General features: G+C 50.0%; 54 protein-coding genes, 2 tRNA genes and 5 pseudogenes (2 of these 61 only partly in view). 37 read left to right on the top strand and 24 right to left on the bottom strand.

The genetic code is table 11. The features are described 5' to 3' along the window. Together mltD and gloB are read right to left on the bottom strand one after the other, a co-directional pair. Nucleotides 1-1,012 carry the 5' portion of a murein transglycosylase D gene (gene mltD / locus SK39_RS06965; RefSeq protein ID WP_048216821.1) on the bottom strand. Its footprint begins 347 nt before the window's first position, so the window shows 1,012 of its 1,359 coding nt (coding positions 1-1,012); it begins with the start codon at nt 1,010-1,012; the stop codon falls past the left edge of the window. Nucleotides 1,013-1,083: 71 nt separating this feature from the next. After that, nucleotides 1,084-1,839, bottom strand: a complete 756-nt coding sequence (gene gloB / locus SK39_RS06960; RefSeq protein ID WP_003031418.1) for a hydroxyacylglutathione hydrolase — start codon at nt 1,837-1,839, stop codon at nt 1,084-1,086. A 33-nt stretch (nt 1,840-1,872) separates the two neighbouring features. Between gloB and SK39_RS06955 the strand changes: the two genes are divergently transcribed. Further along, nucleotides 1,873-2,595 (top strand): class I SAM-dependent methyltransferase, encoded by a 723-nt coding sequence (locus SK39_RS06955; protein WP_003031413.1) that lies wholly within the window; start codon nt 1,873-1,875, stop codon nt 2,593-2,595. On the opposite strand, the pseudogene rnhA reads toward SK39_RS06955, so the two are convergent. Continuing rightward, nucleotides 2,592-3,170, bottom strand: a pseudogene (rnhA, locus tag SK39_RS06950) (ribonuclease HI). The gene SK39_RS06955 and the pseudogene rnhA sit on opposite strands and share 4 nt — an antisense overlap. Between rnhA and dnaQ the strand changes: the two are divergent. Together dnaQ and SK39_RS06940 are read left to right on the top strand one after the other, a co-directional pair. Further along, entirely contained in the window at nt 3,124-3,852 is a 729-nt protein-coding gene (dnaQ, locus tag SK39_RS06945) for a DNA polymerase III subunit epsilon (RefSeq protein ID WP_003031410.1), read from the top strand. The pseudogene rnhA and the gene dnaQ sit on opposite strands and share 47 nt — an antisense overlap. A gap of 134 nt (nt 3,853-3,986) precedes the next feature. Next, nucleotides 3,987-4,063, top strand: a tRNA-Asp gene (locus SK39_RS06940). Between the two features lie 157 nt (nt 4,064-4,220). Here the strand turns inward: SK39_RS06940 and SK39_RS06935 are convergent. Together SK39_RS06935 and SK39_RS06930 are read right to left on the bottom strand one after the other, a co-directional pair. Next, the gene (locus SK39_RS06935) at nt 4,221-4,739 is read right to left on the bottom strand and encodes a hypothetical protein (RefSeq protein ID WP_003838893.1); all 519 of its coding nucleotides are present in this window, start codon (nt 4,737-4,739) and stop codon (nt 4,221-4,223) included. Between the two features lies 1 nt (nt 4,740). Further along, complete coding sequence (locus SK39_RS06930; protein ID WP_223232893.1) at nt 4,741-5,424, bottom strand: winged helix-turn-helix domain-containing protein; 684 nt, start codon at nt 5,422-5,424, stop codon at nt 4,741-4,743. Nucleotides 5,425-6,174: 750 nt separating this feature from the next. Here SK39_RS06930 and SK39_RS06925 point away from each other — a divergent pair. From SK39_RS06925 to SK39_RS06885, 9 genes are all read left to right on the top strand, one after another. After that, on the top strand, nt 6,175-6,723 hold the full coding sequence (locus SK39_RS06925; RefSeq protein ID WP_044702521.1) for a fimbrial protein: 549 nt from the start codon (nt 6,175-6,177) through the stop codon (nt 6,721-6,723). A gap of 69 nt (nt 6,724-6,792) precedes the next feature. Beyond that, nucleotides 6,793-7,341 carry a fimbrial protein gene (locus SK39_RS06920; RefSeq protein WP_003838886.1) on the top strand — a complete coding sequence of 183 codons (549 nt, stop codon included), beginning with the start codon at nt 6,793-6,795 and terminating at the stop codon, nt 7,339-7,341. A 41-nt stretch (nt 7,342-7,382) separates the two neighbouring features. After that, the gene (locus SK39_RS06915) at nt 7,383-9,854 is read left to right on the top strand and encodes a fimbria/pilus outer membrane usher protein (protein WP_048216820.1); all 2,472 of its coding nucleotides are present in this window, start codon (nt 7,383-7,385) and stop codon (nt 9,852-9,854) included. 14 nt (nt 9,855-9,868) lie between these two features. Further along, nucleotides 9,869-10,657 carry a fimbrial biogenesis chaperone gene (locus SK39_RS06910; protein ID WP_032948580.1) on the top strand — a complete coding sequence of 263 codons (789 nt, stop codon included), beginning with the start codon at nt 9,869-9,871 and terminating at the stop codon, nt 10,655-10,657. Between the two features lie 12 nt (nt 10,658-10,669). Further along, nucleotides 10,670-11,275 carry a fimbrial protein gene (locus SK39_RS06905; protein ID WP_032948581.1) on the top strand — a complete coding sequence of 202 codons (606 nt, stop codon included), beginning with the start codon at nt 10,670-10,672 and terminating at the stop codon, nt 11,273-11,275. Further along, complete coding sequence (locus SK39_RS06900) at nt 11,272-12,336, top strand: fimbrial protein (protein WP_048216818.1); 1,065 nt, start codon at nt 11,272-11,274, stop codon at nt 12,334-12,336. The genes SK39_RS06905 and SK39_RS06900 overlap by 4 nt, the downstream gene beginning before the upstream one ends. Nucleotides 12,337-12,345: 9 nt before the next feature. Next, nucleotides 12,346-12,888, top strand: coding sequence for a fimbrial protein (locus SK39_RS06895; protein ID WP_048216817.1), 543 nt, complete (start codon nt 12,346-12,348; stop codon nt 12,886-12,888). A 1-nt stretch (nt 12,889) separates the two neighbouring features. Beyond that, entirely contained in the window at nt 12,890-14,557 is a 1,668-nt protein-coding gene (locus SK39_RS06890) for an O-antigen ligase family protein (protein WP_048216816.1), read from the top strand. Nucleotide 14,558: 1 nt separating this feature from the next. Continuing rightward, nucleotides 14,559-15,278 carry an EAL domain-containing protein gene (locus tag SK39_RS06885; protein ID WP_003838873.1) on the top strand — a complete coding sequence of 240 codons (720 nt, stop codon included), beginning with the start codon at nt 14,559-14,561 and terminating at the stop codon, nt 15,276-15,278. Nucleotides 15,279-15,293: 15 nt separating this feature from the next. Here SK39_RS06885 and SK39_RS06880 read toward each other — a convergent pair whose 3' ends face one another. The 3 genes from SK39_RS06880 to fadE form a co-directional block, all read right to left on the bottom strand. Beyond that, on the bottom strand, nt 15,294-15,704 hold the full coding sequence (locus SK39_RS06880) for a Spy/CpxP family protein refolding chaperone (protein ID WP_003838871.1): 411 nt from the start codon (nt 15,702-15,704) through the stop codon (nt 15,294-15,296). Between the two features lie 179 nt (nt 15,705-15,883). Continuing rightward, nucleotides 15,884-16,651: an amidohydrolase gene (locus tag SK39_RS06875; RefSeq protein ID WP_048216815.1), complete on the bottom strand. Its 768-nt coding sequence runs from the start codon at nt 16,649-16,651 to the stop codon at nt 15,884-15,886. A gap of 110 nt (nt 16,652-16,761) precedes the next feature. Then, entirely contained in the window at nt 16,762-19,206 is a 2,445-nt protein-coding gene (fadE, locus tag SK39_RS06870; protein ID WP_048216814.1) for an acyl-CoA dehydrogenase FadE, read from the bottom strand. A gap of 239 nt (nt 19,207-19,445) precedes the next feature. Here fadE and lpcA point away from each other — a divergent pair, with 239 nt between their 5' ends. Next, nucleotides 19,446-20,027 carry a D-sedoheptulose 7-phosphate isomerase gene (gene lpcA, locus SK39_RS06865; RefSeq protein WP_003031390.1) on the top strand — a complete coding sequence of 194 codons (582 nt, stop codon included), beginning with the start codon at nt 19,446-19,448 and terminating at the stop codon, nt 20,025-20,027. 111 nt (nt 20,028-20,138) lie between these two features. Beyond that, entirely contained in the window at nt 20,139-20,906 is a 768-nt protein-coding gene (locus SK39_RS06860; protein WP_003031388.1) for a class II glutamine amidotransferase, read from the top strand. Here SK39_RS06860 and dpaA read toward each other — a convergent pair. Next, complete coding sequence (gene dpaA, locus SK39_RS06855) at nt 20,877-21,617, bottom strand: peptidoglycan meso-diaminopimelic acid protein amidase (RefSeq protein WP_003031387.1); 741 nt, start codon at nt 21,615-21,617, stop codon at nt 20,877-20,879. The genes SK39_RS06860 and dpaA overlap by 30 nt on opposite strands. Before the next feature lie 348 nt (nt 21,618-21,965). On the opposite strand from dpaA, the gene SK39_RS06850 reads away from it, so the two are divergent. Beyond that, nucleotides 21,966-22,727 (top strand): C40 family peptidase, encoded by a 762-nt coding sequence (locus tag SK39_RS06850; protein ID WP_048216813.1) that lies wholly within the window; start codon nt 21,966-21,968, stop codon nt 22,725-22,727. Between the two features lie 37 nt (nt 22,728-22,764). On the opposite strand, the pseudogene SK39_RS06845 reads toward SK39_RS06850, so the two are convergent. Then, a pseudogene (locus tag SK39_RS06845) lies at nt 22,765-24,483 on the bottom strand (flagellar biosynthesis protein FlhA); the annotation flags it as partial. On the opposite strand from SK39_RS06845, the gene lafU reads away from it, so the two are divergent. The 3 genes from lafU to dinB all read left to right on the top strand — a co-directional run bounded on the left by lafU (nt 24,395) and on the right by dinB (nt 27,129). Further along, complete coding sequence (gene lafU / locus SK39_RS06840; RefSeq protein WP_197090006.1) at nt 24,395-25,309, top strand: putative lateral flagellar export/assembly protein LafU; 915 nt, start codon at nt 24,395-24,397, stop codon at nt 25,307-25,309. The pseudogene SK39_RS06845 and the gene lafU sit on opposite strands and share 89 nt — an antisense overlap. A 56-nt stretch (nt 25,310-25,365) precedes the next feature. Then, nucleotides 25,366-26,007, top strand: coding sequence for a hypothetical protein (locus SK39_RS06835; RefSeq protein ID WP_048216812.1), 642 nt, complete (start codon nt 25,366-25,368; stop codon nt 26,005-26,007). 66 nt (nt 26,008-26,073) lie between these two features. Then, nucleotides 26,074-27,129: a DNA polymerase IV gene (dinB, locus tag SK39_RS06830; protein ID WP_016149619.1), complete on the top strand. Its 1,056-nt coding sequence runs from the start codon at nt 26,074-26,076 to the stop codon at nt 27,127-27,129. 100 nt (nt 27,130-27,229) lie between these two features. On the opposite strand, the gene pepD is transcribed toward dinB, so the two are convergent. Next, a complete protein-coding gene (gene pepD, locus SK39_RS06825) occupies nt 27,230-28,687 on the bottom strand; it encodes a cytosol nonspecific dipeptidase (protein WP_003031381.1) in 1,458 nt (485 codons plus the stop codon). Nucleotides 28,688-28,948: 261 nt separating this feature from the next. Between pepD and gpt the strand changes: the two genes are divergently transcribed. The 3 genes from gpt to crl all read left to right on the top strand — a co-directional run bounded on the left by gpt (nt 28,949) and on the right by crl (nt 31,211). After that, nucleotides 28,949-29,407, top strand: a complete 459-nt coding sequence (gene gpt, locus SK39_RS06820) for a xanthine phosphoribosyltransferase (RefSeq protein WP_003031380.1) — start codon at nt 28,949-28,951, stop codon at nt 29,405-29,407. Nucleotides 29,408-29,507: 100 nt separating this feature from the next. Then, nucleotides 29,508-30,752 (top strand): esterase FrsA, encoded by a 1,245-nt coding sequence (gene frsA, locus SK39_RS06815; protein ID WP_044702502.1) that lies wholly within the window; start codon nt 29,508-29,510, stop codon nt 30,750-30,752. A gap of 57 nt (nt 30,753-30,809) precedes the next feature. Further along, nucleotides 30,810-31,211 carry a sigma factor-binding protein Crl gene (gene crl / locus SK39_RS06810; RefSeq protein WP_003031376.1) on the top strand — a complete coding sequence of 134 codons (402 nt, stop codon included), beginning with the start codon at nt 30,810-30,812 and terminating at the stop codon, nt 31,209-31,211. A gap of 56 nt (nt 31,212-31,267) precedes the next feature. On the opposite strand, the gene phoE is transcribed toward crl, so the two are convergent. After that, a complete protein-coding gene (phoE, locus tag SK39_RS06805) occupies nt 31,268-32,323 on the bottom strand; it encodes a phosphoporin PhoE (protein WP_003031375.1) in 1,056 nt (351 codons plus the stop codon). Nucleotides 32,324-32,613: 290 nt separating this feature from the next. Here phoE and proB point away from each other — a divergent pair, with 290 nt between their 5' ends. From proB to SK39_RS06740, 13 genes are all read left to right on the top strand, one after another. Next, nucleotides 32,614-33,717, top strand: coding sequence for a glutamate 5-kinase (gene proB / locus SK39_RS06800; protein WP_003031373.1), 1,104 nt, complete (start codon nt 32,614-32,616; stop codon nt 33,715-33,717). An 11-nt stretch (nt 33,718-33,728) separates the two neighbouring features. Further along, on the top strand, nt 33,729-34,982 hold the full coding sequence (proA, locus tag SK39_RS06795) for a glutamate-5-semialdehyde dehydrogenase (protein WP_048216811.1): 1,254 nt from the start codon (nt 33,729-33,731) through the stop codon (nt 34,980-34,982). Nucleotides 34,983-35,252: 270 nt separating this feature from the next. After that, on the top strand, nt 35,253-35,972 hold the full coding sequence (locus tag SK39_RS06790) for a Crp/Fnr family transcriptional regulator (RefSeq protein ID WP_003843782.1): 720 nt from the start codon (nt 35,253-35,255) through the stop codon (nt 35,970-35,972). A gap of 595 nt (nt 35,973-36,567) precedes the next feature. Beyond that, entirely contained in the window at nt 36,568-37,155 is a 588-nt protein-coding gene (gene ecpA / locus SK39_RS06785) for a common pilus major fimbrillin subunit EcpA (RefSeq protein ID WP_003031365.1), read from the top strand. Between the two features lie 52 nt (nt 37,156-37,207). Continuing rightward, a complete protein-coding gene (locus tag SK39_RS06780) occupies nt 37,208-37,885 on the top strand; it encodes an EcpB family pilus assembly chaperone (protein WP_003031363.1) in 678 nt (225 codons plus the stop codon). 58 nt (nt 37,886-37,943) lie between these two features. Continuing rightward, nucleotides 37,944-40,436: a CS1-pili formation C-terminal domain-containing protein gene (locus tag SK39_RS06775; RefSeq protein ID WP_048216810.1), complete on the top strand. Its 2,493-nt coding sequence runs from the start codon at nt 37,944-37,946 to the stop codon at nt 40,434-40,436. 4 nt (nt 40,437-40,440) lie between these two features. Continuing rightward, on the top strand, nt 40,441-42,057 hold the full coding sequence (locus tag SK39_RS06770) for a hypothetical protein (protein WP_008324500.1): 1,617 nt from the start codon (nt 40,441-40,443) through the stop codon (nt 42,055-42,057). Further along, nucleotides 42,054-42,749: a fimbrial biogenesis chaperone gene (locus tag SK39_RS06765; protein ID WP_048216809.1), complete on the top strand. Its 696-nt coding sequence runs from the start codon at nt 42,054-42,056 to the stop codon at nt 42,747-42,749. The genes SK39_RS06770 and SK39_RS06765 overlap by 4 nt, the downstream gene beginning before the upstream one ends. A gap of 144 nt (nt 42,750-42,893) precedes the next feature. Continuing rightward, complete coding sequence (locus tag SK39_RS06760; RefSeq protein WP_048216808.1) at nt 42,894-43,625, top strand: winged helix-turn-helix domain-containing protein; 732 nt, start codon at nt 42,894-42,896, stop codon at nt 43,623-43,625. Beyond that, nucleotides 43,600-44,073 (top strand): hypothetical protein, encoded by a 474-nt coding sequence (locus tag SK39_RS06755; RefSeq protein WP_003838775.1) that lies wholly within the window; start codon nt 43,600-43,602, stop codon nt 44,071-44,073. Before SK39_RS06760 ends, SK39_RS06755 begins: the two co-directional genes overlap by 26 nt. A 341-nt stretch (nt 44,074-44,414) precedes the next feature. Next, nucleotides 44,415-45,863, top strand: coding sequence for an EAL domain-containing protein (locus SK39_RS06750; protein ID WP_048217399.1), 1,449 nt, complete (start codon nt 44,415-44,417; stop codon nt 45,861-45,863). A 192-nt stretch (nt 45,864-46,055) separates the two neighbouring features. After that, nucleotides 46,056-46,520: a methyltransferase family protein gene (locus SK39_RS06745; protein ID WP_048216807.1), complete on the top strand. Its 465-nt coding sequence runs from the start codon at nt 46,056-46,058 to the stop codon at nt 46,518-46,520. Between the two features lie 164 nt (nt 46,521-46,684). Beyond that, nucleotides 46,685-46,760 (top strand) — tRNA-Thr (locus tag SK39_RS06740). A 389-nt stretch (nt 46,761-47,149) separates the two neighbouring features. On the opposite strand, the gene ykfI is transcribed toward SK39_RS06740, so the two are convergent. The 6 genes and pseudogenes from ykfI to SK39_RS27810 form a co-directional block, all read right to left on the bottom strand. Beyond that, complete coding sequence (gene ykfI / locus SK39_RS06735; RefSeq protein ID WP_003031349.1) at nt 47,150-47,491, bottom strand: type IV toxin-antitoxin system toxin YkfI; 342 nt, start codon at nt 47,489-47,491, stop codon at nt 47,150-47,152. A 20-nt stretch (nt 47,492-47,511) separates the two neighbouring features. Further along, nucleotides 47,512-47,829 (bottom strand): type IV toxin-antitoxin system YeeU family antitoxin, encoded by a 318-nt coding sequence (locus SK39_RS06730; RefSeq protein ID WP_003031347.1) that lies wholly within the window; start codon nt 47,827-47,829, stop codon nt 47,512-47,514. A gap of 17 nt (nt 47,830-47,846) precedes the next feature. After that, on the bottom strand, nt 47,847-48,068 hold the full coding sequence (locus SK39_RS06725; protein ID WP_003031346.1) for a DUF987 domain-containing protein: 222 nt from the start codon (nt 48,066-48,068) through the stop codon (nt 47,847-47,849). Nucleotides 48,069-48,076: 8 nt separating this feature from the next. Beyond that, nucleotides 48,077-48,553 carry a JAB domain-containing protein gene (locus tag SK39_RS06720; RefSeq protein ID WP_003031345.1) on the bottom strand — a complete coding sequence of 159 codons (477 nt, stop codon included), beginning with the start codon at nt 48,551-48,553 and terminating at the stop codon, nt 48,077-48,079. A 15-nt stretch (nt 48,554-48,568) separates the two neighbouring features. Beyond that, nucleotides 48,569-49,030: an antirestriction protein gene (locus SK39_RS06715; RefSeq protein ID WP_003031344.1), complete on the bottom strand. Its 462-nt coding sequence runs from the start codon at nt 49,028-49,030 to the stop codon at nt 48,569-48,571. Nucleotides 49,031-49,142: 112 nt separating this feature from the next. Next, nucleotides 49,143-49,235, bottom strand: a pseudogene (locus tag SK39_RS27810) (DUF905 family protein); the annotation flags it as partial. 503 nt (nt 49,236-49,738) lie between these two features. On the opposite strand from SK39_RS27810, the gene SK39_RS06710 reads away from it, so the two are divergent. The 3 genes and pseudogenes from SK39_RS06710 to SK39_RS27805 all read left to right on the top strand — a co-directional run. Beyond that, complete coding sequence (locus tag SK39_RS06710) at nt 49,739-51,736, top strand: BCCT family transporter (protein ID WP_016245729.1); 1,998 nt, start codon at nt 49,739-49,741, stop codon at nt 51,734-51,736. Between the two features lie 64 nt (nt 51,737-51,800). Then, nucleotides 51,801-53,078, top strand: a complete 1,278-nt coding sequence (locus SK39_RS06705) for a DUF2254 domain-containing protein (protein WP_003036928.1) — start codon at nt 51,801-51,803, stop codon at nt 53,076-53,078. A 275-nt stretch (nt 53,079-53,353) separates the two neighbouring features. Beyond that, a pseudogene (locus SK39_RS27805) lies at nt 53,354-53,497 on the top strand (oxidoreductase); the annotation flags it as partial. 812 nt (nt 53,498-54,309) lie between these two features. Here the strand turns inward: SK39_RS27805 and yfjT are convergent. The 6 genes and pseudogenes from yfjT to SK39_RS06670 form a co-directional block, all read right to left on the bottom strand. Then, nucleotides 54,310-54,779: pseudogene (gene yfjT / locus SK39_RS06695) on the bottom strand (protein YfjT). 23 nt (nt 54,780-54,802) lie between these two features. Further along, on the bottom strand, nt 54,803-55,243 hold the full coding sequence (locus tag SK39_RS06690) for a YfjS/YafY family lipoprotein (RefSeq protein WP_003029616.1): 441 nt from the start codon (nt 55,241-55,243) through the stop codon (nt 54,803-54,805). Next, nucleotides 55,233-55,478 carry a protein YpjK gene (gene ypjK / locus SK39_RS06685; RefSeq protein ID WP_003029614.1) on the bottom strand — a complete coding sequence of 82 codons (246 nt, stop codon included), beginning with the start codon at nt 55,476-55,478 and terminating at the stop codon, nt 55,233-55,235. Before ypjK ends, SK39_RS06690 begins: the two co-directional genes overlap by 11 nt. A gap of 40 nt (nt 55,479-55,518) precedes the next feature. Then, the gene (locus tag SK39_RS06680) at nt 55,519-56,220 is read right to left on the bottom strand and encodes a DeoR family transcriptional regulator (protein WP_048216806.1); all 702 of its coding nucleotides are present in this window, start codon (nt 56,218-56,220) and stop codon (nt 55,519-55,521) included. A 216-nt stretch (nt 56,221-56,436) separates the two neighbouring features. Then, nucleotides 56,437-57,258 (bottom strand): DUF932 domain-containing protein, encoded by an 822-nt coding sequence (locus tag SK39_RS06675; protein WP_048216805.1) that lies wholly within the window; start codon nt 57,256-57,258, stop codon nt 56,437-56,439. A gap of 91 nt (nt 57,259-57,349) precedes the next feature. Then, nucleotides 57,350-57,671 carry the final stretch of a GTPase family protein gene (locus SK39_RS06670; RefSeq protein WP_003029608.1) on the bottom strand. It continues 542 nt past the right edge of the window, so the window shows 322 of its 864 coding nt (coding positions 543-864); its start codon lies beyond the right edge, outside the window; the stop codon is at nt 57,350-57,352.

The raw sequence follows: 57,671 nt of genomic DNA, 5'->3' as shown, positions 1-57,671 counted from the left end.
GCGGCGTGTTATCCGCGACCAGCGTTGACTGCACGGCTGCAATTTCGCCTGAAGCCAGAGACTCACGCAGCTTCTCAGCATGCTTCTTTGGCACCATCACATATTGCGGGCCGCTGGCACCCAACGTGGAACCTTTCACGCCTGCATTGAAGGTCTTCAGCTTGCTGACGGAAATACCCGCCATATCGGCAACCTGAGCCATCTCAACCGGGCTACTCAGGCGAACACGTGCCAACGCGCGGCTTTCGTCTGTTGTTGGCAGACGTACGCCATAGCGTTTGCTGTTTTTGAGTATATCGCTCAATGCCAGCATTTTGGGCACGTATAGCTTCGTTTCCTGAGGCAATGGCAACGACCAGAAGTCAGTGGGTTTACCACGAGCTTTGTTCGTTTTGATTGCCTTCATGACACGACCTTCACCGCTATTATAAGCAGCAACGGTCAGCAGCCAGTCGCCATCAAACATCTTGTTCAGACGCTGCATCATGTCCAGCGCGGCGGTGGTGGAAGCCACAACGTCGCGACGTGCATCATAACTGCGGGTCTGTTTTAAACCATAATTGCGCCCCGTGCTCGGAATGATCTGCCAAATACCTGCGGCATTGGCGCCAGACGTTGCGTGAGGATCAAAAGCGCTCTCCACTATGGGTAGTAGTACCAGTTCCATAGGCATGTTACGTTTCTTAACTTGCCCGGCTATCCAGTACATATACGGCTCTGCCCGTAAAGTTACATCGTGGAGATAGCTCTTATTGCGTAAATACTTCTGTTTCTGTTCGCGAATCCGGCTGTTTTCCGGAATTCCCATCTTTAGCTCGTCACCAATGAAAGCCCACAAATCTTGATCAGCAGCGATAGATGTTCCGTCGTCCATCCATCGCGCCTGACTTGTAAACTTTCCTGCTTCCCCTTGACCAGCTGCAGAAAGGCTCTGTGCGTGTTGTTGGACGTTACCAGTATTCTGGCACCCAACAAGCAGGACAGAGGCGAGTAATATCGCTTTTGCCTTCATGTGTGTGTCAATAGTTGCTTAAAAGACGACCGATCATAACGGCGAAGTTTTCAAAAGGCAACCCGGAATTGTCAGAACGTATCTTTCTTTGACCTTAACCAGGCAAAACGCTCCTCAGGTTGTTGCAATATTGTTTCTTTGTTAATTTCATTAATTAAATCAATATCTTCTGTTCTTAAAAAAAGATTATTTCGCCGCTCATTTTTCAGAATTACGGGTAGTGTCATTTGTTTTTTTACGCGTAACTCATTAACTTTACGATAATATTCATTTATGAACGAATCGTGCGGGAGAATGCTTAAGGCAAACTTCATGTTTGCTAATGTGTACTCATGTGCGCAACAAATTAATGTATCGTCAGGAAGGGCGTTGATTTTTTTAAGTGATTGATACATTTGGGTTGCGGTGCCTTCAAAAAGTCGACCGCAACCGCCAGAAAAGAGTGTGTCACCACAAAATAAGTAAGGATGGCTAAAGTAACAGATATGTCCTAAAGTGTGACCCGGAGTAGCAATTACCCTAAATTCATGCCCCAAAACGAGTGCAATATCGCCATCTTCGACTATGTGTGTCGTTCCCTTATCTTGCGTTTCAGCCGGTCCGTATACCACTATTTGTGGGAAATGCTGCAGAAGTTCTTTCACTCCGCCCACGTGATCCTGATGATGATGGGTTAGCAGAATGGCTTCAGGCACCCAGTTATGCTCTGCAATGGCTTTCAGAACAGGAGCCGCTTCACCCGGGTCCACAATCAGACAATGCTGGTCATTATTTGACAAGACCCAGATGTAATTGTCCTGAAATGCAGGAATACTGTTAAGATTCATATATTACCTCTAAATGCGTAACGGAAGGTTGTGATGAAACCGGCAAGGATCCCTCAAACTGTCGTAGCGCCCGTTAGCTGGGATGATCTGCCCTGGGGCGAACACTATCGTGAGGCGCTGGAGTATCAGCTTAACCCGTGGTTCGCAAAAATGTACGGTTTTCATCTGCTTAAGGTTGGTAATTTAAGCGCAGAAATCGATTCCGAAGCGTGCGCGGTTTCTCATCAGGTAAATGTTTCTTTGCAGGGTTCTCCCATGCAGGTGACGGCCGATCCTTTGCATCTTCCCTTTGCCGATAAGTCCGTGGATGTCTGTTTATTGGCCCATACGTTACCGTGGTGTTCCGATCCGCATCGCCTACTGCGTGAAGCCGATCGCGTGTTGATTGATGACGGTTGGTTGATTTTGAGCGGTTTTAACCCGGTAAGCCTGATGGGTTTGCGTAAACTGGTGCCCGTATTGCGTAAGACATCGCCCTATAACAGTCGGATGTTTACCCTCATGCGTCAATTGGACTGGCTATCATTACTGAATTTTGAAGTGCTGCACTATAGTCGTTTTCATGTTCTGCCCTGGAATAAGAAGGGCGGGAAAATGTTAAGCACCCATATCCCCGCGCTGGGCTGTTTACAGCTGGTGGTTGCGCGCAAGCGAACCATTCCGCTTACACTCAACCCGATGAAACAAAATAAAAGCAAAACGCCTATCCGTCATGCCGTTGGCGCGACCCGGCAATACCGTAAACCGGACGCTTAAGCCTCAGTCTGATACCCAATATCATCCTGAGTCGGGCTCATGGCCGCGGTGCGCGCAAGCTCATCGCAGCGTTCGTTTTCCGGATGGCCCGCATGGCCTTTAACCCATTCCCATTTGATTTGATGAGGGCCTAAAGCGGCATCGAGACGCTTCCACAGATCGACGTTCTTCACTGGTTTTTTATCTGCTGTTTTCCAGCCACGCTTCTTCCAGTTGTGGATCCACTGCGTAATGCCCTGGCGCACATACTGGCTGTCCGTGCTGAGTATCACTTCACACTGTTCTTTCAGGGCTTCCAGCGCAACGATTGCTGCCATCAGCTCCATGCGATTATTAGTTGTAAGGTTGTAGCCTTCGCTAAAGGTTTTTTCGCGCCCGCGATAGCGTAAAATCGCCCCATAACCACCCGGTCCGGGATTTCCCAGGCAAGAACCATCGGTGAAAATTTCTACCTGTTTAAGCATCTCTGGTAGACTTCCTGTTTTAGCAAATCGAAATCAAACGATAAGTCTGACATAAATGACCGTTATGAGCACTGGAATTACACGACAGATCGTCCTCGATACCGAAACCACCGGTATGAACCAGATTGGCGCCCACTATGAAGGCCACAAGATCATTGAGATCGGTGCGGTTGAAGTGGTGAACCGCCGCCTGACCGGCAATAACTTCCATGTTTACCTGAAGCCGGATCGGCTGGTGGACCCGGAAGCGTTCGGCGTACACGGAATCGCAGACGAATTCCTGCTTGATAAACCCACGTTTGCTGATGTAGCCGACGAATTTCTCGACTACATTCGTGGCGCGGAGCTGGTCATCCATAACGCATCGTTCGATATCGGTTTTATGGATTACGAATTCGCGAAGCTCAAGCGGGATATTCCGAAGACGAACGAATTCTGCAAAATAACCGATAGCCTGGCGCTGGCGAGGAAAATGTTTCCTGGCAAGCGAAACAGCCTTGATGCGTTGTGCTCGCGCTATGAGATAGACAACAGTAAACGAACCCTGCACGGCGCATTGCTTGATGCCCAGATTCTGGCCGACGTTTATCTGATGATGACCGGCGGGCAGACCACGATGGCGTTCTCAATGGAAGGCGACAGCCAGCAGAGGAATGACACGGGGATCCAGCGTATTGTGCGCCAGTCCAGCAAACTACGTGTTGTTTTCGCCACTGATGAAGAGTTAGCGGCCCATGAGTCACGCCTTGACCTGGTGCAGAAGAAAGGCGGAAGTTGCCTCTGGCGGGCATAGTTTGTACATTTACCGTATGAAAATGGCCATTCGGGTGATTTTTGCAGCAAACGATTAAAAAACGTGAGAAAAAGCGTTGACGAGGTGCGAGGCAATCCGTAATATTCGCTTCGTTCCCAAGCGGAACACAACGCGGAGTGGTAGTTCAGTTGGTTAGAATACCTGCCTGTCACGCAGGGGGTCGCGGGTTCGAGTCCCGTCCATTCCGCCACTATTCAGAAAGCCTGAATCAGAAATGATTCAGGCTTTCGTCGTTATTAACCCGCCAAAAATAATAATCTCATTCTCACGTTCTACCGACCGCGCCCGTGCTTTCGGGTGGGCAACACATCAGGTCATCCTTAACCCGACGCATATCCAGAAGGCGATTAACTTGCGAAGTGATTCATCACGCAGGCGAAGCGGGGTGAAAAGTTATCGCCAATAAGAACCGTTTCCTCATTCAGGTGCTTTAGCATATACAGCTTGTCGGCACGTTCGTAAGCGTCAAAGAAAAGATAATCTATAGCATCCGTTGCTTCATCATCCGGGGATTTTTCGCGTCCGTCGGGGGTGAGCATAAAAACGCCGGCGGTATGGCCGAGTGGTCGGGCATAGCGAAAGAACAGTTTTCGGTTAACAGCAAACTCGCCATCATCACTTTTGAGTTTCCCTTGTACTGACAATGAGAGGTGTCCAGAGTTGTAGCTGGTGATCAGCATTATTCCGTGGAGTTCCTTTTTGGTGTTTTGGATGTCGAGTATCGACGTGAATTCCGAGGAACAGGAAAAACTGATTTCTTGTTTTTTCGCATTCCCGGCGATAATAAAAAAAGCGATAGTCGCCAGCCCAAAAATGGCAATCACGACTGACCATAGTAAAGGAGAGTGATCGCTTTCCTGCTTCATATCATTCCTCATGATGGCGATACTGGCTGATGCAATGGTAATAGCCGAGGTTTAGCCCGCATTCAGCGGCAAATGACCACTCAACCAGATTATGGTTGCTCGCCCAGGTATTGAGATACAGATCTTTTGGATACGAACAGTTAGGGTTAATACCCACGGACTTGAAAATATCCAGCGCTTTTTTTTCGGTAATGGTGTCGGTGAGGGCGTTTCCTAATATATGCACACGGCACTGCTCGTAGTCGATAGTCCGCAGGATCGCCGCGTCCGTCATAGCGATTTTATTGGGTATCCATGTTAACCACGCTGTCGCCAGCACGGCGATTCCGGTAATTAACGTTGTTATCGTGACAGGCCACAGGTTTCGTTTCTTTTTCCTGGGCATCAATGCAATATTGGCTATTCTGGTGGGTGCTTGTGCTTCCTCCAGTTGCTGAATATTGATACTGGCGTCGCCCATCCGAAATCCTATTCGCGGAATGGTGACGATCAGTTCTGCAGGATGGCCCGTAGACGTTATTGCTTTGCGCAGAAATGAAATGTGCTGATTGAGATTAGCATCCGTCGCTCTGGCGCCATTATGCTGGAAAACATTCTGCAGAATTTCATCGCGCGAGGATATCTCTTTACCATTTTGCAACAGATAGAGCAGTAATTGTGTTGCCACATTATTCAATGTGGCCATTTCACCAGACGCCAGGTCTTTTAGGGTATTTTTATGTGGTCTGAAAACTAAGCCATCACCAATAATTACGGATTTGATTTTGTTTATTGGTATATGAGAAATCACTGATGTCTCCTTTAAAGCAGGATATCTCGCATTCGAGTGGGGGAAGCAATAGCATAACATAATTCATTTATAAAAAATGATTGTACTATAGAACTCTTTATTAATATTTACATAACAATCTATTAATATATCTAATAGAATCCTCCTATGTCCTTCCTCTCTTTCACTATCTTATTGTCATTACTCGCTTTTGATACCTAATTTCATTTTTACAAAACTTTCATAAATACATTTTGCCTGTTCTTCTGGCTAAATAAAAAAATATTTGATAGATAAAAACTCTATAAAAACTATAAATAATAGCAATTAACACTGGGTGTGGTGTGTTTTTTGGATGTTTTTTAGGTAAACGATCGCTAGACAGACAGGGTTACAACACGATTCCCTGAGTTTGATTAATACCGGATTTTTGCATTGTGTCATTTTTTCGTCGACTTAATATAAGCCCCGAAACAGCGTAAACACCTGTGGACGGTATTTCGGATGGAATACCAATGAAGTTCAAAATACGGGGTGGCTTGAGATGGATTGTTTGCAAGGATATGCACTATCGCCACCTGCAGATCAGGATTTCCCTTGCATTAATTGTCTGCGGAAATAGATCGCCGGAATAACCAAAAAACAGATATAAGGTTAAGTAGTAATATGAAAATGAAAAACGTGGCTGTGGCCTGTGCGCTGATGGCGGGAATGGCTTTTACTGCATCTTCTGCTTATGCTGCAAAAAATGTTGAACCGACTAACGGTAAAATTCACTTCACTGGTTCTCTAGTTAATTCCGCATGCGGTCTGGCCCCAGAATCCAGCCCGGTGCAGGTAAATTTTGGTGAAATCCCAACCTCTCAGTTAAAAGACAACCAACGTGCTGGCGTTAAGCATGCCAAAATCGTGCTGCAGGGCTGCGATACGACCGTCGCGAAAACGGCTACTGTGACCTATACCCCGGCAACAATTGATTCAGATAACAACGCGCTGGCCGCGTTCACCTCGGGTACTGCAAAGGGTGCGGGCATCGGTATGGTTGACAGCGGCAACCAGGACGTGGAATGGGGCAAAGCCGCCTCTCAGGTCAACATTACCGATGGCGAAACCGACATTGATTTCGTCGCTTACCTGCAGGCAAACAACGCATCTGCAGCGGTAACTCCGGGTGATTTCGAATCTACCGTTAATTTCCAGATCGACTACCAGTAACGATCTGCAGCAGGCGCAATTATGCGCCTGCCTAACCCTTCCTGCGAATAACTGAAAGGAAATGCGGTGATGCCTGGATGGCGTATTTTACTGCTTTTTATCTTTATATCGCCTGCATGGGTTTTGGCTGACACTCATCGTCTTGTCAGTACGCCCGGCAAAATGCGCATGCGGGGAAATATTATTGAAGCTGCCTGTTATGTCGATCCGCGCGACCGGTCGCTACTGGTTGAATTTGATGATCTCTCAGCCAGAGATATTTCCGGTAAACCTGAAAAAGTATCTGCGCATGATTTCAGCATTCATTTGCTGGGATGTTCCCTTGGGGATTCTCAACATCCGGGGAGTCTGTTTCAACGCGCCAATATTACCTTTTCCGGCGCACCCGATAGTGACAATCCTGATTATCTGAGCGTGCAATCGGAAACTGAAAATTTAGCGATAGAAATATATGACGGCAAAGGACAGCAAATTCATCTGGGTGAGCCATCACCGGACTATGCGCTTAACCCAGGGAAAAACACGCTCAATTTTACGGCTTATTTGATCTCCCGCGACGGAAGAATGACATCCGGCGAATTTACTGCGGTCACGCATTTTGTTGTGAATTATCTCTGAGCTGCACTGCAATTCGGGTATCTGAAGGTTTGCGAACGAAAATGATCACGCTGAAAACAGATAAAAAACGTCTGGCGCTTTTTATTGCTCTGGTCTGTGCCTCTTCATTTGTTGAAGCGGATGAGGCCATTGAATTTAATACCGACGTACTGGATGCCAGCGACAGGCACAATGTCGATTTGCAGCGTTTTTCCGAAGGCAACTTTGTGACTCCCGGAGAATATCTGCTGGATGTTCGTATTAACAGCCAGGAGATCCCTCAGCAGTCGATTCGTTATATCGTCGACCCTGCCAACCCGCATAAATCCATGGCCTGTCTGACGCCACAACAACTTGAATTACTGGCGCTCAAAGAAGAGGCGCTGACCTATATTCACCCGATCAGCGCGGCCTGCTATGACATTTCCCGCCTGCCGGGTGTGGTGCTGAATAATAGCGCCGGCGTACTGGACATTACCGTGCCTCAGGCATGGATGAAATATACTGATCCAGACTGGACGCCGCCGGAGCGTTGGGATAACGGTGTCGCAGGGCTAATTTTTGACTACAGCGTTTCAGGCCAGGCCACACATTACGAGCAGGGCGGCGATCGTTATCGCTCTCTGTCTGGCTATGGGCAGACTGGCTTTAACCTCGGCGCGTGGCGTTTTCGTGGCCAGTACCAAGCCAATTACGCTTCGGATGAGAACCGAGGGCGAATCGATTGGGATCAGATCTATGCCTATCGCCCGTTACCGATGCAGGCGGCAAAACTGACGCTCGGCGAAATCTACCTGAATTCTCAGGTTTTTGATTCGGTACGTTTCACCGGGGCGAACCTCGCCAGCGACGAACGCATGCTGCCGCCGAATTTGCAGGGCTACGCGCCCGAAGTACATGGCATCGCGCGCAGCAATGCGAAGGTCACTGTCAGTCAGCAGGGGCGTGTTATCTATCAAACCACCGTTCCTGCGGGGCCATTTAATATTCAGGATCTGCACGGCTCGGTACGCGGCACGCTGGATGTTCGCGTCGAAGAGCAGGATGGCAGTGTACAAACCTTTCAGGTCAATACGGCCGATATTCCTTACCTGACGCGCCCGGGCTATGTTCGATACAACGCCGCGGTCGGTAAGCCATCGCGTTATAACCACGACGTCCAGGGGCCTACGTTTTATAGCGGTGATTTTTCCTGGGGGGTCAGCAATGCGTGGTCGCTGTATGGCGGCGCGTTGCTCACTGGCGATCGTTATAACGCCTGGTCGATGGGGATTGGGCGGGATTTGAGCTGGCTGGGTGCGCTGTCGGCTGACGCGACGCAATCCGTGAGTCGGGTGAAGCATCAGACTGAACAAAAAGGGATGTCCTTTAAGCTCAGCTATGCCAAAACCTTTGATGAGTACAACAGCGCCATCACCTTTGCTGGTTACCGCTTTTCACAGCGTAACTTCCGCACCTTCTCGCAGTTCCTTGACGAGCAGTATGAAAATAACAACAGCGCCGGCAACGAAAAAGAGATGTACACCATCACCGGTAACAAGACCTTTTTTGCTGACGACCCGCAATTAGCGACCACGCTGTACCTGACCTATACCCACCAGAATTACTGGGATCGTGGCTCTCAGGATCGTTACGGGTTGTCGATGGGACACAGCTTTTCGTTCGCAGGCATTCAGGGGATCAGCGCCAACCTTGCCGCTTACCGTTCTGAGTATCAGGGCAAACGGGACGACAGCCTTTCGCTGTCCATTTCGGTGCCATGGAGCGATGGCCGCTCCATGGATTATGAAGTGCAAAACAGCGGCAACCAGACCAGTCAGATGGTTTCGTATTCCGATAACCGCGACCGTAACAATCCATGGCGACTGCGCGCAGGGGTTTCCGGTGAAGGGCACACCGCGTTTGATGGTTACTACAAGCATCGCAGCATGATGGCTGAGCTTGAGTCTAACGTCAGCTGGCAGCAATCACGTTATTTCTCCGTTGGCGGCACGATGCGCGGCGGCTTTACCGCAACGCGTCACGGCGCGGCGCTGCATAACAGCCAGGCGTCAATGAATACCGCCAGGGTGATGGTTGATACCGACGGTGTGGCGAATGTACCGCTGAACGGTGAACAGGCGCACTCAAACCGCTTCGGTATTGCCGTCGTACCGGACGTCGTCAGCTATCACAGCTTTGATACCCGTATCGATGTAGACGCAATGGACGAGGATATTTCCGCGACCAAAGCCATCGTCACCAACACCCTGACGGAAGGCGCGATTGGTTATCAGCGCTTCGCCGTGGCGCAGGGGCAAAAAATGATGGCGCTGCTGCGCCTGAAGGATGGCTCTGTACCGCCGTTTGGTGCCGAAGTGTTTAACGCCAACGGTGTCAGCGTCGCCATGGTGATGGAAAACGGCATGGCCTGGATTGCGGGTGTGAATCCAACTGAGCGTCTTTCTGTTGCCTGGGGCGGTCGTGCTCAGTGTCACTTACAGGTGCCGCAACAAATCAACCCGGAGGGTAACGTGCTGTTGCCTTGTGAATAATTTCAATAACCTGAATGAATTTTGTCATGAAAAATAAAGCTTTTTACTCCGTGCAGCGTTGGCTGAAACCCGTGGCCTGCGGTCTGCTTTTGATTGCAGAGATCAACGCCTCATGGGCGGGTATCGCACTTGACCGTACGCGCCTGATCATCACTGGTGATGCGCGCTCTGTCAGCGCGAACTTAACCAACACCAGTCCGAGCATTCCGTTTCTGGCTCAGTCGTGGGTGGAAGACGCCAATGGAACAAAAATTACTTCGCCGCTGATGGTTTTACCGCCGCTACAACGGATTAACGGCGGGCAAAAGGGCATTGCACGTGTGACGAAAACCAGCGGTATTAACGCTCTGCCACAGGATCGAGAAAGTCTGTTCTACCTGAACGTGCGCGAAATTCCGCCCAAGCCGGATAAGCCGAACGTTCTGCAGCTGGCGATGCAGTCGCGTATCAAACTGTTCTACCGTCCGACCGCCATCGTGCCGGAAACACCGGGCGCCGTGTGGCAAAACCAACTGGTCTTTCATAAGCAGGGCCTGCGCTGGAGTGTGGATAACCCAACGCCGTACTTCGTCACCTTGATCGGCTTAAGCCGCAAACCTGAAGCTCAGGGCGGCGACAGGCTGACTGACTTCCCTGGGGTTATGGTTTCACCAAAGTCCTCTCGCGATTTCAGTGTGACCGACGGCAGCGTTAGCCAGTTCAGCATGATGTATGTGAACGATTTTGGCGGTCATCCCGAATTGAAATTCAGCTGCACAGGCAATGTGTGTAAAGCATTGCCAATGGAGCAACAGCCCCGGTAACAGGATTCGTAAATGAAAAAGATGCTTTGCGCTCTGCTGATGGCGGGCATGGCCTGCTCGGTTCAGGCCACAAGCGGTCGCCAGGATATGAGCAACGTGTCCGGTGAGTATGGCAATGTCCGCTTTCATGGTCGGGTATTCGTTTCGCCGTGCGTGCTGGATATGGCCTCCCGCGATCAGACTATCGATCTTGGTGATATTTCCGCCAGCCGATTTCGCCAGGGCGGCGATCGCAGCGATCCGGTATTGGTCACGCTGTATCTGAACGGCTGTTTAAAGGGCTCCGGTCATACCTTAAGGGATTTTCCCGGGCAGACCAGTGAGATGCCTGAGCTTGCTTACAGCACGGTGGAGCGTGGTGTTTCGATGACGATGATGGCTGAAGGCGCACCGGAAAACAGCGATTTGGGGCGCATTCGTGGCGATGTTCGCGGCGCGGGCATCCGGCTACTGACTGAACGTAAGCAGTTGATCCACCTGAATCAACCGCAACGCATGTGGATCCTCAAACCGGGCGATAACGCCATTCATTTTCTTGCCGCGCTGGAATCTTTTGGGCGAGAGGTGACCGCCGGAGAATTTAACGGTCTGGTCAGACTTAAGCTGGAGTATCTATGAGCGTATTGCGCAAAATGCTGCTGTGGGGGGTGCTGGCAGCCTGTCCGCTGGCCGGGCAGGCATTCACACAGGGGGAAGGTGAGCCGCAGGGAGGATCGCCGCATCAGTACGATATTGAACTGAACTCGCTGGATGTCAGCAAAAACCACGTGGGCGGCAGAACGGAGCCGTTCCCGTGGAATCTGGGCAGTTGGTATGTAGTGGATTTTCACTGCGAACAGGCTGACATCTCCCGACAACCGATTTACTACACCACCACGACCACGATGCCGCCTTCCAATCAGGGAGCGAACCGTTTTCGTTTAAACGAGTATCTGGATGTGGAAGTACAGGTGTGGGTCGCCGGGCGTTATAACAACTACGTTCAGGCACCTTTTACCAATTTTTCAAATCGTTATAACGATCATAGCTGCAAAAAGCGCAAAGGTTACGAGCGGGCTACCAACATAGAAAGTGGTTCAAAAGGGAAAGTGACGTTTATTGTCACAAAACCCATTATTAATGGCATCAATATTACCTCCCAGTCGCTGGTGGAGGTTGCTGGGCGCTTAGGGGATGCTGGTCCTACGCCGACAACGCCAATTTCCCGCGTGGTGATTAAATCCGGGCTGATTACCGTACCGGACAAATGCACCTTCAACCGGGGAGACAAAATCAGCATTGAGTTTGGCGATTTGCCAGGATCCGCTGCCCGGCTCAACGGCACTAACTATAGTAAGCCAATCCCTATACATGTGGTGTGTGAGGGCGGCAGCTTCGATCAGGGCGCGCTGAATATCAATCTTGGCGTGCAAACGACCACGGCGTCAGGCACGGCGGGATTTAACGGTAATCTCCTCGGCACGTTAAGCGGCGGACAAAAACGCGACGATCTCGGCATTATGCTTAAAGACGAGAGTGGTGGCACCGTTGTGCCCAATCAATTTTACAACGTGAAGGGGTTTTACCAGAATCAGGGCGACTGGAATCTCACCGCCGCGCCGGTGGCAAAGCCGGGCGTGGGAAGTGTGAAGGAAGGTGAATTTGAAGCCTCTGCCACCGTTGTCGCGCAGTTTCAGTAGGGGGATGTCATGAGATTCTCGGCGTTATTCGCGACCGGTATGTTACTGCTTGGCAGCATGGCACAGGCCGACACCAAACTGGTCGGCGGCGATATGTATTTTCACGGCACCATCAGAGCACTGGCCTGCAGCCTTGCACCGGGTGGCGACAAAATCGAGGTCGATTTCAAGCAAATCGCGACGCAGGATCTCTATCTCTCGGGGCGCAGTAAGCCGGAAAAATTCAGCATCAAGTTACGCGACTGCAATCCTGAGGTTTTCCGTGGGATCTCGGTTACCTTCAGCGGTCGTGAGGATGCGGAGCTGGCAGATCATCTGGCGCTGGATAGCAGTGAACAAGGCGGCGCGTCAGGGATCGGGATTGGGATGAGCGAAGAGGACGGCACGGCAATCCGCCTTGATGAGAGCACATCAGTCAAAGAGATAACAGAAGGTTCGATGACGCTGAATTTTTTGGCGTGGGTCGCAGCGGAGCCATCGGCGATAAAAAATCAGTCTCTCGAATACGGTCCGTTCAGCGCCAGCGGGACCTGGACGTTGAACTACCAGTAGCATGATGAACGAACTGAATCGCATTGCGCCGCTGCCTGCGCAGAAATTATTGCTCGGTATTAGTCTGTTTTTCTGGTGTGGGGCCATGCATTTCTACTGGCCGAACAACGGCGGCAGCGGTCTGTCGTTGCCGCTTAATATTACGAGCTGGATCTACGCTGTTGTACTGGCTGCAAGCGCATTGATGCTGGCGCCTCGTCAACGCTGGCGCATCACTGTGCCAGCTGCGGGTTTTACGATCGGGGCGTTCATCCTGATGTTGCTTTGCCTGCTAACACCTGACGTCAGGCAGGCCGAGGCACTACTGGTGGCGGGGGCGTTACTGGGAGGTGTGAGCGTCTATCTGGTCACATTGCAAATTCCTCTCACGGCAAACACCCTGACGGCACTGCTGGCCCTGCTATGGGGGGCGTGCGTGATTGAATGTCTGGTGTTTGTCTATCAGTACTGGCATTTGCCGGGCGTGGATTACTGGGAGTTTGCCTGGCGACGTGGTACACGGCCTTACGGCATTTTTCAGCAGGTCAACCTGCTGGCCAGCTTTACGGCCTGTGGCGTGTTGCTGTCAGCCACGCTCTTTTTACGGCTGCGCGACGGGTATCGAATTGTCATCGGGGTTGGCCTGGTGATGATGGGATTTGTGCTGCATGAATCCCAGTCGCAAACCGGTTACCTGTCTCTGGTAGTCGGTGAAGTGCTGCTGCTGGCGGTTTTCCCGGCGCAACGGCGTACGTTGTTACTACTCCTGTTGCCGTTGGCGTCAGGCATGGCGGCGGGGTCGCTCGTTCGCCATTTTTTGTCCGTTGCAACGGTCGATCACTTCACCACTTCCCAGGTGCGCTGGACGGTACTCAAAACGTCGTTGGCATTATTTGCCGAACGCCCGTGGACGGGGTGGGGCGTGGGCAGTTTTGCCGCCGTGTTTCTCGAACGTGCGGGACCGTTGGGGTTGAGCAGCATCTCGCATCCGCACAATGAACTGGTGTTATGGCTGGTGGAGGGCGGTCTGGTTGGGCTGGTGGGAGCGCTGTGTTTTATTGCGAGTGGTTTCTGGCTCTGGATGCATGGAAATCGTTGGCGTCGCGCCTGTCTGGTGGCGGCGCTGCCGGTGGGGATTCATATGCTGACGGAATACCCCGTCAGGCAGTCAACGCCGCATTGGCTACTGCTGATCCTGTTGCTTCGATGTGCAGACAGCGACCGAGCTGGAATACGCCTGGCGCTTACCTCGACGTGGCTGATTCGCGCGCCAGGGGTTATCTCGCTACTGACAGTCGCGCCATTGCTGCTTCTCACGCTGCATACGCAACAGCAACTGACGCTGGCGGAGAGGCAGTCATCGCAGTGGCATCTTGCCGAATCGCTCCCTGTAGGAGGCTGGCTTCTTACCAGTCGCTATCGGTTTGATGTCCAGATGGGGTATCTGCAACGGTATCAGCGTACTCGGGACGCTCGTTGGCTGGAGGCGGTTCGCCGCTGGGCGCCTGACTATGTGCGCGTTCACCCAGACCCTAATGTCTCCTTCACGCAAATCTTGCTGGCGTTGCAACAGCGCGACCTTGTCGAGGCGCATCGTCTGGCGACGCGCTTTTGCCTGATATACCCGAACGATCGCCGTATCCCGTGGCTGCAGGATGCACGACGTCCTTTTAATAAAATACTGGAATGATATGAACAGATTCAGCGAACAGGCCCGTTATGTACCAGAACTTCCCCGCAACGCCGAACTGCTGCAGATCACTGGGATCCGTTTGCAGCGCATTCATTTTTTTGATGACGTATCGCTGGATGTCTGTGAAGTGTTAAGTCAGGTACGCACTCCGCTTCCACTGGATTTGTTTTTCAAGCACCTTTCAATTGCGGCAAAACAGCAGCTTTTTCTATGGCAAATGCAACGGGTGCTGGCTCTTTCTGGAAGCTATTCGTTGAATTTATCCGTCAGGATGCTGACCTGTCTGTCATGGGTCACGCGTCTCACAAAGCAGGTGCATCAGGGGCGGATTGTTATTGAGATTCAGGATCCGGGCTCCATGATGCGGCTGGAGAAGGCAGAGCAGCAGGCCGTATGCATCGCCGTAAAAACGCTGGTGCGTCACGGGTTTCGCGTGTGGCTGGATGATGTTTCACCTGAGCTATTTTTTGTCTGGCGGCTGTCGGGCATCCGTTTCGATGCCATCAAAATTGAAAGTGGAATGTTTCATCAGTTCAGAACATCGGAGTGGCAGTTGAGGGTTCTGGTCAATCAGTTTCGTGGGCTGGGTGAACGGGTTGTCATTGAGGGGGTAGAAACGCCACAGGATTATGCCATTTGCCGTATGAGCGGCGCAGATGCTGTACAGGGGTTTCTGTTTGAACAGGCGATTTTACCGAAAAGCCTGAATCATTGCTGATTCAGGCTCTGGCAATTACTCGCTTAGCGTCTGTGCGATGTCTTTTTGCACCTGCTGGCGCTGTTCTGGAGTCAGCACTTTGTTCAGGTCAAAATAGTATTTCACGCGATAATAACGCGCCTGCTGTTCGATGTTGCTGAATGCCGAAAGCTGTTTTTTGACGGCTGTTTCATCCCACTTCCCGGACTTGATGACGTCAATCAACGCGCCGTCTTTAACATCCTTCACCGAAATCTGGCTTACGTTGGTTTCAAGCTGCTGGTGCAGTTTTTTAATCTGCGCAATCTGGTCAGTGCTCAACTTAAGATGTTGTACTATCGGATCCTGGGCTGGAGCCGGAACATTAGATGTGGTTGCTGCAAGCGTGCTAAAAGAAGCGCCAGCCACGGTAACTGCCAGCAAAGTCATGCGTAAGAAGTTCTTCATGTCGAGATCCTGATAAGGGAATTATTAACATTGTCAGTCACTCGCTGGTTACGAGTGATTATCTTTTGCAGGATACGATGCCCACCGCATGTCGCCACGCGAATTTGTTTTGCGGTTGGTTACGGAGTGAAACAATCCCGCCACGGAAAAACGTTATGCAGCGGGAGTGAAGGCGATAGTTATAGCGTGAACGGGTCGGCATCCTGCCAGGCGGGAAATTTCTCGCGATATTCACGCAGCGCTGAGAGAGACAGTTCTGCGTCAATGCGTGTGGCCTGATGCGGCTCGGCGGTGGCAATAATCTCACCCTGCGGATTAATCACCCGGCTGTCACCGCGATAATGATGCCCGTTACCGTCAGTGCCCACGCGGTTACATCCTGCTACATAAGCCTGGTTCTCAATCGCCCGTGCGGCAAGCAGAACCTGCCAGTGCAGAGAACGCGGCGCAGGCCAATTGGCAACATACAACGCAAGGTCGTAATCGTTGCGATTGCGCGACCATACCGGAAAACGCAGGTCATAACAGACCAACGGCAGAATGCGCCAGCCGCGCCATTCAACAATAACGCGCGCGTCACCCGCCTGGTAATGCTGGTGCTCATCCGCCATGCGGAACAGATGGCGCTTGTCGTAGAAATGCACATTACCTTCGGGTTCAACCAGCAAAAAACGATTCACCGGCCCCCGTTCAGACTGTATCGCCGCGCTACCTGCTATCAGGGCATTTGTCTGCTGCGCTTTGCTACGCATCCAGCTTACAACTTCTTCTCGCGGTAACGATTTATTTGCCGCTTCCATGGCAAATCCGCTGGTAAACATCTCAGGCAATACAATGGCATCACGTCCGGCGACGGTTTCCAGTTGTCGGTCAAAATGGCGCAGGTTGGCCGGGCCATCCATCCAGATCAATGGTTGTTGCAGCAGAGTAATTTTCAAACCAGGCACGATCGAGGCTCCTCGTTGAACAACATTTTGACACTGTAGCATGAGCATTAATGAAAATGTGGCAATAAAAAGCCCCGCATTAAGCGGGGCTAAACGTCGTGCGAGTGTCGTTATGCGGCTTCGACTTTACGCACTTTCTCTGGCAGCTTTACCGGCTGAGTCGCCAGCTCCTCGGGTTCAAAGTCATCCACGTTGATACTGCGCAGGCGGCTCGCTTCGGCTTTCACCAGAATCGCGGCTTCATCTTTATCAATCAGCCCTTTCGCCAGCGCATTGTGCGCCAGTTCGTCGAGACGGGTAAATGGCAGGTTTTTACCCAACTCTTTACAGATCCGCTGGTGGATTGGGTCGGCTGCAATCACGTCCAGCAGCGCCTCTTCCAGCAAACCAACCGGGTTATGCTCGCTTGGCGTCAGATATTGACCGCGACCAATACGAGAACGAGTAGCGCTCGGAACCTGCAAAATCTTCGCGACTTTATGATCCAATTTGTCAGACGGTGCATGGTAGTGGCGACCGGTAGGGAAGATAACCACATTCAGCAAGCCCGCGACCAGACGGTTCGGGAAGTTCTTCAGCAGATCGTCCATCGCCTGTTCCGCTTTGTACAACGCATCCTGAACGCCCCAGTGAACCAACGGCAGGTCCGCTTCATGACGGCCTTCGTCGTCATAACGCTTCAGCACCGCGGAGGCCAGATATAGCTGACTTAACACATCGCCCAGACGTGCGGAGATACGTTCACGACGCTTCAGACTACCGCCCAGTACAGCCATAGATATATCTGAAAGCAGGGCCAGGTTGGCACTCAGACGGTTCAGGTGCTGGTAGTAACGTTTGGTCGCATCGCCGGTTGGCGTGCTGCTGGTTAAACCACGTGTCAGGCCAAGCCAGAAGCTACGCACTTTGTTACTGCCGACGTGACCGATGTGTTTGAACAGCAGCTTGTCGAACGCATTCACATCGTTACTCTGTGCCGCAGCCATCTCTTCCAGAACATACGGATGGCAGCGAATCGCACCCTGACCGAAGATCATCATGCTACGGGTCAGAATGTTGGCACCTTCAACGGTAATAGCGATTGGCGCACCTTGATAAGCACGGGCGAGGAAGTTGCTTTCGCCAAGCATAATGCCTTTACCGCCAGTAATATCCATCGCATCGATGATTGACTGCTGTCCGCGGTGGGTACAGTGATATTTCACGATGGCCGACAACACCGCCGGTTTTTCACCCAGCATAATGCCGTAGGTAATCAGTGATGCCGCAGCGTCCATCACGTAGGCGTTACCGGCAATACGTGCCAACGGCTCTTCAATACCTTCCATCTTGCCGATAGAGATTTTGAACTGGCGACGAATGTGCGCATACGCGCCGGTGGCCATCGCGACCGATTTCACGCCGCCCGTCGAGTTAGACGGCAGGGTAATACCACGTCCCACAGACAGGCATTCCACCAGCATGCGCCAGCCCTGACCGGCCATTTTCGGACCACCGATGATGTAATCAATTGGTACAAACACATCTTTGCCCAGTGTCGGACCGTTCTGGAACGGCACGTTTAGCGGGAAGTGACGACGCCCAATTTGTACACCTGGCGTTGAGGTTGGGATCAGCGCACAGGTAATGCCAAGATCTTCTTCGCCACCCAGCAGTTTTTCCGGGTCGGAGAGTTTAAATGCCAGACCCAGCACGGTAGCGATAGGCGCCAGCGTGATATAGCGTTTGTTCCAGGTCAGGCGCATACCCAGCACCTGCTGGCCCTGCCAGTCGCCCATACAAACTACGCCGGTATCAGGGATCGCGCCTGCGTCTGAGCCGGCTTCCGGGCTGGTCAGAGCAAAGCATGGGATCTCCTGACCGCGAGCCAGACGCGGCAGGTAATGATTTTTCTGCTCTTCGGTGCCGTAATGTTGCAGCAGTTCGCCTGGGCCTAATGAGTTAGGCACGCCAACGGTGATCGCCAGGATCCCGGAAACGCCGGAGAGTTTCTGCAGAACGCGAGCCTGAGCATAGGCGGAGAATTCCAGCCCGCCGTACTCTTTCTTAATGATCATCGCGAAGAAGCGGTGTTCTTTCAGATATGCCCACAGTTCCGGCGGCAGATCCGCGAGTTCGTGAGTGATCTGGAAGTCGTTCGCCATGCGGCACGCTTCTTCCACTGGACCATCAATAAACGCTTGCTCTTCAGCAGTCAGATGCGGCTGAGGATAGTTATGCAGTTTTTTCCAGTCAGGCTTGCCCTGGAACAGATCACCTTCCCACCAGGTCGTACCGGCATCAATCGCTTCTTTCTCAGTACGCGACATCGGCGGCATGACTTTACGGAAACCGCGGAACACCGGTGCAGAGATCATAGATTTGCGCATCGGCGTAAAGTTAAACGGTACGAGAATAATGGCCAGAGGAACCAGCAGCCAGACTGACCACAGGCCAGCCACGCCAAGCGCGGCCGTCCAGGCGAGCAAAATTAAGCTGCTGAGGAATAAGCTCACGCGGTGATAAAACAGAACGCTGAGCAGAACAACCGTAGCGATAATACTCAAAATCATCATAACGAAAAGCTCCCTTGCTTGTAGGAGGTCTGACCACTTGTGATGATATGGTTGTAGTGGATGTAAATTCTTTTAGCAATGTGTTTACAAAATAATTACAACAAAGCTCACATTGTTGCTGTTTTAACCGGCACAAAAAATCAAAAGCCGTAACCATTCCTGTGGCTTGTACTTCTCGCTGGTAGCGCTATCCGGTACACTGCACCTTGTCATTTACATTCATGCTGAAGGATATCCTCATGTACCAGGATCTTATTCGTAACGAACTGAGCGAAGCGGCGGAAACGCTGGCTAATTTTCTTAAAGATGACGCCAATATTCACGCCATTCAGCGCGCGGCGGTCCTGTTGGCAGACAGCTTTAAAGCCGGCGGTAAGGTACTCTCTTGCGGTAACGGCGGTTCCCATTGCGACGCGATGCACTTTGCCGAAGAGCTGACCGGACGCTATCGTGAAAACCGTCCTGGTTACCCTGCTATCGCTATCTCTGACGTCAGCCATATCTCCTGCGTCAGCAACGATTTCGGTTACGATTATGTGTTCTCTCGCTACGTAGAAGCCGTGGGTCGTGAGGGAGATGTCCTGTTAGGCATCTCGACTTCGGGTAATTCCGGTAACGTAATTAAAGCGATTGCCGCAGCGCGTGAGAAAGGGATGAAAGTTATCACCCTGACCGGTAAAGATGGCGGCAAAATGGCGGGCAGCGCGGATATCGAAATTCGCGTGCCGCACTTTGGCTACGCTGATCGTATTCAGGAAATTCATATCAAAGTGATCCATATCCTGATCCAGTTGATCGAAAAAGAGATGGTTAAACCATAAGAAGACGATTGCCGGATGGTGGCTGAAGCCGTATCCGGCCTACATGAGCGCCACGTAGGCCTGATAAGCGCAGCGCCATCAGGCAGTTCACGGTTTTAAGGTAGGTGATGTATGTGCGAACTGCTCGGGATGAGCGCCAATGTGCCAACCGATATCTGCTTTAGCTTCACCGGGCTGGTCCAGCGCGGCGGAGGTACCGGGCCGCACAAAGACGGCTGGGGTATTACGTTTTATGAAGGTAAGGGCTGCCGTACGTTTAAAGATCCGCAACCCAGCTTTAATTCGCCTATCGCCAAACTGGTACAAGACTATCCCATCAAATCCTGTTCCGTGATTGCCCATATTCGTCAGGCGAATCGTGGAGAAGTTGCGCTGGAAAATACCCATCCATTTACCCGTGAACTATGGGGACGTAACTGGACGTATGCCCATAACGGGCAGCTCAGCGGTTATAAATCACTGGAGACCGGTAATTTCCGCCCGGTCGGTGAAACCGACAGCGAAAAAGCCTTCTGCTGGCTGCTCCACAAGCTGACGGAGCGTTATCCGCGCACGCCTGGCAATATGACGGCGGTGTTTAAATATATCGCGATGCTGGCAGGAGAACTGCGGGAGAAGGGCGTCTTCAACATGCTGTTGTCTGACGGACGTTATGTGATGGCCTTCTGCTCGACCAATTTGTTTTGGATCACGCGTCGTGCGCCGTTTGGCGTGGCGACATTGCTGGATCAGGATGTGGAGATTGATTTTAGCTCAGAGACCACACCCAATGATGTGGTCACCGTGATTGCCACTCAACCGTTAACCGGCAATGAAACCTGGCAAAAGATTATGCCAGGCGAGTGGGCATTATTTTGTCTCGGGGAGCGCGTAGTTTGATGCCAGTTGCGGCTGAACCACTTCGTGACTCAACGGCTTGCTGACGACGTAACGGCCATCGACGACGGAAACGGTCGGTGGCTTACGCGTTTGTTCGAAGTAATCGTATCCCGGTTTTAGCTGCGACCAGAACTCTTTGTAATACGAGAACTTATGGCGCTGCATGTTGGCATCGGTCATGCGGAACGGGTAAATGCTAACCTGTACGCTGGACTGCCCGAACACCAGCGCGCCGGTGACAAACTGGAAAATCTCATCAATGCCGTTGTCGGTCATCGCATAGCAGCCGACGGAAACGCAGGCGCCGTGGATCATCAGGTATTTACCTTCATAACCGTGGGCGCGATCGTAGGCATTAGGGAAACCAATGTTAATCGCTTTATAGAAGCGGCTATCCGGTTTCAGCTGTCCACGCTGAACGCTGTAAAATCCTTCCGGACTTTTGAAATCACCCTGACGCTGTTTCGGCCCTAAGCCACCGGAATAATTACAGATCTTATAACTGTCGAGCAATTGATACTGTTCGCCCATCTTGACGTACAGATCCAACGTTCGCTCTTCTTTGAAGATCTGGATATAAACGGGGGAGCCCATTAATTGCTGCTTATATTCTTTGCTGACAGGCGTAGTCGGGCTGCTGCTGCTCAGCAAACCGGCAAATGAAACGCACGGCAATAAAAGCATCGCAAGAAAAAATGCGATTTTACGCATACTGCTTATTCCTTGATAAAACGATCACACACGCCAGGACGGCAAAAGAGTCCCCAAATCGGATAAATCTGGATCTGGAGCGCTCACATTATCACCCAGAGAGTTTTTCGCAAGTCTCTCTTGCTGCGTTTACACTTTAGATTTTCTTTATACGGATAATTGTGCTTAAAGGCAGTCAGACACTGGCTTGTTTTGCTGGTTAGCACACTGCATTTCGTCTTATTAGTGAAGAATGTCTATTCTATTGAATTTAAAAAATTAATTATTTAATAATCGAATATTAAAAAGGAATGATGGGCAATAGCGGTAGACTGCGGCGAACGTGTTTGACCAGGTATTCTTCTTTTCATGTTTTTTGTCTCTGCACCCCGTTGCTTCTTGCCGGGTCTGCTGTCTTTGTATGTTGTGCTGTCTTTACCGTCTGTCGCCAAAGTTCAGCCCCACTTATCTGACGCCCATTTAAGCTATGCGGCGCACTTGCGGATGCGTAACCGCGCCCGGCTGCTGAAGCAGTATCACGCGCAGGTAAAAAAGCAGGCAAGCTACGTGGTGGAAGGCAACGCAGAAAGTAAAAGCGCGCTGCGCCAGCAGAACCGGGCGCTGATTAAACAGCACCCGGAGTGGTTCCCTGGCCCACTAAAAGCCAGCGACCATCGCTGGCAGGAACTGGCTGAGAATGATCATTTTCTCAGTAGCGATCATCTACACAATATCACTGAAGTGGCCATCCACCGACTTGAGCAACAGCTCGGTAAACCCTATTTGTGGGGCGGTACCGATCCGGACGAAGGGTTTGACTGTAGCGGGCTGATTTTTTATGCCTACAACAAAATCCTGGCGGCAAAATTGCCCCGGACAGCGAATGAAATGTATCACTATCGACGGGCTACTATTGTCGCTAACCGCGATCTTCGCCGTGGTGATTTAGTGTTCTTTCATATTCACAGCCGGGATATTGCCGATCATATGGGCGTCTATTTGGGGCAGGGACAATTTATTGAATCACCACGGACAGGAGAAACAATTCGGGTGAGCAATTTATCCGATGACTTCTGGCAGGATCATTATCTAGGCGCTCGTCGTATTCTTACGGAAAATACGATTCTGTAATCAAAAAGGCGGTGTAATGACACCGCCTCGTCAGGCGTTAACTTAACGCCCCCATGATCTTTAATTCCAGTTCATCCGGAACTTCGTTATAAGACAACACCTGTAGGCCCGGGGCAAACAGGCGCGCATAGCGCGCGAGCAAAGGACGTAACTGCGGTGCGACCAGCAGCACAGGCTCTTTCCCCGCCGCTTTCATCTGTTCTTTTATCTGCGGCATATTGGTCTGAAACTGATTCAGCATATTGGGATCGACCGGCACACTATCCAGCACCACTTTTCCACTTTGTTGAGCCTGATTCACCACATTCGCCAGCAGATTCTCCAGTTCACTGTTCAGCGTATATACGGCCAGCTCATCTTTGCGCACAAACGGGTGGGTAATGCTGCGACGTAGCGCCAGACGCACATCTGCCGTTAACAAAATATGATCTTTGGTCACGGTGCTACTGGCGACAAGTACGGTGGCTATGGTGACGATATCGCGCAATGACACACCTTCGATAAGCAGCGCCCGGTACACTTTCAAGAGCTGGCTGTAATTCAGCGCTGCGCTCAAATCTTCCGCCAGACGTGGCGCCATAGAAGAGAGGCGGTTATGCAACTGCGTAATATCATCGTAATTAAATAGCTCTGGAATATAGTTACGAATGATCTTATTCACATGCGTCGCAATGACGCTGGCACTATCAATAACCTGGTACCCCATATTTAACGCTTTAGCTTTTTGCGCCGGAACAATCCAGGTGACCGGCATACCATAGGCTGGATCGTGGCCTAAAACACCGTCGATCTCGCCATAGGTTTCACTGGAGGGCAGCGCCATCAGCTTATCTGCGGGAATATCGGCTTCATCGGCCTTGATCCCATTGATAAAAATGGCGTACTGGGTCGGTTTAAGGCGGAAGTTTTCGCGGATGCGAATTTCCGGCAGCAGTACGCCGTTCGTGTCTGAGATCACCTGTCGCACACCGCGAATGCGTTGAGTGAGCGGATTCCCTTTGGATTTATCGACCAACGACACCAGCTTATATCCCAGGCTCAGGCTGATAGGTTCTATTAAGGGGATAGTTTCCCAACTGACCTGCTGCTCGGTGGTTTCAGCGATGGTTTTGGTCAGCGTTTCGAGATTTTTCTCTTCGGTCTCAGCCACCTTCGGTCGCTTGCTCATGCGCCAGGCGGTGAATCCCAGCAGGGCGCTGAAAATCAGGAAGGGGAAATGCGGCATCCCCGGCACCACTGCCAGCACAAACATAATGCTGGTGGCGGTATACAGCACGGAGGGGCTGGCCAGCAGTTGGCTACGTACGTCCGTGGCAATATCGCCGCTGTCGCTTACGCGGGTGACGATGATCGCTGCTGCTGTCGACAACAGCAGAGAAGGGATCTGGGCGACCAGGCCGTCACCGATGGTCATCAGTACGTATTGCTGGAAGGCGGCTTCGGCGCTTAAATCGTATTTAAAGATCCCGATACAGACGCCGCCGATCAGGTTGATAGCCAGGATCATCATCCCGGCGATGGCATCGCCGCGCACGAACTTTGACGCACCATCCATCGCGCCATAGAAATCCGCTTCGCCCGCTACGTCTTTACGTCGCGCTTGCGCCTGCGCCTGATTAATCAGTCCTGCGTTCAGATCGGCGTCGATCGCCATCTGCTTACCGGGCATGGCGTCCAGCGTAAAGCGGGCAGAAACTTCGGAGATACGCTCCGCACCTTTGGTCACCACGATAAAGTTAATTGTGAACAGCGTCAGCAAGGCTGACCGAGAAAATATTGTGGCGGCGCTGCACGGCCAGTCAATCTTTAATGGTGGCGGTATGGCACCTTTAAACAAGCTGGGCAAGCAGCCGATAGCGCCGGGTGCGCAGAAGAAAAACGTCACGCGCAACAAGCTGGATAAAACGGTTACCCCGCAAGAGACGGCGAAGATCACAGAAGATAACGCCAAAAAAGCGCTGGATGTAAATGAAAAAGCGGTGTTGCTGAAGCAAAAATCAGCGCGTGAATTGGGCGAGCTGGCGACCGATATTAACGTCATTGCCCGCAACGCACATATGGAAACCAACCTCGAGATGGAGATTGTTCCTCAGGGGTTGCGCGTACTGATTAAAGATGACCAGAACCGGAATATGTTTGAACGCGGCAGCGCCAAAATTATGCCGTTCTTTAAATCGCTGCTGGTTGAGCTGACCCCCGTGTTTGACTCGCTGGACAACAAGCTCATTATTACCGGACATACGGATGCGATGAGCTATAAGAGCAACATTTACAACAACTGGAACCTCTCCGGCGACCGTGCTTTGTCAGCACGACGCGTGCTGGAAGATGCCGGCATGCCGCAGGATAAAGTCATGCAGGTTAGCGCCATGGCGGACCAAATGCTGCTGGATGCGAAAAACCCGGAAAGCGCAGGCAACCGCCGTATTGAGATCATGGTGTTAACGCAAAGTGCTTCCGATACGCTGTATCAATATTTTGGTCAGCACGGCGAGAAAGTGGTTCAGCCACTGGTTGATAAGCTGGACAAACAAAAGCAGGTGGCCTCTTTACGTCAGCCCTCTGTTCCCGTCACTCATTAATTCTGTTTTCCGCCCCCCACGCAACGTGGGGGCAAATTATCCCTCAGGAAGGTAATGTGATAGATGTAACCCATATTATTCCATTGGATATTCATACTGATAACGTCACTGATGGGGCTTGTCAGGGCGCGCATTTCGACCCGGTTTCAGGTATCTGGTACACCGAGCCTCATGTGTTAAATGAGGGGCTTCGTGACTATGTCTACAACACCGACAGTTTTAACATCGTTGCGCCGTACTATCTGGTGATTACCTCGAAGATGCACTGCTGGAGCTGCCACCAGCTCACCCATATTCACGGGGTGATGTTTACCCGCTTTATCAGAAAAGATCAGGATGGCAAAGGCTGGCAATCTATTCGACGGAATACCTTTCTGTTCCACATTAATTCTCTGCCTGAAGAGATACAAAAGAACATCAAAGCCAGCAATTACTATTTGGTTAAAAGTAAAACTACCGGGCTACGTTACTGGATGAATCATTGTGAAATTTGTGGAGAACGTCTGGGCGACTATGAGCTTTTCTGCGTGGAAAATGATGCATTTCGCCTGATGACGATCGAAAAATTGCTGCGGGCAAAGATTCGCAAAGTGAATAAACTTTTTGTCAGTACGGCGGGTAATCCCGCAGAACATAAGATCACGGACATCGTGCGTTACCTGTGCGATGCACGCTTCGTCATGAATGGTCCGGCCTAAGGCATAAACAGACTTCTCACAACATAAAAATACTGTATACTTAAACAGTGTTATGAGAGGTGAGTCATGCGCAAAATCATACATGTCGATATGGACTGCTTTTTCGCGGCGGTGGAAATGCGCGACAACCCCGCCTTGCGTGATATTCCCATTGCTATCGGCGGCAGTCGTGAACGCCGGGGGGTTATCAGCACGGCCAATTATCCGGCGCGTAAATTTGGCGTACGCAGCGCAATGCCAACCGGAATGGCGTTAAAACTGTGCCCGCATCTCACGTTATTACCTGGTCGTTACGAGGCCTATAAAGAAGCCTCCCGCCAGATTCAGGCTATTTTCTCCCGCTATACCTCGCTGATAGAACCGCTTTCGCTGGATGAAGCCTATCTGGATGTGACTGACAGCACTCACTGCCATGGCTCAGCTACGCTGATCGCTCAGGAGATCCGCCAGACAATTTTTGCCGAGCTACAGTTAACCGCCTCTGCCGGAATTGCGCCGGTCAAATTTCTGGCAAAAATAGCCTCCGATCTCAACAAACCCAATGGGCAATATGTGATTACCCCTGCCGATGTTCCTGAATTTCTCAGAACATTACCGTTAGGCAAAATTCCCGGCGTTGGCAAAGTCTCTGCCGCTAAGCTGGAAGCGATGGGGTTGCGAACCTGCGAGGATGTTCAGAAATACGACCTGGCCATGTTGCTCAAACGTTTTGGTAAGTTTGGTCGCGTGTTGTGGGAACGTAGCCAGGGCATTGATGAGCGCGACGTCAACAATGACAGACTGCGCAAATCAGTCGGCGTCGAGCGTACTTTGGCAGAAGATATTCATGAGTGGGCTGAATGTGAGGAGATTATTGAGCGGCTATATCCCGAACTGGAACGACGTCTGGCCAAGGTAAAACCGGATCTGTTGATCGCCCGGCAGGGAGTAAAACTCAAGTTTAATGATTTTCAGCAAACCACTCAGGAGCACGTCTGGCCGCGCTTAAGTAAAGATGACTTAATTGCGACGGCGCGCAAAACCTGGAATGAACGTCGGGGAGGGCGGGGCGTAAGGCTGGTGGGATTACACGTCACGCTGTTGGATCCACAGCTGGAAAGGCAACTACTGTTGGGGCTGTGATGTTGATGTATTGCCGGATGGCTGCGTAAAAACTATATCCGGCCTACAAATCAGCATGTAGGCCGGATAAGCACAGCGCCATCCGGCGTTTAGCGCAGACTTACTTCGCCGGAATAGACTTCAGCAGTTCAGTCAGCAGCGTCCAGTAATGGCCGACGCTTTCGATATGAACCTGTTCATCCGGGGAGTGCGGGCCGGTGATGGTTGGCCCGATGGAAACCATGTCCATATCTGGATACGGTTTCTTGAACAGACCACATTCCAGACCGGCGTGGATGATTTGGATGTTAGGCGTTTTATTGAACAGACGCTGATAGGTTTCACGAACCAGGTGCATAACCGGAGAGTTGGCATCCGGCTGCCAGCCAGGGTATCCGCCTTTTGCCTGGGTTTTCGCGCCAGCCAGTTTACCCAGTGAATCCAGCATGCTCACCACGTAGTCTTTACCGCTGTCGATCAGAGAACGGATGAGGCAGTGAATTTCAACGTTGTCGTCAGTCATGGTTACAACGCCGACGTTCAGGGAAGTTTCTACCACGCCTTTGGCGACGTCGGAGTTGCGGATTACACCGTTCGGGGTGGCGTTCAGCAGACGCACAAAGCTGTCGCGAGACTCAGCGGTCAGCGCGGCTTTGTCTTGAGTAACGGCATCCAGCAGCAGAGCCAGGTTCTTCTCTTTGGCTTCCAGTTCGTTTTTCAGGATTTCCTGATAGGTGTTGACCAGCGCTTTTAACGCATCAACTTTATCTGCAGCCACGGCCAGGGTGGCAAAGGCTTCACGCGGAATTGCGTTACGCAGCGTACCGCCGTTGAAATCAACCAGACGCAGATCCAGCTCTTCAGCGTGGCCCGCCAGGAAGCGTACCAGCAGCTTGTTCGCGTTACCGAGACCCACGTGGATTTCGCCGCCGGAGTGGCCGCCTTTCAGGCCTTTTAACGTCAGCTTAAAGCTCTGGAAGCCAGCAGGGATTGCTTCACGGGACAGCGGCAGGTTAGAGGTAAAGTCGATACCGCCTGCGCAACCCATGTAGATCTCACCTTCTTCTTCTGAGTCGGTGTTGATCAGGATATCTGCCTGCAGCCAGTTAGCCTGCAGACCAAACGCGCCATCCATACCTGCTTCTTCGGTCATGGTCAGCAGCACTTCCAGAGGACCATGTACCACGCTGTCATCAGCCAGAACGGCCAGAGCGGACGCCATACCGATACCGTTATCCGCACCCAGCGTGGTGCCACGGGCTTTTACCCATTCGCCATCAATATAAGGTTGGATAGGATCTTTGGTGAAGTCGTGAACGGTGTCGTTGTTTTTCTGCGGGACCATATCCAGGTGCGCCTGCAGAACGACCGGTTTACGGTTTTCCATGCCTGCGGTAGCGGGTTTGCGAATCAGGATATTACCGACTTGATCGCGCTCGACGTGGAAACCTTTTTCCTGGGCCCAGCTCAGAATGTGTTCAGCGAGCTGCTCTTCATGATAGGACGGATGAGGAATAGAACAGATTTTGGCAAAAATATCCCATAACGGTTGCGGGGATAATTGAGACAGTTCAGACACGTTGAGTCTCCTTGGCGATGTCCTACAAAACTTGCTTGCAGGCCACGGGGTTAGCAGAATTAAAAACATCACAAGTCAGGCTTGCGCGATGCGATTGAGAATACCACTTTCTCCGCTGACGGCTAGCATAAAGCATGCAAAAAGAGGCGCGGATTCCGCGAAACACTGGTTTTTAGTGCGTCAGATCTCTATAATCTCGCGCAACCTATTTCCCCCTCGAACACTTTTTAAGCCGTAGATAAACAGGCTGGGACACTTCACATGAGCGAAAAATACGTCGTCACCTGGGACATGTTGCAGATCCATGCACGTAAACTGGCAAGCCGCCTGATGCCTTCTGAACAATGGAAAGGCATTATTGCCGTTAGCCGTGGTGGTCTGGTACCGGGCGCATTGCTGGCGCGTGAATTGGGTATTCGTCATGTCGATACCGTATGCATCTCCAGCTACGATCACGACAACCAGCGCGAACTGAAAGTGCTGAAACGTGCCGAAGGCGACGGTGAAGGTTTCATCGTAATCGATGACCTGGTTGACACCGGTGGTACCGCCGTTGCGATCCGCGAAATGTATCCTAAAGCGCATTTCGTTACTATCTTCGCTAAGCCGGCAGGTCGCCCGCTGGTGAATGATTATGTTGTTGATATCCCTCAGGATACCTGGATTGAACAGCCGTGGGATATGGGCGTGGTGTTCGTCCCGCCGATCTCTGGTCGCTAATCTAAAAAGTTTTCAACGCCTGGCAACTGCCGGGCGTTGTTCTTTTTGTGCAGTGTCAGGTTACACTATGCCTTAGTGAGTACTCATGGAGGCTGCAATCATGTCACAGGCTAACCTCAGCGAAGTCCTGTTTAAACCCCGCTTCAAACACCCTGAAACGTCAACGCTGGTTCGTCGTTTTAATCACGGCGCGCAGCCGTCCGTACAATCTGCCCTGGATGGTAAAACCATTCCCCACTGGTATCGCATGGTGAATCGTCTGATGTGGATCTGGCGTGGCGTCGACCCGCGTGAAATCCTTGAGGTGCAGGCACGTATCGTGATGAGCGAAGCCGAACGTACGGATAAAGAACTCTACGATACGGTTATCGGCTATCGCGGCGGGAACTGGATCTATGAGTGGGCGAAGCAGGCGATGGACTGGCAACAGAAAGCGTCTATGGAAGAGGATCCGCAGGTGAGCGGACGCCACTGGCTACATGCGTCTACGTTGTACAACATTGCCGCTTACCCACACCTGAAAGGCGATGAGCTGGCAGAACAGGCACAGGCTTTGGCCAATCGCGCCTATGAAGAGGCCGCGCAGAGACTGCCGGGGACATTGCGCGAGATGGAATTTGCCGTTACCGGCGGCGCGCCAATCACTGGATTCCTGCATATGCCAAAAGGCGACGGTCCGTTCCCGACGGTGCTGATGTGCGGTGGCCTCGATTCCATGCAAACGGATTATTACAGTCTGTATGAGCGCTACTTTGCTCCACGTGGCATTGCTATGCTGACGCTGGATATGCCGTCGGTTGGGTTCTCATCAAAATGGAAACTGACTCAGGATTCCAGCCTGCTGCATCAGCACGTATTAAAAGCGCTGCCTAATGTTCCCTGGGTGGATCACACTCGCGTGGCGGCCTTCGGTTTCCGCTTTGGCGCTAACGTAGCGGTACGTCTGGCATATCTGGAATCATCACGTCTGAAGGCGGTGGCCTGTCTGGGACCAGTGGTTCATTCGCTGCTTAGTGACCCGCAGCGTCAGGCGAGCGTCCCGGAAATGTATCTTGATGTACTGGCTAGCCGCCTGGGGATGCATGACGCCTCCGATGAAGCGCTGCGCGTTGAGCTTAATCGCTATTCATTAAAAGTGCAGGGCCTGCTGGGGCGACGCTGCCCGACGCCAATGCTTTCGGGGTTCTGGAAGAACGACCCGTTTAGCCCGGAAGAAGAGTCACGTTTAATCACATCTTCATCTTCAGACGGTAAGCTACTGGAGATCCCCTTCAATCCGGTGTATCGCAATTTTGACAAAGGGTTGCAGGAAATAACCAGTTGGATCAATCAGAGATTGTGTTAAAAGTTTGCTAAATTTTATCGATTTGGTAAAACAGGTGCTTCACCTAAGGAGATCGTAATGACGTTACCGAGTGGGCATCCGAAAAGTAGATTGATCAAGAAATTCACCGCGCTGGGCCCGTATATCCGCGAAGGGCAGTGCGAAGATAATCGGTTTTTTTTCGATTGTCTGGCTGTTTGCGTCAACGTGAAACCCGCCCCTGAGAAACGCGAGTTCTGGGGCTGGTGGATGGAGCTGGAGGCGCAGGAAAAACGCTTCACGTATAGTTATCAGTTTGGTTTGTTTGATAAAGACGGTAACTGGACTGCGGTGCCGGTGAAAGAGACTGAAGTGGTAGAGCGACTGGAATACACCTTACGTGAATTCCATGAAAAATTACTTGGCTTGTTAACGACGCTGAATCTGGCGCTGGAACCTGCTGACGACTTTAAGGATGAACCGGTTAAGTTAACGGCATAATGAACAGTGAAAAGCCGGATGGCGGCGCAACCCCATCCGGCTTTTTTTATGCTATATCAAAACTGGTAGACCATACCGACGGCAACGATATTATCATCGTTGATGCCCAGCTTATTATCGCTATCGAGCTGGTTGATTTTATAATCGACAAACGCGGACATATTTTTGTTGAAATAGTACGTTGCGCCGAGATCAATATAATTCACCAGATCTTCATTGCCGACGCCTTCAATATCTTTCCCTTTAGACAGCACATAACCCAGTGACGGACGCAGACCAAAGTCAAACTGGTACTGAACTACCGCTTCGAAGTTCTGTGTTTTATTAGCAAAGCCACCGGAAATTGGCGTCATATTGCGCGTTTCAGAATAGAACGTTGCAATATAAATATCGTTAGCATCATATTTTAAGCCAGTTGCCCAGGCTTCTGCTTTATCGCCTGTACCGCGAGTTTGCAGATTCTGCTGGTTAGTACGATCGGAGTTGGTATAAGCGCCGCTCACCGCAAAATCGCTGCCGCCAAAGTCATAGGTAACGGAAGTACCAAAACCGTCGCCGTTCTGTTTTTTCACATCGCGGTCCTGGTTTTTACCCTGATATTGCAGGGTCAGATCCAGGCCATCCACGACGCCGAAGAAATCGGTGTTACGGTAAGTTGCCAGGCCGCTGGCACGTTTGGTCATAAAGTTATCGGTCTGTGCGGAGGAGTCGCCGCCGAATTCCGGGAACATATCGGTCCATGCTTCCACGTCATACAGCGCACCCAGGTTACGGCCATAATCAAACGAGCCAAAATCTTTTAATTTCACACCGGCGAAGGCCAGACGTGTTTTTTGTTGGTTAGAATCGCTTTCAGCTTTATTGCCGGCGAATTCAGCCTCCCAACGACCATAACCGGTCAGTTGATCGTTAATTTGCGTTTCGCCTTTAAAACCTAAACGGATATAGCTTTGGTCACCATCTTTGCTGTCATAATCCGTCATGTAATGCATGGCTTTTACTTTGCCGTATAAGTCCAGTTTATTACCGTTCTTGTTATACACTTCCGCTGCCTGTACGGATGCCGACGCAACAATTCCCATCACCACTAATGCCAGAGTGCTCTTTTTCATTTTCATTCCTGATTAAAAGTACGCGCTAATATTCACTGGGTGTGATCCCCCGTTAAAAGACAGGAGGGTTTTTAACGTCTGGCAATGAACGTTTTATGACAAAGTAAGAATATTTTTAAAAAAGGATGTTTTTTTGTTTCTGTAATAAATGCGTCAAAATCTGCCGCTACGCTTGCTGATCCTGCGCAATAAAATTTCATGCTTTGTGCGCTGGTTGTTGGCAACCGGGGCCAGTCCTGCTAAAACGTTCGTTTGATATCATTTTCCCCAATTTTGAATGGCAGAGAATCATGAGTGACAGCCAGACGCTGGTGGTAAAACTTGGCACCAGTGTGTTAACGGGCGGATCCCGCCGCCTGAACCGCGCCCACATCGTAGAACTGGTTCGCCAGTGCGCGCAGCTCCATGCCGCAGGGCATCGTATTGTTATTGTTACCTCAGGCGCGATTGCCGCCGGACGTGAGCATCTTGGTTACCCTGAACTCCCGGCAACGATAGCCTCGAAACAGCTGTTGGCAGCGGTAGGGCAGAGCCGACTGATTCAACTATGGGAACAGCTTTTCTCGATTTACGGTATTCATATCGGGCAGATGCTGCTGACGCGTGCGGATATGGAAGACAGAGAGCGCTTCCTCAATGCCCGCGATACCCTGCGCGCGCTGCTGGATAACAACATCGTTCCGGTCATTAATGAGAACGATGCGGTGGCGACCGCTGAAATTAAAGTGGGTGATAACGACAACCTCTCAGCGCTGGCGGCAATTCTGGCTGGAGCCGATAAGCTGCTGCTGTTGACCGATCAGCAGGGCCTGTTCACCGCCGATCCGCGCACCAATCCGCAGGCGGAGCTGATCAAAGACGTGCACGGTATTGATGATGCGCTGCGCGCCATTGCCGGAGACAGCGTCTCGGGTCTGGGAACCGGCGGGATGGGAACAAAACTGCAGGCCGCCGATGTCGCGTGCCGCGCCGGGATCGACACCATAATTGCCGCAGGCAGCAAACCGGGCGTCATTGGCGACGTGATGGAAGGCGTTTCCGTTGGGACGCGTTTTCATGCTCAGGCATCTCCACTGGAGAACCGTAAACGCTGGATCTTCGGCGCGCCGCCTGCCGGAGAAATTACTGTTGATGAGGGCGCTACCGCAGCGATTCTGGAACGCGGCAGCTCATTATTGCCAAAAGGCATTAAAAGCGTGACAGGCAACTTCTCTCGTGGTGAAGTGATCCGCATCTGCAATCTCGAAGGGCGTGATATTGCCCACGGCGTCACCCGCTATAACAGCGATGCGCTGCGCCGTATTGCCGGACATCACTCACAACAGATCGACACCATCCTGGGCTACGAATACGGCCCGGTCGCTGTCCATCGTGACGACATGATCACCCGTTAAGGAACAGGCATATGCTGGAAAAAATGGGCATTGCTGCCAAAGCCGCGTCATATAAGCTGGCGCTGCTCTCCAGTCGCGAAAAAAATCGCGTACTGGAAACCATTGCTGATGAGCTGGAAGCGCAAACCGAAAGCATCCTCAGCGCAAACGTACAAGATGTTGAGCAGGCGCGAGCCAACGGCCTGAGCGATGCGATGCTCGACCGCCTGGCCCTGACGCCAGCGCGTCTGAAAGCGATTGCTGACGATGTACGCCAGGTGTGTAATCTCGCCGACCCGGTCGGGCAGGTGATTGACGGTGGGCTGCTGGACAGCGGTCTGCGTCTGGAGCGTCGTCGCGTCCCGCTGGGCGTGATTGGCGTAATTTATGAAGCGCGCCCAAACGTCACCGTTGACGTTGCCTCCCTGTGCCTGAAAACCGGCAATGCCGCGATCCTGCGTGGTGGGAAAGAGACCTACCGGACGAACGCCGCCACCGTGGCGGTTATCCAAAAGGCGCTGGAAGCCTGCGGTTTACCCGCGGCTGCCGTACAGTCGATTGATAACCCGGACCGCGCACTGGTCGCTGAGATGCTACGGATGGATAAGTACATCGATATGCTGATCCCTCGCGGTGGCGCGGGCCTGCACAAGCTGTGTCGTGAGCAGTCGACTATCCCGGTCATCACTGGCGGCATTGGCGTATGTCATATCTATGTTGATGATACCGCGGAGATCGCCCCGGCCCTGAAGATTATCGTCAATGCCAAAACCCAGCGTCCGAGTACCTGCAACACCGTAGAAACTCTGCTGGTGCATCAGGATATCGCCGCGCGTTTTCTGCCAGCATTGAGCCAGCAGATGGCACAAAGCGGCGTAACTCTGCACGGAGACGAAATGACGCTGGCTACATTGAAAGCAGGACCTGCTAATGTGGTTGCGGTGAAAGCTGAAGAGTATGACGACGAGTTTCTGTCGCTGGATTTGAACGTGAAAATCGTCACCAGTCTGGATGATGCCATCGCCCACATCCGCGAGCATGGTACCCAGCATTCCGATGCGATCCTGACGCGTACGCTACGCAACGCCGATCGTTTTGTGAATGAAGTCGATTCTTCCGCTGTGTACGTTAACGCTTCTACGCGTTTTACCGATGGCGGCCAGTTTGGACTGGGTGCGGAAGTGGCGGTAAGTACGCAAAAACTGCACGCGCGTGGTCCAATGGGGCTGGAAGCACTGACTACATACAAATGGGTTGGCTTCGGCGACGACACGATCCGTGCGTAATTGAAAACGGGCGATTCCATAATAGCACTCTGATTTTCAAGGCTATTAAGGCATCGCCCTGTTAATTCTAACCTTCACTCCACTGCCACATTTTTCTATCCTGCGTTTTAACATCATCAGTCTGGTTATGACCCATGCGTCCCTGTGCCAGAAAGGCGATGTATCACAGAATTTTCCCTGCCAGCATGAATTTTCCTGGTCTTAAGTTCACGTATTGTTCCCATGGCCCGATCTATTAGAATCAGTCTCATTTTTATGAGGAGTTGTTGCGTGAAATCGGATATTCACAAACATCGCATTCCTGTAGTGCCGCTCGGCAACCCGTTTCCCCCCCGCCATTGTTCGCTGTGTCCAAAGGGAGCGGCAATTGATCGTGATAATCAACACCGATTAATAGACAAAAGAAGAAGGTTTAAATCAGGAGAGATACTCGCCCGGCAGGATGAAGCCGCAAACATGCTTTTTGTTATTCACGAGGGATACTGCAAGTCCAGCGTGGAATGCGGTGATAACGATTTTATCAGTCGCTTTTATGTTCCGGGAGATATCATGGCGCTGGATGCTGTCGAAGGGGGGAAGTACCTGACAACGATTAAGGCGGCAACGGCTGCGGAGGTATGTCATATCGATATTGCGCGGTTGTTCAAAGTAGCAGAAAAGGATCCGTCGGTTGCTGCCGCAGTCATCAAGTTTCTCTGCAGGGACAATGGATTCATTGTTGAAAAACTGCGGCGCTATGCGAATAAACATGCTGAGGCCAGGATCGCTGCTTTTCTGGTGGAGTTTTACGAGATGCATTTACGTATTGGCAGGCCAGAAACGACGCTTCACTTGCCATTCTCCCGGGAGGAAATTGCCAGTTATCTCGACCTTAAAATTGAAACCGTTAGCCGGTCATTTAAATCCCTCGAACAACAAAATTTGATTACCCTACATCGGGTGCGAACGGTAACACTTAATAGTTATTTGGGATTAAAAGGTTTCAGCTAAATCTCTCCTGTTGAACGTTATATAACTCTTGATATTCCAGGAATATTCTTTTTATATGGAAAATTCCTGGTTTTATTTCTGTGAAATAATTATCAATTCGAATACTAATCCTCCAGCTTAGCGATTCTTTTATAAGAATATTCCCCCTCATATGAATATTTCATGAGAATTTTCTTGTGAAGTTAAAAAATTAGCATAATTGCAACAAATAATAAGCATTATAGAGAAAATATGGAGGCGTTAATTATCTTTATGTTTTGTAAGGGTTTTGCTTAGGTGGTATTTGTATGATCTTTTTGATATTTATCAAAAACATAAAAAAGATGAATTGTTTGGTATTGCTTATTTATGTGGGTGATAATTCTGAAATAAGGCACATTTCAAGTAATTTTGTCTTAGGAGACTTCTTAGATAAAATTTTTTGTGGGAAAATTCTTAGTTTTTTGTAATTTTTGCGTTTCAGGGTTTGTTGAGATGTTACTTAATTCAAATGATAATTTTTTGGCGCGGCAATTCTGGCTCGCAATTAATGGAACCGCTGGAGTGACTTAAAAATAAGACTCGGTGGTGAGTTTGTTCTTAGGAGAAGATAAAAATGAAAAAATTATTATTAGTAACCTCTCTGGCTTCTGTATTTGTTGCAGCAAATGCAATGGCAGACGTTACTGCTTCTGCAACTGCCTCGTGGGACGCGACGGCAACAAAAGATACCACCAGTATGTTGGTTGTCACCCCGCTGAACTCTTTGACTTTCCAGTATGCTGAAGGACTGAAAGCCTTCAACTCTCAGGACGGTGCTTTTGATGTGACTATTCAGGGTCAGGAAACGGCAACTGATTTTGAGCTGACTGCTCAGATCATTAGTAACACGCTGACCAACGCCAGTGGCGATGCGTCTACCCTGAACGTAGGGGTGGCATGGAATGGCACCGCGCTGACTAACTCATCAGATACTGTCCTGGTTAACTCCAGCTCGACTTCTGGTCTTGAAAGCCTGATGGCTGATGGCGCTTATAACGGTGCTGCTCGTGTCAGCGATCAATCCAACTTCAAATTCACCATCGCGTCAGCGACTTCTGATGGTAGCCAGGCAGTAACGGATTACTCTGCTCTGCCAGACGGCTATTGGACTGGCGATGTAAAAGTACAGTTTAATGCAACCTGGACGACTCCGTCTGCCTAAGTAATAAAAATTCGGGAGAATTTTTTCTCCCGAATTTATCAGGAATGGCGTCATGAAAAAATATTTACCGGCAGTGATGTTGGTAGGGTTAGTAGCATCTTTTCCCGGATGGGCAATTAATGTGGGTGAAATCACATCGATAATGACTTCTGCTGAGAGTTCATTATCGAAAGAAATTACTAATACAACTGATGCGGCGCGTTATGTCAGTGTTTCGGTAAAACAATTGTCATCACCTTTGGCGGGGGGAGTCGAAATAAAGCCTGTCAATTCCGGAGAGTTACTTTCTACACCTGCCAATCTTATTCTTCCTGGTCAAGCAAAGGATGTTTTCCGCTTCTTTTATAAAGGACCAGCAGATGATCTCGAACGTTATTATCGTCTGCAATGGATAGATGAGCCGGTCACCGAGAGCGCGGAAACCCGGGCGAATAAAATGGCGGTAGCAACAGCGTCGGCAGAAATTGGCACTATTCTGGTGGTCGCGCCGCGAAAAGAACGTTTTGAATATAGCCGAAATGGCGATGTTATTACCAATACTGGCAATGTTTCGTTTCGTGTGATCGCCTATGGCGCCTGTAAGGATAAGGCTCGCGATCAGGGACGAGGTTGTCGCGAACGCTATTACATTATGCCAGGTACAAAAATAAAACTGCAGTTCACCGACATTAGTAATAGCCGCTCACGCATTGGTATCTGGCACGGTAAGCAGTTTATTACAGTGAAGTGATGGTCAATAGCAGCCATCTGTACGGGATAAATAAAAATACCGGATTGTAAGGATGCATATGACAACAAAATATATTGTCGGCGGTAGCATTTGTCTTTTTCTTGCGCTGACACCAGGAACTTCACATGCAGCCCCAGTAAAAGTGGGTAATTACGTTATTCCCAGCGCTTTCGCCCGTTCACTGGAGCAGGGAATGACGGTGCCGGTATATATTCGTTACAACGAGACTGACGAGAAAAGTCAGCAAAAAATTGCCGATGCGATGATTTCGCTTGTTGATGGCAATATTACAGTTAAAGCCCTGACTCTTGCTGAATTGCCTAATAATGCCGTGTTATCTGGAAAAACTCGTGCGTTGGTAGAAAAAATTCGTGATGTGAAATTTCACGATAACACCAATATCGAGCTATCGGACAATGCACGCCTGCAACTCAACGTCTCTTCATTTCACCTGGAGATGATAGTCAGCAAAGATGCGTTAACTGAAGCGATTGTCGCACGCAGTAGCCTGCTTGGACCTTCCAGCGTGGAGTCTCTCTCTAACGTCCTGAATTATAACTTTGGTACCTACTACAACGATTATCATAATGGCAGCAGTACCCGCAGCTATCTGACGGTGGACAATACAACATCGCTGCGTGAGCACCATATCAATATTAACGGTTCGTTTTACGGCATCGGCGACAGCAACGGCACCAGTAAACTCTATCGTGCGATGTATGAGCGTGATTATGACGGGTATCGACTGGCGCTCGGGATGCTCGACACCTGGAACGTGCAGTCTATTGCTAGTTTGAATGCGTTGAATGGTGGGAAAATTTACGGTGTGAGCTACGGAAACAAAGGAAGTACGGTTGTTGAGAATACCGCGCTTTCACTCACGCCGATTACCGTATTTTTGCCAGCCGCTGGCGAGGTTCATGTCTTCCGTGATGGGCGTTTGCTCAGCGTGCAGAACTTTAATATGGGCAGCTATGAAATTGATACCAGTCGCTTTCCGTATGGTGTGTATGACGTCACGGTAGATATCGTGGTCAATGGCCGGACAATTAATAGTCGTATCAGCAGGGTTAATAAAATCTTTGCCCGCCAACAAGCCGCCGGGATTGATCAGCTTTCGTGGCAACTGTTTGGTGGCTCACTGGATTATGACCGTGTGAGTTACAAGCGAAATCATTATCAAGATTTGGGCAACGAGCAGACCTGGATTGCCGGGGGGGCCGCATCGGTGACGCTGGCGATATTATCGGGGCTGGGCCTGAAATCCACGCTCTACGGTTTTGACAACAATGCGGTTAATGAAACGGATGTCACGCTCAATGTGAATGAATACGTAAGTATTGGCAATCAGACGCTAGTGGCGAACGATTCGTCATGGCGAAATATCAGTAACATCAACCTTAATGTCCCTGAGGGATACGGTTCCCTATGGGCATCTCGTGAAGACAGTAAAATTGGCGATCGTCTGCCTATACAGGAGCGTGATAATTATTCCATTGGCGGGACTCTTAACCTCGGAAAGTTTATTCCTCATGGCGGCTCGCTCACCGTGAGTCAGACGGAGAATCGCTACTCGGGAAATAAATATCGTAATCTGGACTACAGCACGACCCTTTATTCAGGCAGGTATGCCACGGTTGGGTTGCGTGCAGGTATTCAGCGTTATTACTACAACAATCGGAATGACGATGGGCGACAGGAACGTTATGTCAGTCTGGATTTATCATTGCCGTTGGCGACCTGGTTGAGCATGGGCGTCTCCCGGGATCGTTATGGCAGTACTCAGGGTAATCTCAGCGCGCGTAAGCAGTATGCTGAGGGCCCGATTAAATCGGTCGGATTGTCGGCATCAACGCGTCTGAGTGGCGAACAGTATTACGACAATAATTATTCGGTAAACGGCAATTTGAGTTATGACACGAAATATAACGCCGGCACCGTATCGGTAACGCGTTCTGCTGACAACTCCACCAATATGAACTTCTCTTCCCAGGGTTCTCTGGCGTGGGCAGGTAAAGATTTCGGCCTGAGTAAAGAGCGGCAGCGGTCCGGCATCATTGTGAAAACAGATTTGACCGGTGAAGGGAAACTGGCTGCGAAGATTAATAACCGCAATTATCTTCTCAGCGGTAAATCAAATTTCATTGCACTGCCGCCCTATGCTCAGTACAAGCTGGAAATCCTCAATGATAAAAACTCTGAGGACAGCTTCGATATTGTTTCAGGACGCAAACAGGAGCTGACGCTATATCCGGGTAACGTGGGTGTTATCAATCCTGAAGTGAAAAGCATGGTCACTGTATTCGGGCGCATTCGTTATCCCGATGGACAATTGGCTGCAAATACCGATATCCATAACCACATCGGTAAAACGCGTACGGATGAAAAGGGTGAGTTTGCTATCGATATCGATAAAAAGTATCCGGTCATCACGTTAATTTCAGCCAATGGCAGCATATGCGAAGCCGATCTTGATTTGGAAAAAGCACGCGGCGCAGCGTGGGTTGGCGATGTGAAATGTGCAACGCAAACCACGATGGCGCAGAGGTAATAAAATGAAAGTATTAATTAAATTAGCTACTGTAATCTGTGCCGTAGGGAGTTTTTCACCTGTGCCTGCTTTGGCGTTGAATGCAATCTCTTCCGGCTCAGTTAGCAATAACTATTTGTTTATCGAAAATGCCATTGATAGTGAATACTTTATTACCCCATCGGCACTTGATCCGCGTTTCAGCGGGTCAAACACGTGGATAAAATACGGTACCTCTCAGGTGAGTCTCGGGTATTTAGGTTTTGTCGGCTGGACTGCGCCTGGAAATTATTATCAGGACATGTGGATTGATAACTCCCCGATTAACGGGCCTTTCCGGGGAATCCGTTGTTATAGTGGCACCCAATGCCCATCAACCGGGTTTATTGCCGGATTGGGCACTGACAAAAACGGTTTTTATCATGCGCAGGTCGGCTCTGTCGCAGGCGTTATTGGTGGCGCCTACGGATTCGCTTCCCTGACCGATACTGCTTATGAGTACTTTCGCAATGTGCCTACCGGTAGCAGCGAAACCTACGTGTTCAACCGCTGTTATACTTCTGTAAATTATGATTATTCTTCCGGGCAACGGTGCAAAGACCAATCGACAGGATCATGGAATTACGTCAATTACACGTTAACTAAACGCGGTCATCTGTCACTTGTCTCGACTAACGCATTTCAGGAGCTTTGGGTTGCCAGCGACGGTACGCCGAGCATCACCAAAGACTCTGGTTATTGCGAACTTGGCGTGGTGGGCGGTACTGACGGTGTGATTTGCAAAATGGTGAGTTATAACCTGCAACAAACGGCCAATCTGACCGCCTCCTTGACGTTTCGCGCTTTTGTCGATACGGCGATGCTTGGTTTTACGCCCGGAGCGGCCACCGTGAGATACTCCGGGAATGGTTCAAACTGGTATAACTATGGTACTTCAACTGCTTATTACAACGTTTTTACGACCTCTGGAGAATACATTTATATTTTTCTGTCAAAAGCATTTTTGAAGAATCTTGTCGATTCAGGGATCAGCATTACTAACAGTCAGCCCTTTACCTTCGGCTTTTATAATGGCTTAACACCAGAGTCAGGACACTACCAGTTTACCCCTTCGCTACAGCTCAATATTGTGCCGAAGGAGTATGGGATCAGTATCGTCTCTTCGGACAACACAGCTTCTGCGAGCGGTAGTGGCACGATTGGCGATGCCGCTCCTATAGAAATGGAGTACACCGTAACCGTCTCAGGCCCCCGTCAGGCAGACAGTATCACCGCGCAAGTTATTGGGGAAAGTACGACGATAAACAGTGTCCCTTACTGTCTGTTTACGTCTGCGCAAGGCGGGCTGTCCGTCCCTATTCCCGCTTTTCTGCAGTACAACAGTCAGTCGGGGGGCGTGGTGCAAAAACGAAATAGCTGCAGTGAAGCGGCAGTCAGTATGAGAGATGCGCAGTGGCAACAGACGCCCTGGGACGCAAATAACAATGACGATGGAAGCTATTATGCTACTGATTTGAAATTGCTTTTCCCAATGAATGATTCGCGTTCGATGTTAACCGTTTCCGGCGCTGACTGGGAAGGTGTCGTCAGCGCCAGTGGAGAGATAAAAGTCACGGCGAATTGGGTGGGAGTGACGCCATGAACCGCCGTCGTCTGGCGCTTAGATGGGTATTTATTCTACTTTCCGGTCTGACAGCATTCTCTACACAGGCAGTCTACCTGGAGTCGACCATTTATGAGATGCCATCGGATAAAGCATTTATCAGTAAACGAATCTATAACGATAGCCAGAAACAGAATTTATACAGTATCGGCGCAGTAAAAATTGATAAGCCGGGACCGGGAGGTGAAAACAGAAGTGATATTGCTGAAGGCGAACTTCTGTTTACTCCGCTGAATTTTTCACTGGCTCCGCAGGCGAGTGAGTTTTTTAAGATTTTCTACCGCGGGCCGCAGGATGATAAAGAACGCTATTACCGAATTCTGTTTCGTGAAATGCCGATCACGCTGTTTACCGAACGTAATCAAGGGAAAGGCGGGCAGGCTCTCCCGGTGATCGCTATGGACACCATATTGGTTGTTCGCCCGAGAAACATAAATCTGGCCTACACCATTGATGAGGCTAACGGAACACTGAAAAACACTGGGAATACTTTTTTTAAAATCATCGTACACCAAGGGTGCAATTCAACCGATGATGAAGCCACCATACGTTATGTGTTGCCGGGTGAAACCTGGCGTAGTAGTGAGCTCAAAACAAAAAACCGAAAGTTTATCGTAGCGTTGCAGAAATACATCCCAGTAGGTCAGGGGTGCTTCAAACTCAATCAATAGTAAGCATTGAGTCTGATCCGATATGTCATGGTTAGATATCGAACCTATACTGTAACTATCTTTATACAATGCAGTATTCAGCTCAGCACAGATGAAACTTTGGTCATTTGTACTCCATGTCACGGTATTCAAGAGTCAGGTAGTATGAAAAGTATAATTAATGATCAGGTTGAGTACGATTCCACCAGAAAAAGCCTGAAACATCGCGATACTACAATAATCCTTTCGGCATCTACAGCGAGACTACTTGAGCTATTCATTGCCCATAAAAATCAACAACTCCATCGTGAGTTTATCATTGAAGAAGTATGGAAAAAGCATGGCATGGCCCCATCGGGTCATAGCCTTAATAAAAGTATCAGTATATTGCGAAAAGCATTTAGTGAGTTGGGGGCCGATAATCCCATTGAAACATTGCCCCGGCAGGGATTTTTGTTCCATGCTTCGGTCAATGATGAACAGTCATCTTTCAGTGGAGATGTACCTGTTCGTTCGGTAACAGAAACGGTGAACTCACCCGCAACACCGAAACGCAAAAATATTGTTCTGTTCATTTTATTGTTTGCCTTTCTTGGGAGCTCTGTTTTGATATTGCCAGCTCTTAATTCAGGTGCCACGAATTTTATCTATATCAGGGCAATAGGTGATTGTGAACTTTATACTGCCGATGACAATAATGCTGATAAAACGAAAGCGTTTTTATCTTCTGATATGTGGCGAAAAATAAATGCGACTTGTCATGATGGCAAGAAAATAATTGTTTTTTATGATGATAATAATTTATCGGCAGGTAATGATCTTAAAGAGAATTTTTTGGGGATCTGTACGCTGGATAAAGGAGGGGCTGCCCGTGAATGCGAAAATTATCTTTATTAGCGGGGCGATCTTTCTTGCGGTGATAACAGCATACTTTTTTTATCGCCATCAAGAACCTGAGACGCTGACCTGCTCTGCCAAGAATTACCTGCATCTGGAGGCGCAAACTCAGGGCGTAAAAATTGAAGGTGAAGTTCTGTTGGTTTTTCGTATTTCTTCCGCTACCGAAGGGCGGGTATCCCAGATAGGGAGCCTTAATATTCAGGGTAAGCACTATGCTGTAGATCGTAATGTTGTCCTGAATTTTATTGGCAAAGACCGTGACGGATATCTGCAGACTCGTCGCTTGGCTATTGTCAAAAATAAAAATGACAATGTTCCCGATGACATTACCGAACTGCTTATGTCTCAACAGGATATTTTCTATTATAAGGTCATCCGTATCGCAGGAAATGTCTATGCAATAAGAGATCTGCGACGTACGCTCATGGTTTGTCGGGCAGCATAAATCAAGGTAATGTGTTAGTATTTTGATTTTTGTGGTTGTATATTTTGTTGTTTCTTGCATTCGTGGTTTTTTGTTTTGCCTTGTAGTGAAAATGAGTAAAAGGATTTGTACTGATGAAAATTAGGAATTTTCCTTTTTTGATATTTAAAATGGATTTACCATTTAATGGAAATACGCATATGGATAATTGTGATTATAAACTCTGAAATTACGTGATATGGCTTATGGATAAAGTTAATTCACGAACCGCCTTATAATTGCTGGAGGCTGAAGGTGTTGTATATTCTCTCGTGTATATAACGAGGGACCTGCTATGCCATAAATTTAAGTTGGTGGTAACTATGAATGCGAAAAAGGTTTTTCTGCTCAGTTATGATATTTTTCTTTTCTCAGGGATAAAAGCGTGGCTGCCAAATCTGGTACTGGTTGATGCGCGATCATTTATTTCTGGTACACAGTCAGTTATTCCACGATACCCGTCCTGTTTGCTGGTGATCGATAACCGGTTACCATTGCTACTGGTCAGGAAATGGTTTCAGAGAAATAGCACGCAGTTTATCAACATCAACTGTATTGTTCTTCGGATGAATGAAACTCGTTCTGTTAATCGAGGATACGAGGAGTATGCTTTCATTAATGGACGAGAATTATCTGATCAATTGATTTCTCAGCTAAGAGCCAATTTAATGGCACCCAATGAGGTTGTGGAGGTCACTAAAGGTTCGACGATTTTTAATTTTCATTTGACTGAATTTGAAGAGGAAATGTTGTATTCATCATTCACAAAAGAAAAATTGCACGACTTTTGTATTGCTAACTCACTAACAACTAAGTCAGTTTATCGATATCGGGAGCGGATAACCGCTCGTCTGGGATTTTCTCATTTTAATGAAACTATCATTTTTTTAACCAGGAATAATTTATTGCATGAAGGCTACCCGACAAACAGTCATTCTGGTGAGAATGTAATTTATGGCGATGCATATGATGTTTCAGATTCTGGCCGACTGAGTATGGCAATAAGGAATGAAGAAATCATTCCTTATTTTCAGCCCATCGTAAATATCAATGGGGACGTCTGTGGTGTTGAGGTTTTAGCTCGGTGGCCACAGGGCCATAATTATGCGATTTCTCAGCGTGAGTTTATACCTCTGGCTGAAAAAAGTGGCTTAATGAATGAGTTAACGAGCTATTTAATGACCACCGTCGCGCGTAATCTGGTCGACGGAAGCGAGGATATTAATAAAACGCTATTCGTCTCCTTTAATGTCAGTCCATCAGGTTTAAGTAATCCTGTTTTTTATTGGGAATGCCTTAACTTTATGGAGATAACGCAAAGACTACCGATAAAATTAATGATTGAAATAACCGAAAATCAGACTCTAACTATCACTCCAGCTCTCAAAGAGCTGATACGATCGTTGCGAAACAGAGGGGTGCTGTTTGCTTTAGATGATTTTGGCACGGGATACGCTAATCTCTGCTATCTCAATGAGTTAGACCTAGATGTAATCAAAATTGATAAAACGTTCATCAAGGCTATTAAAGAAGTTGAGCAACATATCCCTATGCTCGAGTCAATCATTCATCTTTCCGGACTCCTGGGGTTACGCATGGTGGCGGAAGGCGTTGAATATGGCTATCAGCAGCAATGGTTGCGGAAAAATAATGTGGATTACCTGCAGGGTTATCAATTTTTACCGCCAGTGATGTTTGATGATTTTATGCGTTTTTACAAGCAGTCTGTAGGGCTGTTTGAATCAGCGTCGGATTCAACTTTTTCAGCGTAAACCTGTCGTGAACATCAGGGGCGGATGCCTCTGATGCCGGTTTTTTTGCCGAGGTTGGTACTACAGATCCTGCCTGTCTGGTGAAGACGATAGCCAGTTCTGAGTGAAACATTGTTTGTTTATGTGTCTTTTACAGGGTATTTATAGCGGTATCAGCGTTAATCAAACCGCTTCCGAGGTTAGTCTATAGCCATGTGTCATTTCCTGACAAAATTAAGAGTCTGGCTTCCACCACCACTCATCTTAATATTATTCCTCATCGCGGATGCGTTGACGGCGATCCCGCGTTTCACATTTGGCGCGGCGACTATCGTAATAAGTGCATTGTTGGCTAGCGCCAGTTTGGCGATGATACTGCATACCGCGTGGCAGATGCGGAAGAAACGTACGACGCTAAACCCACTGCATGCAGAGAAATCGACCACGCTTGTTACTGGCGGATGTTATGCCTGGAGCCGCAATCCAATCTATCTTGGAATGAGTGGACTCCAGTTAGCTTTTGCTCTCTACGTCGGTAGCCTGATTGGAATATTGGCTGCACCACTGTTTATGCTGGCGGTTGCCAGATTGCACATTGATTTTGAAGAGGAACAACTGCGAAAACATTTCGGGCTGGAATGGAAACACTATGAGCAGCGTGTTCGCCGCTGGTTATAGCGTTCCCTTGCCGCGTACAGGATGCCTGTGACGACACGATTCGTGCGTAATTGAATCCGGATGATGCAAAAATAGGCGTTTGATTCGCAAGGCCATTGACGCGTCGCCCGGTTAGTTTTAACCTTCTACCCCGTGCTCACATTCGTGGACATGTCCTTTTCAGGGCCGATATAGCTCAGTTGGTAGAGCAGCGCATTCGTAATGCGAAGGTCGTAGGTTCGACTCCTATTATCGGCACCATTAAAATCAAATTCTTACGTAAGATCTTATCATTCTCCCACCAAAAAATTATTTTCATGTAACAGCTGGTGTAAGTAAATTCTATCAACGAAGATCAATCTTATCTACTGACCAAAAAGGCCTGATAGGGCTTCGCTCACTATACATCCGTGGCTGCAGGTTTAGTTGTCCATGTCTACACCACTCCTAAATTTAATGTGTTGGCAATGTGTTCAATAAAGCTCGAACAAATTAGCTCATTATGATCGGTTAATACTTCAACTTCTGGTTGCATGATTGTTTGTCCGTAAAAAGATAACGCGCCCGCCGGGTAGTAGCAGGCGCATTACGCAATAGGTAAACAAGGGAGGAAGTTCAGAAATGTAAATCGGGAAGGTTGTACGCAATGTTCATCGTACTACGTTGTTACGGCTTTGCCGCAACAAGCCAGTTGCCTGCCGCGCTCGCAGAATGTCTACAGCCCGGAGATAAGGAGATTGTTCCTGCCAGCTAAATCCCTTCCTGTCTATACGAACCAGCTCGTATTTTTCTACCAGAAAATTCACGGCATCGGCTAGGGTGATACCGGCATCGATGTGTTCCTTAATCACAGCCTCATTGCAGAATGGCGTGTCGTTTATTGTCAGACCATAGTGCTGTTCCAGCAGACGTGTCAGTAACATTTGCCAGACAGCCACGGGTGACAGGCAGGGCTTCACCGCCCGCTGAGTTGTTGCAGGTAAAGTTTTCATGTTTGCTCTCGTGAAGGTAATTAACGCTGAGTGGGGTAAATGGCGATGTATACGTAGCCGCAACTGCCAAGGGTGTCGGCTTCGCAGGTTAAATCGTTGTGGTACAGGGTAACGCAGTGGGCATGGTGGGTGCTGAGTTCACCAGTGGTCAGCATCGATTCCATCTGGCGGATAAAGTGCGGGAATGTTTCATCCAGCTTCCGGTATTCGATGTCACTGAACTTGCCGGTCATGCTGGCCCGGTCAGCCAGATAATGCAGTCGGTTGCCTTCCTGCACCAGACGGGCTCCCAGACGTGGCGTGATATCACGCTGCAGACCCCATGTGATTTTGCTCATTGATAACCTCTTTATTGTCAGTTCAGGGTGATGCTCATCAGGCAGGCATAAGGCCCCTCGCGGTCCTGGCGGCGTTCGGCGTATACCGCCAGGACTCCTGTGATATCCGGAACGTCCCTGCCGGTGTAATGGCAGACGCTACCGTGCCACTGGTATTTGCCGGTGCAGAAACGAAAGATTCGGGACTCAGGATGCTGGCGGTATATCGTCATTGCCCGGCGTTTACTGATAATTTTCATGTAATACCTCACAGCAGACCGTGTTCTGCGAACGAATAGATTTGCCTGCCGCCGACAATCAGATGGTCAGGGACACGGATATCCACCAGTTGAAGTACCTGAACCAGTCGCTGCGTGAGGGCTTTGTCAGCCTGGCTGGGCGTCGTCTCGCCGGAAGGATGGTTATGCGCCAGTATTACCGCTGCCGCGTTGAAGTACAGAGCGCGCTTGACCACCTCGCGGGGATGTACCTCGGTACTGCTAATAGAACCGGCAAACAGGGTTTCGTGGGCAATCAACTGGTTCTGCTGGTTCAGATACAGCACCCGGAACTCTTCCCGTTCAAGCGCGGCCATATGCAGCCGCAACCACTCCCGGACGGCATGAGTGGAGGTGAAGGCTACCCCAGGCTCATGCAGGTGCCGCTCCAGAGCCCTGAGCGCCCGCTGAATGAGACGCCGGTCCTGTGGCGTTATCTCGCCGGGTAAAAAGGAAAGCTGTTTCATTCGTTGCTCCTCCGGTCAGTCAATGATACGCAAAATGGCGTGGGCTTCAGAATGCTGCAGGGCATAGTCCCGCAGGCGGTAATAGTGCGCGGTCATTGCGTCACACTCTGTACGGCAGGCGTGATGGCTGTATTCAATCAGGCAGACAGCAATGCCTGCGGCTTCAGCACTCATGTCCGCGCCATTGCCGTTCATACCGTTGAACAGATGCCATTTATCGTCAACGTCAGCATCAGGGGCCATAAACGCGCCGCCATTGCTGAGCGTGTAAAAGGACCAGATACCACTGTTGTACTCGTCACAGAAGCGGTCCATCCAGGCGAAAATGCGGGGTTCCAGCGTTATCCATTGTGGGATAGAGCCAAAGTACTGCGGCCAGAAGCAGATACGCTGTTCGTCGGGTATCTGCGTTACGGTCAGTTCAAATTCGGATTCGTTAGCAGCAGATGCGAGGTTGTTTTTTGTCGCTGTTGTCATGGGTATGTCTCCGTCAATAAAAAAACGCCAGCGGCGACGGCTGGCGTATGCGGTAATAATGAGTGTTCGGGAAGATTAAATGTTGCTGGTAAATCATGCGGAGCCAGCAGATGGATACGTCCGTACAGATGCCTGGCTTGCGGGTATAGCGGTTAAGACCTTCACCGGCATCCGGTTCAAAGTTCCATGCCTGCCCTAGTCGTCTTCAATGTTAACGCCGGTGATACTGGCAGGAACTAATGGCCCTGCTGCGCAATCAGCCGATACCCACTACGGTAGGTCATAAAGCGATTAGTGAAACGACTTCAAACCTTCAGAATTATTCATTACTCCCCCCCTGAAAAATAATAAAAAAGCGGCAGAATCGTGAGATTCTGCCGTTAGTTGTGTATGTTCAGAGGAATGATATATATCTGAATATTTTTATAATGCTGATAGGCCGTTTTGTGCCAAAAGCAGAAGCTGGTAATTCGTGTCTAATATACTTCACTTAACGTATATCCCAGCTCTGGTACAGAATATGCAAATTAAATACCCAAGAAGTGGCAGGCTGATTAACAAAGAACTCCTTCGATTATAGGATGATTTGTATCGGCACTCATCACACCATGTGCTCGATTCACGCCGCATAGTCAGTTGAATTTTGCTACTCTGTAAGAGGTGGTAAGCATTATCCAATACGGATTTAAATCAATGGAATAAATGATTATGAGTGAAAATGAAACAATCCCAAAGAAGTCTCACAGCCAGATTAACAAAGCTGTATTCTTTACATCTGCTTTGTTAATTTTTCTTCTTGTCGCTTTTGCCGCTGCATTCCCGGATGTTGCTGACAAAAATTTCAAACTACTTCAGCAACAAATCTTCACGAATGCAAGCTGGTTCTACATCCTTGCTGTGGCCCTGATTTTATTGAGTGTCACGTTTCTGGGACTCTCACGCTACGGTGATATCAAGCTGGGTCCGGACCATGCGCAACCTGATTTCAGCTATCACTCCTGGTTTGCGATGCTTTTTTCGGCAGGGATGGGGATCGGCCTGATGTTCTTTGGCGTTGCTGAACCGGTGATGCATTATCTCTCACCTCCCGTTGGCGCCCCAGAGACTGTTGCGGCAGCGAAGGAAGCAATGCGGCTGACCTTCTTCCACTGGGGTCTGCATGCCTGGGCAATATATGCCATTGTAGCGCTGATTCTGGCCTTTTTCAGTTACCGCCACGGTCTACCTTTAACGCTGCGTTCTGCACTCTATCCCATTATTGGCGATCGCATATACGGACCTATAGGCCATGCGGTTGATATTTTTGCCGTTATAGGTACGGTCTTTGGCGTTGCAACATCGCTGGGTTACGGTGTTTTGCAGGTGAATGCCGGTTTGAACCACCTATTCGGGGTGCCCATTAATGAAACGGTGCAGGTCATTCTGATCGTGGCCATCACGGGGTTAGCGACGATTTCTGTGGTGACCGGCCTAGACAAGGGAATACGTATCCTGTCTGAGCTCAATTTGGGCCTCGCGTTGTTGCTCCTGGCGCTGGTCCTGTGTCTGGGGCCAACTGTGCTTCTGCTGAAGTCATTTGTGGAAAATACCGGCGGTTATCTTTCGGAACTGGTGAGTAAAACGTTCAATCTTTACGCATATGAACCTAAGTCGAGCAACTGGCTGGGGGGCTGGACATTACTGTACTGGGGATGGTGGCTTTCATGGTCGCCATTTGTGGGGATGTTTATCGCACGGGTCTCACGCGGCCGAACCATTCGCGAATTTGTCACCGGTGTGCTGTTTGTTCCGGCCGGCTTTACGCTCATGTGGATGACGGTGTTTGGTAACAGCGCAATCTATCTCATTATGAACCAGGGGGCGACCGATCTCGCCAATACCGTCCAACAGGATGTCTCGCTGGCCTTGTTCAATTTCCTGGAGCATTTCCCGTTCTCCTCCGTGCTGTCATTTATTGCAATGGCTATGGTCATCGTCTTCTTTGTCACATCTGCTGACTCGGGGGCAATGGTTGTAGATACTCTGGCATCAGGTGGGGTGGCAAACACACCCGTCTGGCAGCGAATCTTCTGGGCATCGCTCATGGGAGTTGTTGCAATTGCGCTTCTCCTTGCGGGAGGGCTGAGCGCGCTGCAAACGGTGACAATAGCAAGTGCATTACCCTTCTCCGTGATCTTGCTGATATCCATATACGGGCTGTTAAAAGCCCTGCGTCGAGATTTGACTAAGCGTGAAAGCCTGAGCATGGCGACTATTGCTCCTACGGCTGCACGTAACCCAATTCCCTGGCAGAGAAGGTTACGCAATATCGCGTATCTGCCGAAACGATCTCTTGTGAAACGTTTTATGGACGACATTATCCAGCCTGCCATGACGCTGGTTCAGGAAGAACTGAACAAGCAGGGGACGATAAGCCACATTAGTGACGCAGCCGACGATCGTATTCGTCTTGAAGTGGATTTGGGCAACGAGCTGAATTTTATATATGAAGTGAGGCTTCGCGGGTATAGCTCACCCACCTTCGCGCTCGCCGCAATGGATAATGATGAGCAGCAGACTGACCAACATCGATATTATCGCGCTGAGGTTTATCTCAAAGAAGGCGGTCAAAATTATGATGTGATGGGCTGGAATCAGGAACAGTTGATTAATGACATACTGGACCAGTACGAAAAACACCTGCACTTCCTGCACCTGGTTCGTTGATAGCAAAATGCCGTCCTAGGGGGCGGCAATTATTTATCCCGACCGCAATACGAGGGAATGCAGAATGATTTCACGCTGGCAATGGATTCTGAAGCAAACATTTAAGAAACTCTGGTTCAGAGCTACGTTATTCGCAATTGTCGCGATAATAACGGCTCTTTTATCTATTCTTTTTAAATCAATGATTCCTGAGTCGGTTTCAGTGAAGGTTGGTGCGGAAGCAGTTGATAACATTCTGAACATACTGGCATCGAGTATGCTGGCAGTGACCACATTTTCGCTGAGTATCATGGTCACAGCCTACGGTTCAGCCACTACTAATGTTACTCCCAGAGCAACGCGTTTAGTTGTGGAAGACGTAACCACACAAAATGTACTGGCCACCTTCATTGGTTCCTTTCTCTTCAGTCTGGTAGGAATTATTGCCCTCAATATGGGAGCCTACGGAGAAAGGGGAAGAGTCATTTTATTCATTGTCACACTCGTTGTCATTGCCCTCATCCTCATCACATTGCTTCGTTGGATACAGCATTTGACCTCTCTGGGGAGGGTCGGTGAGACAACAGCAAAAGTAGAACAGGCGGCCATCGAAACATTTATTGCGAGAGCCAGAAATCCCTGTCTCGGCGGATATCCATGGCTTGAGAGCTATGAACAGCCGAAAGGAACGGTTGCAGTTTATCCGAAGAAGATTGGCTATGTTGAATATATTGATATGGAGAAACTCAGCAAGCTGCTGGCCAATGATCCTCGTCATGTATACCTTGTGGCGCAACCAGGCAGTTTCATTCATCCGTCCATGCCAGCTTTGTACCTGAGTCAGGGCCAGGAGTCATCAATCTGCGCCGATTTACTTGAGACGATCATTGTCTCGGATGTGCGTTCATTTGCTCAGGATCCCCGATTTTGTCTTAGCGTCATGGCCGAAATAGCCTGCAGAGCCCTTTCACCCGCAGTGAACGATCCTGGAACCGCAATCGATGTCATTGGCAGAGGTGTTCGTATACTTTCTGCTTACGCGCAGAATAAGTCTCATGAAATTGAAGTGACCTATCCTTCAGTACACGTTGCGCCACTTCAGAACAACGATCTCCTGGAAGACTTTTTCTCACCTGTCGCACGCGATGGTGCCAGTATGAGAGAGATTCAGATAAGAGTGCTCAAAGGGCTATCTATGCTGAGTACGGGTTGGCCTGAGATGTTTGCTGATGCCGCGCACACTCTGGCAATTGAAACATTAGAGCATGCAAATCGCGCTGACCATATAGACTCCGATAGAGAATTCATAAAATCAATTTATTTTGATTTGTTTTTTGATGAAAACGCTAATAAGCAATCATAGTTGTGGAGCAAGCGATTTGGTTGCTAGCGAGACAAGAACAAAGCGTCTGCATGAGAATGGGCGTCTGCTTTGTATTAGAAGAGAACATACTGAGTCTTCATCACTTTTGCAGCAGGCTTTATCTCTACGTAAGACATCGCCTACAATCAAATATTTCGGTTTAATACCAGGAGAACACTAAATGTAGAAATTATGTCTACTCAGTTCGGAACAGACTACTGTTTTTTTATTCCGTAGCTGAGACCATCATATTTCCTCCAGCAAAGGAGATAAAAATGGAAAAATTATTTACCCAGTTTCAGACCGGTGATACTGACCTGGTAAACCGCGTCGTTATGGCCCCCATGACCCGCTCACGGGCAATGACTAGTGATACCGCTGATGAACTGACCGCAAAATATTATCAGCTGCGTGAATCCGTATGGGGCAAACCGGAGGTCGTCCGTGACGGGCTCAGGGATCTGGTTCGCCGCACGGGCGCAGATGAAATTATGGTGAACTCATGGCAAGGCACTCGTCTTTGCCGCTCTTCAGAAATAATGCTGAGTATTCTACCGGAAAGGCAAAAGGATCATTTACCAAAGATAATGACGAGAAAGTCATTGACGAAGCGGGGAAGGGGTTAAGTCATCAATCCATATCAAAATATCAGACGCCTGTTTACGCTATGCGGGCGTCCGCTTTTCGCTCACAGCGGACCTTCAATCCAGTAAGTATGTCGGCTTCGTGCTATGAGTCCAGCGATTATTGCAAGAATCGAAATACGCTAACCAACTGGGATCGGGGTACGTCGGCAATCGAAGCTGCAGGCAGGTAGCTCCTGCAGCCAGTATTGTTAACATTTCAACAGCAGCACTCTGCTTCTTTTTCACTACATTCTTCACAAATTCTGCAAGAGCAGAAGTCCTCAAGGTTATTGCACTGGCTACATTTTTTGCAGGTACAGTCCGACTCTTTCTCGTCACAGTTCTCACAAGTTCCACAAGTACATGCACTCATCATGTGTGCACACTTATCACAAATTTTATCCATAGTTTCTCTCAACCGCTAAATAAACAATCTCAACATAACACGTGATTATTTTATCATTGCTATATAGTCAACTAAAACTGGCCACTGCGCTCATTATTCGGAAGTGCCTGGACTAATCGGTGGAAATAAAAAATGAAAAAAATAAACCCTGACTGCTCCTGGCAGTCAGGTATGTTGTTATGGATGGAAAGCACAACTGTCACTCGTTAGTGCAGTCTGCTAATGTTGGCAGTGCCTTCGTAGCGTTCGTCAGGTCAACGCTGAAGGTCCCCGCTTTGCGGTCATTGACGTAGACGTCGAACTGCCTGGCCTTACGGATATCCATGATGAAACTAAACCAGGCATTATCCCCGTTACGCCAGCCAAGGGTTGAGGGAATGGCGTATTGCTTATGGGGCCCATCACCACTGTGATGTCGGTACTGTCATCATGCGAGCTGATCGTTTTATCCCCTGCGAGGGTCAGAAAAACCGATTGCTGGTAAATACCGTTCTGGTCCGGATTTTCCGTGCAGTTGATGGTAAACATCTTTCCGCTGCTATCCGTCACACTGTATTCCGCATTGCCCTGACCGTACCCCTGTTGCCAGAGTCCCGAAACCGCAGAGGCATTGAAGCTGACAAGCAGCACGCCAGCGAGCATGAGCCGACTTAAAGAATTTATTTTCATTTCTGTCTCCTTTGTCTTTGTATTTATTCCCGGTTATCAGGATTTGAGGGTATCAGCAGCCGTCCCATCAGTTTGCCGTCATGGGAATATTCAAGGAAACGCTCCCGGGTGCGCGGGTCCGTTTTCTCGTGGTATTCCAGGCTGATGTTGTCGGCAATACACAGCGCATTCATCAGCGGCTGCACGGTTTTCTCCTCCATATCCACGAGGTAGTAGTAACAGCCACCCTCGCAGCCATCGGGCGACTGACGGGTACGTAAGACCTGCATAGTGGGACCAGAAAGAGCAATCTGCGACCACTCTTCCCTGACATCATCCTGACGGCTCACCACATCGCTGAAGCGCGGAGGCGTGAGGTCCTTAAATTTACTGATAGCTTTCAGGTCATCACTCCTGTCATCGCAAGCGCTCAGAAACAGAGTGGAGGCAACCAGCGCCAGTAGAGGTAGTGTTTTACGTTTCATTATTTTTTCCTGAAATCAGACGAACCACTTTGGTAAAGACATAAATCCCCACGAAAATACCCACCGGCACGCCGACGAACGGCGTCAGCGCGACACTGGCAGCACCGGCTGCGCCACCTCCCGTCAGTAGTGCGGCAACGGTTGCAAGTGTCAGGGCCGTGAGGCTGTCGGACACTCCAGTTTTGTTCAGAATGATGACGATGATAACAATGGCGATAATGGCAATAACAGGCACTGGGCTCCTCCCTGTTGCCGGGTTGATAACAACGCCTGCGCTATTCCGGTGGGCTGTCAGCCGGAACAAACGTAAGCAGTGAATGCTGGATAAAGCGAAAATGGGGTAAGGCCTGAATGAAGACCGGGTCTTCAGTCAGGCGGCACAGACTGTCATTCCGGCGAAAAGTCTCCTGCAAAGGCTGAATCAGATGGATTTCATCAAGTGTGAATAAGGCGATATGTCCGTCGTGCTCTGCCACCAGATACCAGGCCTGCTGGTGGATAAGTAACCGGCAGGGAGCCAGCCGCTCACAGCGCTGCTCCTCGGCAATCAGCGTCACCCGCCTGCGCCCGGTAATGGCCTGAATCAGTCGCCAGAAAGACAATGCGCCTGATGGCGAAGGAGCCGGACTGGCGGGTGCGATTACGCAGGGAGACTCATCGCACATCAGCAGTGCGTTTACCAGACGACGGTCAAAGCCAGGGAAAAGACCGGCCATCCCGCTGCGGTGGGCAAAGATAAGCACGTCGGGCACCATCTGCGTCTCACTGCCCGCAGTGCGTAAGCGGCAATATCCGGACTGATACTCCAGGTCCAGATACATCAGCCGCTCACGAAAATCACGCCGCAGCGTGCGCACCGACACACCAAACTCAGCGGCCAGCTTACGCACACTCAGTGTTTCCCCTGCCACCAGACGGCTGATTATCAGTGACAGCCTGACAGCCAGCCGGTCATGGCGGCGTTCTGCCTGTGTCATGAGACGTTCTCCGTGAAAGTTAACTGACTGAAAATGATGTGATTACTTTAAAGAGGGGGTCGGACAGGGTATGGACATCACAGAAACTATTTTTCATTTCTGCAAAAGCCAGAGGCAGCGGGGGTTACAGGCCATTCCTCAGTGAGTGAGGACCGCCAGCACGGTGCGATGCGGACAGGTGGTGTCCGATATTAACAAAGCGGCAACATTAAACGGTCACTGCAGTTGCGTGAGCATCGCTTCCGCCATCACCCACAGTGCCCGGTTAAGTTTCACGTCCCCGTCGATACCGCGAACGGCACGGGTATGTGACCGTCCTCCTTTGGCATTACGGCCACTGAGCCCACCCTTAATCAGGTTCTCCTGAATACGCTGGTACGTGGTCCACAGGTCGCTACTCTCATCTTGCCAGCGGCGCGGGGAGAGGATCTGCGACTCAGTCACCGGCTGGTGGTCCTCACCAAAGCGGTACGTCAGCGCGGCTTTTGCCAGTGCCTGCTGCGCAGGTGGTGGCAACAGCAACGACTGCATCGCATCCCACTTCTCCTCCACACGGTCAAAAATGCCCAGCACTTCATAGGCCCCCTCAATCACCTGACTCACTACATCGCCTTTGTGCGGCACACGCACCTCGCCAAATGACTCACCGCAGACGAGCCCGTTCTGACAAACCGCACGAAATAAACCCGGCAACATCTGGTACGAACTGGTGCCATCATGGGAGTTGAGCAGGATAATTTCTGGTACCTGTTTACCGGTAATCTGCCCCTCCCGACGAAGGCGTAGCATGTGTTTTGTGTGCTCGCGTCGACCCGGGTCGCGTACCCGGGTCTGACAGGCAAAGAACGGCTGGAAGCCTTCGCGCTGCAGGCTGTCCAGCAGGGATATGGTGGGTATATAGGTATAACGCTCACTACGGGATGCGTGTTTGTCCTCACTGAATACACTGGGCACCACGCGAAACAGCTCTTCGCGGGTTAACGGGCGGTCGCGACGGATAAGATTTGCTGCGCCAAAGCGCGAAGCCAGACGGGCCATAAGCAGACTCCTCATAACGGGAAAACAAATAAAAGGGATCCCCGTCGCATCTGCGACAGGGGCAGGGAAGTAACAGGGATGGGTTAAATACTCAGAAGAAGAAATCCCAGACGGCGCGGGCCACTGACACCACCGTGGTGCGCACGGCCTGAATGACAGCCCGTACCGGGGCGGGTATCAGGGGAAAGGCACTGATGCTATCGAGTACGGCCCCGACGGTTTCACCAAAATCGCTACGAGCCTGTTCCCGGACTACCGTCGTGCGAAAGGAAGACTGGAGTTGCGACACCACCGGGCTGGTGGCCTCACGTGGCAGGCACTTAATCATTCGCTCGGCCATCACCCGCAGTCCCCACTGAAGACGGACCGACACGGCACACACCGGATGTACGGGCTGGAACAGCTCATGCAGC

It is taken from the genome of Citrobacter sp. BIDMC107 (genome assembly GCF_001037575.1).
In the GTDB taxonomy this organism is placed as follows: Bacteria; Pseudomonadota; Gammaproteobacteria; order Enterobacterales; family Enterobacteriaceae; genus Citrobacter; species Citrobacter freundii.
Note: the sequence above shows the minus strand (reverse complement) of the source record. Positions and strands in the feature narration are given on the sequence as shown.

What these genes read in the sequence shown, in the direction of transcription:
- SK39_RS06915 (WP_048216820.1), top strand. Translation starts at nt 7,383, where the DNA reads ATGATCACGCTGAAAACAGATAAAAAACGTCTGGCGCTTTTTATTGCT.
- crl (WP_003031376.1), top strand. Translation starts at nt 30,810, where the DNA reads ATGACGTTACCGAGTGGGCATCCGAAAAGTAGATTGATCAAGAAATTC.
- SK39_RS06900 (WP_048216818.1), top strand. Translation starts at nt 11,272, where the DNA reads ATGAGCGTATTGCGCAAAATGCTGCTGTGGGGGGTGCTGGCAGCCTGT.
- proA (WP_048216811.1), top strand. Translation starts at nt 33,729, where the DNA reads ATGCTGGAAAAAATGGGCATTGCTGCCAAAGCCGCGTCATATAAGCTG.
- SK39_RS06680 (WP_048216806.1), bottom strand. Translation starts at nt 56,220, where the DNA reads ATGACACAGGCAGAACGCCGCCATGACCGGCTGGCTGTCAGGCTGTCA.
- dpaA (WP_003031387.1), bottom strand. Translation starts at nt 21,617, where the DNA reads ATGCGTAAAATCGCATTTTTTCTTGCGATGCTTTTATTGCCGTGCGTT.
- SK39_RS06925 (WP_044702521.1), top strand. Translation starts at nt 6,175, where the DNA reads ATGAAAATGAAAAACGTGGCTGTGGCCTGTGCGCTGATGGCGGGAATG.
- SK39_RS06720 (WP_003031345.1), bottom strand. Translation starts at nt 48,553, where the DNA reads ATGAAACAGCTTTCCTTTTTACCCGGCGAGATAACGCCACAGGACCGG.
- SK39_RS06780 (WP_003031363.1), top strand. Translation starts at nt 37,208, where the DNA reads ATGAAAAAATATTTACCGGCAGTGATGTTGGTAGGGTTAGTAGCATCT.
- ykfI (WP_003031349.1), bottom strand. Translation starts at nt 47,491, where the DNA reads ATGAAAACTTTACCTGCAACAACTCAGCGGGCGGTGAAGCCCTGCCTG.
- dinB (WP_016149619.1), top strand. Translation starts at nt 26,074, where the DNA reads ATGCGCAAAATCATACATGTCGATATGGACTGCTTTTTCGCGGCGGTG.
- SK39_RS06715 (WP_003031344.1), bottom strand. Translation starts at nt 49,030, where the DNA reads ATGACAACAGCGACAAAAAACAACCTCGCATCTGCTGCTAACGAATCC.
- SK39_RS06880 (WP_003838871.1), bottom strand. Translation starts at nt 15,704, where the DNA reads ATGAAGAACTTCTTACGCATGACTTTGCTGGCAGTTACCGTGGCTGGC.
- SK39_RS06730 (WP_003031347.1), bottom strand. Translation starts at nt 47,829, where the DNA reads ATGAGCAAAATCACATGGGGTCTGCAGCGTGATATCACGCCACGTCTG.
- gpt (WP_003031380.1), top strand. Translation starts at nt 28,949, where the DNA reads ATGAGCGAAAAATACGTCGTCACCTGGGACATGTTGCAGATCCATGCA.
- gloB (WP_003031418.1), bottom strand. Translation starts at nt 1,839, where the DNA reads ATGAATCTTAACAGTATTCCTGCATTTCAGGACAATTACATCTGGGTC.
- SK39_RS06710 (WP_016245729.1), top strand. Translation starts at nt 49,739, where the DNA reads ATGAGTGAAAATGAAACAATCCCAAAGAAGTCTCACAGCCAGATTAAC.
- SK39_RS06705 (WP_003036928.1), top strand. Translation starts at nt 51,801, where the DNA reads ATGATTTCACGCTGGCAATGGATTCTGAAGCAAACATTTAAGAAACTC.
- fadE (WP_048216814.1), bottom strand. Translation starts at nt 19,206, where the DNA reads ATGATGATTTTGAGTATTATCGCTACGGTTGTTCTGCTCAGCGTTCTG.
- SK39_RS06765 (WP_048216809.1), top strand. Translation starts at nt 42,054, where the DNA reads ATGAACCGCCGTCGTCTGGCGCTTAGATGGGTATTTATTCTACTTTCC.
- phoE (WP_003031375.1), bottom strand. Translation starts at nt 32,323, where the DNA reads ATGAAAAAGAGCACTCTGGCATTAGTGGTGATGGGAATTGTTGCGTCG.
- SK39_RS06770 (WP_008324500.1), top strand. Translation starts at nt 40,441, where the DNA reads ATGAAAGTATTAATTAAATTAGCTACTGTAATCTGTGCCGTAGGGAGT.
- SK39_RS06920 (WP_003838886.1), top strand. Translation starts at nt 6,793, where the DNA reads ATGCCTGGATGGCGTATTTTACTGCTTTTTATCTTTATATCGCCTGCA.
- lpcA (WP_003031390.1), top strand. Translation starts at nt 19,446, where the DNA reads ATGTACCAGGATCTTATTCGTAACGAACTGAGCGAAGCGGCGGAAACG.
- SK39_RS06750 (WP_048217399.1), top strand. Translation starts at nt 44,415, where the DNA reads ATGAATGCGAAAAAGGTTTTTCTGCTCAGTTATGATATTTTTCTTTTC.
- SK39_RS06690 (WP_003029616.1), bottom strand. Translation starts at nt 55,243, where the DNA reads ATGAAACGTAAAACACTACCTCTACTGGCGCTGGTTGCCTCCACTCTG.
- SK39_RS06675 (WP_048216805.1), bottom strand. Translation starts at nt 57,258, where the DNA reads ATGGCCCGTCTGGCTTCGCGCTTTGGCGCAGCAAATCTTATCCGTCGC.
- SK39_RS06930 (WP_223232893.1), bottom strand. Translation starts at nt 5,424, where the DNA reads ATGGCCACATTGAATAATGTGGCAACACAATTACTGCTCTATCTGTTG.
- SK39_RS06725 (WP_003031346.1), bottom strand. Translation starts at nt 48,068, where the DNA reads ATGAAAATTATCAGTAAACGCCGGGCAATGACGATATACCGCCAGCAT.
- SK39_RS06775 (WP_048216810.1), top strand. Translation starts at nt 37,944, where the DNA reads ATGACAACAAAATATATTGTCGGCGGTAGCATTTGTCTTTTTCTTGCG.
- SK39_RS06890 (WP_048216816.1), top strand. Translation starts at nt 12,890, where the DNA reads ATGATGAACGAACTGAATCGCATTGCGCCGCTGCCTGCGCAGAAATTA.
- ecpA (WP_003031365.1), top strand. Translation starts at nt 36,568, where the DNA reads ATGAAAAAATTATTATTAGTAACCTCTCTGGCTTCTGTATTTGTTGCA.
- dnaQ (WP_003031410.1), top strand. Translation starts at nt 3,124, where the DNA reads ATGAGCACTGGAATTACACGACAGATCGTCCTCGATACCGAAACCACC.
- SK39_RS06935 (WP_003838893.1), bottom strand. Translation starts at nt 4,739, where the DNA reads ATGAAGCAGGAAAGCGATCACTCTCCTTTACTATGGTCAGTCGTGATT.
- SK39_RS06905 (WP_032948581.1), top strand. Translation starts at nt 10,670, where the DNA reads ATGAAAAAGATGCTTTGCGCTCTGCTGATGGCGGGCATGGCCTGCTCG.
- SK39_RS06910 (WP_032948580.1), top strand. Translation starts at nt 9,869, where the DNA reads ATGAATTTTGTCATGAAAAATAAAGCTTTTTACTCCGTGCAGCGTTGG.
- SK39_RS06955 (WP_003031413.1), top strand. Translation starts at nt 1,873, where the DNA reads ATGAAACCGGCAAGGATCCCTCAAACTGTCGTAGCGCCCGTTAGCTGG.
- SK39_RS06760 (WP_048216808.1), top strand. Translation starts at nt 42,894, where the DNA reads ATGAAAAGTATAATTAATGATCAGGTTGAGTACGATTCCACCAGAAAA.
- SK39_RS06885 (WP_003838873.1), top strand. Translation starts at nt 14,559, where the DNA reads ATGAACAGATTCAGCGAACAGGCCCGTTATGTACCAGAACTTCCCCGC.
- SK39_RS06895 (WP_048216817.1), top strand. Translation starts at nt 12,346, where the DNA reads ATGAGATTCTCGGCGTTATTCGCGACCGGTATGTTACTGCTTGGCAGC.
- frsA (WP_044702502.1), top strand. Translation starts at nt 29,508, where the DNA reads ATGTCACAGGCTAACCTCAGCGAAGTCCTGTTTAAACCCCGCTTCAAA.
- SK39_RS06860 (WP_003031388.1), top strand. Translation starts at nt 20,139, where the DNA reads ATGTGCGAACTGCTCGGGATGAGCGCCAATGTGCCAACCGATATCTGC.
- SK39_RS06850 (WP_048216813.1), top strand. Translation starts at nt 21,966, where the DNA reads ATGTTTTTTGTCTCTGCACCCCGTTGCTTCTTGCCGGGTCTGCTGTCT.
- SK39_RS06745 (WP_048216807.1), top strand. Translation starts at nt 46,056, where the DNA reads ATGTGTCATTTCCTGACAAAATTAAGAGTCTGGCTTCCACCACCACTC.
- lafU (WP_197090006.1), top strand. Translation starts at nt 24,395, where the DNA reads ATGGCGTCCAGCGTAAAGCGGGCAGAAACTTCGGAGATACGCTCCGCA.
- proB (WP_003031373.1), top strand. Translation starts at nt 32,614, where the DNA reads ATGAGTGACAGCCAGACGCTGGTGGTAAAACTTGGCACCAGTGTGTTA.